The organism is Ignicoccus sp., assembly GCF_056435145.1.
In genome coordinates this window covers 1-55,939 of record NZ_JBWNMZ010000011.1, presented here as the reverse complement: position 1 = coordinate 55,939, position 55,939 = coordinate 1, and the positions used below count along the sequence as shown (strand labels likewise).

Genomic DNA, 55,939 nt, shown 5'->3' with positions numbered 1-55,939 from the left:
TTTTCAGAACCTTAAGATAACAACGAAAGGAGCAAGAAGTGGGTCGACGCTAGGGCCGCGTACAAGAAGGCCTCCTCGCCTTGGGAGGCCTCGGCGCTGGTGTAGTATATCTCCGCCGCGTAGGGCGCTAGTCCCCTGTTCAAGGCCAGGGCGGCGTTACACTTCAAAGCGGCCATCATTTTACTAATCATGGTGTCCGGCGAGATATTGTAAGTTGTGTGGAGGCTATACGTGACCAGCGCTGAAAGGTAGGTGCTGGCCGCAAGTTTGTATATCGCCGGCATGTCGTTGGCTTCCTTGTATACCCCCGCTGCAGTCCCTAACTCGCTGGACGGGAGGGCACCCAATTGTGAGCTTATAGCTGTGTAATAAGCGAGGAGTTCGCCGGCCGAGGAGTAGAGCGCCAGAGCGTCCCTCAAGAGTTCCTTAGGATTTGCCTTAGGTCCTGGCGGCTCCAAGGAGATCAAACTCATCCAAGTCTTAGCAGCCTCAGAGTAGTACTTAGCTAATACTAAGTAATATATGATGTCTGTTAGGTCAGTACTGTTTAACGCCTCGTGGTAGAAGTAGTAGGCCTTCAAAACCCTAGTAGCAGCGGTGAGGAGCGGGTCCAGCTCGTTCACGTCGTAGGTCATGTTGTTCATTATAGTAGAGTTGGCCTCGTTTATTCTACTCTCGACCTCGTCGCTGAGCCTCACCAAAGCTTTGAATCCGCTCAACGCTACCTCGTCGTACCATTTGGCCTCTTCTGCCAAGATAGCTGCCGTGAAAGCGTAGTTCACCCCTTCGTAGGGGTCCTTCGCCTTGCGGGCCTTATCGGCCATCCCATCTGCCTTAGAAAGTAGGACGGTCGACTCTTGACTGATGCCTCGGACCTCCGAGCGGGCCTCTTTGTAGAGCTTCAAGTAGTAGTTCCTCCACTCATTCATTAACTTTAACACTTCGTTGGGTAAGTCGACCTCCGCTTTGCACTCTCTTAACTTCACACCTTTCAGCCAGACTTTTAGGGCCTCATAGGCCGTAGCAACTGGGACGACCTTAATGCCCAATCTATTTCCCTCTTCGATTAAGTTAACCTTCTCTGTCCTAAAGCGCTGAACTATCCCGAAGGGCAGGGGTTCGATATTCACGACCCTTCTGGTGACGACTTCCTCTCCCTTAGGGATCACAAACACCTTATAACCGTTCTGAACGGCCGCGATCATCTTAGCGTAGACTCCTCCGACCGGCCCGACGACCCCGTCAGGGCCCACGGTGCCGGTGCCGGCTACGTCCTTCCTGATTGGGGTTCCTGTGAGGGCCGAGTAGGTCGCCACGGTCATCGCCAGCCCCGCGCTGGGGCCGCCCACTATCACGCTCGGAGTCTTAAACTTGAAGAAGAAGTCGTACTTGGTCCAGTCCTTGTGCGCCAGCGCGGAGGCCACCAGCACCGCGACCCGGGCCACGCCTTGGGTGTCGACCTCCGTCAAGGGTTCTGAGGAGACGTAGATCTCCCCGCTTCCCGGATAGGCGACCGTCACTTGGAGGGTTCCCACTACTCCGCGCTCCTCCCCTCCGGGCCCCACGCTGACGCCTACCACCGGCACTTCAGCCACGCGGACTTGGGAGTAGCACCGGCTAGCCCCGAGCGCGAGGGACGCCAACAGCAGTAAGGCGACTAGTTGCTTCAAGGCATTCGCCGCTGCGACCTCCCGGAGCGCCCTTAAATCTGGAAGACGGCGCCCAACATGTCCTTGAGTTCCTCCAACCCTTCAGCTATCAGCCTCACCATCGCCTCCTTTCCGTAGTAACCCTTGTCGAATATAACATCGGGTACCTTACCCAAGTCAGAGTAAGCCTTCCTTACGGCCCACCTCATGCTCTCCTCCCCGGGAGGTTCGGTATCCCTCTTGAGCTCGTAGACCTCGTAGCCGGCCTCGGAGAGCGCCGAGACGTTCTCGGGGCTGTACCTTATGTTCATAACTGCCCTCACGCGCGGGTTGTACTTCTGTGCCTCTAACAGCAAGCGCGCCGTGTGGTCGGCTTGACCCCACCAAGGGACGCAGCAAGACCTAAGCCCCTTGGGAGTCAACCTGAGCCTCCCGGGGACTCCGAGCACCGAGCCCTTGCCCCTCACCAGCTCCTTCGGAACCGAGTAGGCCACGTTTATCCCGACTTCCGGGGCGATCTTCTTGGCCTTCTCTAATGGCAAGCTCTCGAGCCATTCTATGAAATACTTGTACTCCTCGTACATGCAGTGCCTAACCGCGTCGTACCTCATCTGGAACAACGGGTCCAAGACGTCCTCGCCTCGAGAGAAGAAGTGTGCCAGTCTCGCGTAGCCCACCGCCTTCCTCGCGGCTACCACTGGGTCGTCGCCCAAGGCTAGGTACGAGGCTAGGGCCATGGCCATGAAGCTTCCGGACCCGTGGAAGGACGGCGCCCTTTTCGTACCCCTTATTATTTCCACGTACCCGTCGTAGTATATCACGTCAGCTAATACATCCAAGTGCCCGCCCGTGACCACGACCAGCCTCGGGCCCATCTTAGCTAACGCTTCGGCCGCCCTCATCGCGTCCTCCACCGTGCGGACCCTCAAACCGGTTAGGGCCTCCGCCTCCGGGGCGTTGGGTGTCACCGCAAACGAGACAGACAAGATCTTCTTGTAGGTTTCCAAGCTACCCTCGTAGAGCGTTCCACCGGCCGAGGCCTTGAGGACGGGGTCAACCACCACAACTCCGTCCAAATACTTCAGTAGGGCCTCGGCGAGCTCCTCGTTACAGAGCATCCCTAACTTCCAATTCCGTACTCCTTTCACGGCCTTAAGCTGACCTTCCAGAACCTCTATATCGCTGCACTTAGAGCCGTAGAACTCGGTGGGCGTTTGGTACGTGATAGCCGTCGCCACCGGGTGTACGTGGACGCCGACGGCGCTGCCGACCTTGACGTCCATCTCTACCCCAGCGCCCCCGGAGGGGTCGAGGCCGCCGACGGCCGCCACCCTCTTCACAGCCAAACACCTAGGGTGATGATAAAGTGCTATTGAAAAAGTTCAACATTAGGTGCTCGAAAGTCGAATGGGGCCCCTACATAGCAGTCCTAAGAGAGACGTTTGGGGTCGGAGCTCTAGACTTAGACGGGAGGTACGTAGTCAAAGGAGGAATGACGAGGTTTAGCGACTTGAGCTGGAGCGGCAAGGTGCTGGGCGCGGTTTCTAAAAAGAGGTTGTTAATGCTTGACTTCTCCGAGGGGCTCGAGAGGGTTAGGGAGAGTTCCGTCAAACTCGAAGGGGCGGTGAGCGTGGTAGGGGTGGAAGGCGGCTTCGCCGTCGGTACGGAGGACGGGAGGGTTCTAATACTGAGAGAGGGAAAAGTAGTTAAAGAAATAAGAGTAGCTGAGGAGCTGCCCGTAACCCGCCTCGAGAGGACCGAAAGCGGCGCCTTGCTGGCGGTCGCAGGTAAGTACAACCTAATCATCGTAAACGAGAACGGAGAAGTACTGGCGCACCACAGCTACCAATGGGACTTGAGTAAGGTCCGGTGGACCCCGGACTTGGAATGGCTCATCGTGTTCAACAACGACGAAATCCAAATACTTAAGTTCGAAGAGGGGCACGAAAATTACGTCAAAGTAGCCGAGGTTCGGGGCAAGGGGAGGGACGCCGAGTGGTGCAACACCGACTTGTGTCTAGCGCTCAACAACAAAGTCATGATATATAAGGACTTCAACGTAGGCGAGCTGCCGCGCGTCACCTTCGCCTTCGAGTGTAAGTCGTGCTCGTGGGCTCCAAAGTGCAAGGGCGTTGCCATGTGTGGGAACCTGTTGGCCGTTATTAAGTTCTAATCCTCGAACTCAACCGCCACAGCCACGTCGTGGGGCTCCAAGTAGTCGCCGGGCCTGAGAGGAGTCACCTCGTTCAGTCCGGAAACCTTAGCTACCACATAAATCTTCTTCTTCCTTTTTCTACTTAGGACGTCAGAAAGCTCGTGCGCCGTGAGGCGCTCCATCCTCCCCAACACGTACATCTTGTTGGCTATTTTGGCGAAGAGTAAACCCCCCTTCTTAAGTAAGCTCAGCTCGACTAGCCTCGGGTGCTCTTCAGAGAGGGCCGAGAGGAACATGGCCGCGGTGGGGTCGGTTAGCGACTCCTTGAAGAGATACCCGAAGGAGTCGAGCGTGATAACCACGTCAGCTTCGAACTCTTGCGAGGCGAGCTTCTCCGCCCTCTTCGTGTGGGCAACGAATATCAACCTAGGGGGGTACAAACTCTTCCCCATCAAGCTTCGTATTACTGCGAGGCTGGAGAGCCCCTCCTTGTCGTTCTTACCACATATAACTATATCGCTCGCAGTTTCTATACCTCCTCTCAAATAAGTATCGACCTCCGTCAGCGAGCCCCTTACTATTACAACTCCAGCTTCTCTGGCCTTGGCTACGTATTTTTCTGGAGTGTCATAGGAGGTAACCCACACTATCCTTCCTCTCTTTCCAACCTCCCTTATCAAGTGAGTAGCTATGTATACACACGTGTTCGACGAGCCAACTATCATTATCCTCGTTCCCCTTACGCTCAACTCGCCCTCCCTTTCCCTTATCGCCTTCTCTACGATGAAGTGGGTCGCGATGCTCAGAGCAGCCGTTAGTCCGGCGAAGCCGCTCAAAGCGAGGGCTAAGGCTAGGACTCTCCCCTCGAAGGTGGTGGGGACCACGTCACCGTATCCTACCGTGGTAACGGTTATTATGGCCCAATATATCGCCTCGAAGAGGGACTTACCCTCGACGTGCTGGAAGAGGACGGAGCTGAAGAATACTATAGTTATTAACACAAGCGCTATGACGACGGAAGTCCTACTAAAAAGGGTGGAGTACCACCACAGCGCGTGAACGTAGAAAGCCCTGGTCCAGTTGGACAGTTTGTTGCTCAGCCAGTTGAACGCCGCTCTCATTTCTTTCTAAAGGCCGGCAGTTAGGGAGGCATTTAAGTCGAACTTAAGAATACCTTGACAAACCTTTCCAGCTCTGAATAGATTTCCCTTGCCCTCTTCGGGTCCTTGCCCTCCACCATAATCCTCACCACAGGCTCGGTGCCCGAGGGACGTACTAGGAACCAGAAGTCCTCGCAGACCACCTTTAGGCCGTCTATTTCTGTGAACCGGCAGTTATGGTACTTGGACTTGAGGGATTCGTAAAGTTCTTGCAAGTTGGTCTTCTTACCCCTCTGCACCTTACCCTTTATCGAATATGCCTTTGGAAGCTCTGAGAAAAGTTCGGAGGCCTTCTTACCTTTATGGGCGAGCATCTCCAAGAACAATGCGGCAGTCATGGCGCCGTCCCTCACCGGCTGGTGGACTGGGTTCATGAACCCGCCGTTCTCCTCGAAGCCGCTCACCCCTCCCCTCTTGATAAGCTCGTGGGCTATGACAACGCTCCCCACCGGGGTCCAAACAACTTCTATTCCCTTCGGCCCCAAGTAGCCCTCCACCACTATGTGAGAGGAGGAGACGCCCGTGAACGTTCTCTTGGGCAAGTGAGGGTATTTCTCCGCCAAGTGTTCCGTGAGCAACGCCCCGGAGCGGTCGCCCCAGTGGACCTCCCCGGCCTCGTCGCCGACGATCGCCCTGTCGGCGTCGGCGTCGTGCGCGACGAGGAAGTCCGCCCCGAGCGCGACGGCCGCGCGAGAGGCCTCCTCCAAGCTTTGGGGGGTGGGCTCCGGACGTCTGCCGGGGAAGGACGGGTCCAAGTTACAGTTTAGACACAGCACCTTGGCCCCCAACCTCCTCAACACCAAGGGCGTGGCGAGGGAGCCGACGCTGTTGGCCCCATCAACTACTACCTTGAAGTCTTTTTTCAACGCCTTACCTAGGTCTATTTCCGCTAAAATTCCGTCGGCGTATACGTCCAAGACGCGGTCCTCCCGCTTCACGCCTTTAAGTTCGCTGTAGGGTACCCTCCGCACCTTATTCTCGAAAATTATCTCTTCTATTTCCCTTTCCGCCTCCCTCGGGACCTCGACTCCGTTGGAGCCCACCACCTTCACACCGTTGTACTGAGGAGGGTTGTGGGACGCAGTCACCATTATACCCATGTCGTAGCCTAAGCGGGGCACGGCGTACTGGAGCGCCGGGGTTGGCACGAGGCCCGCGTAGTAGGGCTCACAGCCACAAGAGCTCAAACCGGCCAGCACGGCTGAGACCAACATGTCGCCGCCGTAGCGGACGTCCCTCCCCACGAGGACCTTGCCACCTCCCAGCCAAGTACACGCGGCTTGAGCGACCTTCATTGCCAGCTCTGGGGTCATCTCTTCGTTGGTTACCCCTCTTACTCCATCGGTGCCGAAGAGCTTTCCCAAAACCTCCTACCGCCCCTCCCTTCGGGCCGGAAACTCTAAAGCCTCAGCCCAGGGGCACCGCTCACCGCTCGCAGGTAATACCAGTCTTCATCGGGCCTTGTTTATCTTTTTTCCCCACAGTCTAACGTATTGCAGAACGATGAAGTAACTCTTGGCCGCCACGTCCCTGTCGATTACTCCAGTCTCCAAGACCTCGCCCTCGTTTGTAACTACTATTATCTTTGCCTTGTTTTTGTCGAGGTTAACCACTTTAACGTCCTTGACTAATCCTGACATTGCCATGCCCTCGACGTCAAGCAATCGCAGCTTCATTTTCCTTCCATGCGTCGCCTTTGGAAAGGCCTTTTAATAATCTCTGTAAATATGTGCATATACCGGAGTGGCGGTATTGATAGAACGAAGGAGGTTAGTGAGGCTAGGACGTTCGACGTTAGTTGTGTCACTTCCCGCCGACTGGATAAAGAAGAAGGGGCTGAGGGCTGGAGACGTCCTCACCTTGGTTATAGAAGATAATTACATAAAGATAGTTCCCGACACTGCAACTGTGTCCGAGAAAGTGGCCGTTACGATAGAAGTCAAGAAGAGGGTCGAAGGCCTTTACAGAGCTATAATAGCTGCTTACATAGCCGGCGCCGACATAATAAGAATAACTTTCGAGGATAGTTCCTTGTTGTACCAGATAATGAAACATGTCAAGACTGCTATGAATCAGTTAATAGGCTTAGAAATAGTCGAACAGAGGCCTAAAGAGATGGTGCTTCAGACATTCATAAGCGGGAGCGAGCAGAACCCGGCAGAGCTGACCAAGAGGCTAGTAGGTTTAATCTCACTAATGATGGAACAGTTACTGGAAGGGGGCCAGCTCGAGTACTTACAAGAGCTCGAGAACGAGGTGGACAAGCTCTACCGCCTCGCCCTTCGTGCGCTGAACTCGTCCTCCGAACCCGACATTTTTGTTACCAACTTGCTGACCTCACTAGAAATGACCTCCGACAGCCTAGTCCCCTTGGCGCAGTCACTTAAGGAATGGAAGAAAAAAGAAGTGATAGATGTACTCAACATAGCCAAGGAAGTAGTAGACTTCTTGCAAAATATAGAAAATGTAGGCGAGAAGTTAGGCGATGTAGACGAGAAGATCGGGGTATTGGAAATGGTTGAAGACGAAATAGAGAAGAGGAATTTAGACGAGAAGCTGAAGTACAGGTTAATTATGTTCATTCATAACTTGAAAAATGTGTTACTAATGCTCCACAACATGGAGGCTAGGGACGCGGTGAGAAGTAAGGAGCGCAAATTGGTTATTTAGAGCTCTTCCTCCCACGAGCTCCAGACAGGCTCCTCTTCATAGAGCTCATGAGGGGGGGCATAGGTCGGCACGTAACCCATTTTCCTAATCAAGCTCTCCACGAACGACCTCTCGGCCACTCCGAGCAGGGGCGCGTAAGGTAAGTATTCCACGTATTTTGCCAAGAAGGCTCTGGCCCCATCTATGTTCCCCTTTTCAACCATCCCCTTCACGCTGGCCAACACGTTTGACATAACTTCAGCGACCTCCCTCAAAGCCCTCCTCCCCTCGTCGGTTAGGACTAAGTACCTTTCTTTCCCGAACAGCTTCTTTTTCTTAACCTCCTTCACAAAGCCCTTCTCTATCAATTCTTTAACTACGTCCTCGAGCATGTCCTCATCCATGTTCAATAGTTCTGCTATCTTCCTCAAGCTGTAGCCTTTGTTGCTTAAGAGCATGACCGTTAGTTCGAGTGGTGTGAGCCTGAAGGACAACGCTTACATCACCACCAGTTCGTGCCTTTTCAAGAATGCTGCTATCGAGAAGGTAGCTACAAACGCCGCCAGGAACGACAAGACCGCTTTGCTGCCGGGGTTTGCGGGGTCCGTCACGAAGGGTACTAGCTCGAGGGCCTCCAGGGTGGGCCTCAAGCTCACTTGGACAGAAACGTCCTTTAGGTAGCGCTCATACACTATCACGTTCTTGTAGGCGCATACTAGGTAGTTGAGGTTTCCTTCGGCTACCTCGTACTTGTTGCAAGGTATTATACCGCTGGAGAAGCCCAAGGCTCCGGGTCCCACGTACTTTCCGCCTTCGAAATTCAAGAACTTCTCCGGGGGAGTTAACATAACCTTCACGACTTCCTCGCAGTGAGGACACGGGTAGAAGAACGTCCAAGCAAGGTTTCCGCCCGGTACCTCGAAAGTGCCGTGGGCTAACACCATTCCGCTGAGCGTTAAGACGAGTACGTCGTAGGTTATCACTGCCCTTGCCCGCTCGTTAGGGCGCTCGAGCGCTTATTTTGTTGATAGCGGTCGATGGCTGTCTTTATTTTTTTGTAAGCTTCCTCTTTAGGTAGCCAGTCCTTTATCTTGACCCACTTACCAGGTTCCAGCTCCTTGTAGTGTTCGAAGAAGTGTTTTATCTTATCCTTTATTATCTGGGGTATGTCGCTCACATCCTTAATATCCTTGAACCTGGGGTCTACCTTCTCCACGGGGACGGCAATTATCTTGCTGTCGGGGCCCTCCTCGTCCTCCATCACGAGGACTCCGATGGGCTTAGCCTTTAGGTAGGTGCCCGGATAGAAGGGGTCGTAGCTCAAGACCAGCACGTCTATGGGGTCGCCGTCTTCCTCCAAGGTGCCAGGTATAAAACCGTAGTTGAAGGGATAATACATTGCGGTGTAGAGCACCCTGTCAACTTTTATTAATCCCGTGTCCTTATCCATCTCGTACTTAACGTAACCCCCCATGGGTATCTCTATTACTACGTTAATGACTTCCGGAGCGTCCTTACCGGGGCCTAGCTTCTCTAAACTCAAGGTGCCTCCCGGACGCCTCTCCGACTCAGAGAGTTTTCAAGGCCTCGCTCAAACAGTCCAACAGCTCCGCCCTCTTGCAAGAGACTTGAACGCCCTTCACTAAGTTCTTCACAGAAACTTTGCCCTCCTCGACTTCCTTCTTCCCTATTATTACAGCAGCCCTAGCGCCTATGGACGAAGCGAAGGACAGAGCTTTCTTAACGTTTCTTTGTTCGGTTAATAGAAACGAATTTATGTCCAAGGAGGTGAGCTCCCTCTGAACTTCCAAGGCCACCTTTCTTGCCCCCTCGTCCAAGGGCAACACGACCACAGTAGGCTTGAAGACGAAGTTTCTGCCTCTCTTTATTAAGGCCAAAGCAGTCCTATCCAGGCCTATCGCGAAGCCCGTCGCTGGCACCCTCTCCCAGCCGTAAACCTCTGTGAGGGCGTCGTACCTCCCTCCCCCGGCTACGGATACCGGGAAACCGGGCACTTTTACTTCGTATATTAGGCCAGTGTAGTACGCCAGTCCGCGGGCGAAACCCAACTTCAACCTTATTACATCTTTCACGTCGTCCGGCAAGTACTTCAAGACTTCCTCCAAGTCCTCAAAGAGGTACTTGTATCCCCAAGACCTCATCAATTCTTTCCCCTCCTCCACGACCTCCTCGCCCCCCTCCTTGGCGGAAAGCGTCGCGACTGCCTCTTTGGCCCTCTCCGCGTTCTTTGCTTTGCTTTCCACAAGATCCAGCGCTCTCTCTACCAAGCCTTTGTCCACGTAATGGAGTATCAAGTCTTGTTCCTTCTCTTCTATGCCTTCCTCGGCCAAGACGGTCCTCAGAGCCTTGACGCTGCCGAGCAGTATCACGTGAGGAAGCCCCAAGTTCTCGTAGTATTCATGAAGCATGGTTAGGAGCTCCGAGTCTTGATAAGACGAGGAGGCTCCGAAGACCTCGAAGTCTGCTTGGTAGAACTCTCTATACCTCGCGAACTGAGGTTCGTCGTATCTAAATACGTTAACCACTGTAAATAGTTTCACGGGCTTGGGTCGGGGGCGTAAGAGCCTCAAATAAGCCCTCACGGCCGAAGCCGTGGCCTCGGGCCGGAGCGTAACCTTCCTTCCGCCCTTGTCCACGAAGACGTACATACTTCTCTCTATCTCTATTCCGCTCTTCATAGAGAAGAGCGTGAAGCGCTCTACGGCGGGCAAGTAGCACCTCTCGAACGACCAGTTCCTCGCCAGCCTCTCCGCCTCCTCAGTGACCGCCTCGAGCGCCTCCGCATCTTCCCCGAATAGGTCCCTGAATCCTCTGAGCGGCTCGGGGTCCAGCTTCAAGGCCTCGCCTACCCGCCGCGCAGTACTGAGAAAGCTAAAATTAGAATAACAACAATCATCATTATCAACATTAGCTGCTGATAGAACATGATTGTGGACATCATTGAGTTCATAGTCTTTATAGAATGTATCATTTCCTTTGTAGTTTCGTTCATAAGTAGCTTCATGTCCCTCAACATCTCCTTATTTGTCTCTACCACCTCTATCATGATTCCGTGCATCTCTTTTGTCAATAAATACATATCTTTCATCATAGTAGCCATTTTCATCATTATGTCGGCCATAGGCTTTATTATTCCAGCGATTAAGCTGCTGCCGCTCTCCGAGGGCATGGAGACTTGAGGCGTGGGAAGCGTAGGGGGCAGAGAAAAGCCCAACTGAGGCACCTACGCCCGAACGCTCCCTATCTCTTAAGTAGCTACCCCGAAGTCCTCGTAGGAGGAGGTCTTGAAAGAGAAGAAGAGAGAACTAATACGGAAACTAATTGCCGAGGGCTACATAAGGAGGAAAGAGGTTGCTGATGCCATGATGAAGGTACCGAGGGAGATTTTCGTTCCGGAGGAGCTACGCCACATGGCTTACGAGGATACCCCTTTACCAATAGGGGCGGGTCAGACTATAAGCGCTCCCCACATGGTGGCTTACATGATCGAAGCTGCCGAGCTACAGAGGGGGGACAAGGTCCTAGAGGTCGGCACGGGTTCCGGCTACCACGCGGCCGTGATGGCAGAAATAGTAGGACCTGAAGGACACGTTTACACCATAGAAAGGGTTCCCGAGCTCGCGAGGCGCGCGAGGGAGAGACTAAAGGCCTTGGGTTACGAAAACGTCACCGTGTTGGTCGGAGACGGATCAAAGGGGTACCCACCCGCCGCCCCCTACGATAAGATAATAGTGACTGCCGCTGCCAAGAGGGTTCCAGAACCCCTTTTGGAGCAGCTAAAGGTAGGAGGCATAATGGTCATTCCCGTCGAGGAGGAGCCGGGCTATCAAGTCTTGTATAAGGTTATCAAGACTCCTAGCGGGTATGTAATAAAGAAGTTGATACCAGTAGCGTTCGTACCTTTAATCGAAGAGGAGTGAAGCACGAAGAGGACGTGGAATTGTACGCGCCGTTAAAGCTTAGAGAAAAGGTAGAGAGAGCCATCGCGTACCTCTCCGCAAAGAACCCGGGGCTCGGGGGACACGTCGCTAAGTACTCGGTGAAGACTGGTGCGAGAGAGGGCGGGTACGCCTACTTTGATTACAGGGACGGCTCCGTAGTGATCTCCAAAGAGTGGCTAATCGCTCTCGACCACAAGGGTCTAGGAGAACTCATCGCCCACGAGGCACTTCACGGAGTTCTCGGCCACTGGATATACTTAAAGGAGAAGAAGGTCTCCCACCCCCTACTATGGAACTTGGCATGCGACATAGAAGTCAACAGCATATTAGAAGAGTTAGGGTTGTTCTCTAACTTGTATTCGTCAATGATAAAATTGATCGGGTCCGAGCCCGTAACGTGGAAGAAGTTCCGCTTCGTTGGCTTGGGACCGAAGGAGCCGGCAGAATTAATATATGAAAAGCTACTAAATTCTATAAACAACGATAAGATGGAGCTAGTCATAGAGGACCAAAAGGGTATGAGGGAGTCTCATACCCGCGGAGGGAGCTCCTACCACGACTTCGTCGTCATCGTGAGCGACGTGGTTGGCTCTGTGAGTAACGAGGAGAGGAGGATATACCCGAGAGAGAAGATCTGGTACGGGAGCAAAGAGGTCGAAGAGGAGTTCAAGAAATCCTACGACTATTTCAAGAATACTAGGGACATGAGCAAAATGAAGGAGAATATAGCAGAACAGACCGTGGAACTGGCCATGTCATTGAAGAGGGCAGGCAACTTGCCCGGAAGGCTTGAGAGGCTCGTGGCCCCCTCCAAGCCCCAAGTCAAATGGACCTTACTGTTGAGGAACGCGCTAAAGAGGGGATCGACCAAAAGCTTGAGGAGTTGGCAAGTTCCCAACAGGAGGGGGCTAGAAGGGGTACCGGGATACTTGAAGAGTGGCAACAACTTGTGGCTGTTGATAGACACCTCTGCGTCCATAACTGACGAGGAGCTCTCAACGTTCTTAGGAGAGGTACTTGCTATATCAAAGTTGGGCAAGGTAAACTTAATCACTTTGGACTCCGTGCCCGAGCTGGTAGTAGCTGCTGCGAATAGGAGTAGGCTCCTCAATTACATAAAGAAGAAAATTAGGGGAGGGGGAGGCACGGTCTCGCGCCCAGCGCTGGAGCTAGTTTACAAGAAGATGAAGAGGGGGGACGTGGTCGTAATACTTACAGACGGCTACTGGTTTGACGAAACGGAGGTGTCCGACATAATGTACAGGATAAGGAAGCATTCCTCAACGTCAGTGCTGGTGACCGTGGGAGTGGTGCCGGAAGACGCCAAGGAGGCAGGGTGGACGGTAGTTCGTGTCAAGAGGGCTTGACGACTTTGAACTCCGGTATGAAGTCTAGGGCCTTAGCCTTGTAGGCTTTCTTGTAAAGCTCCCTTAAAGCCTCTTCCCCCTCCTCACCCATGTCTAATGTATATTCGTTAACGTACATCTTTACGAACTTCTCCGTAGTGAGCTCGTCCAGACCCCGAGCGAACTTTAGGGCGTACGAGAGCGCCTCCCTGGGGTTCTCCAGCGACCACTTGACCGCTTCGTGCCATATCTCGGCCCACTCGCGAGAGATCTCGGACTTAGCCACGTCCAGTCCTAAGGGGAGGGGTAGACCGGTCTCCTCGTACCACATCTCCCCAAAGTCCATCAATTTCTTCAAACCTAGCTTGGAGTAAGTCAACTGTCCTTCGTGTATTAGTACCCCAGCGTCTACCTCGCCATTCAAGACCGCTTCCGGTATTTCGTCAAACTTTATAACAACGAACTCTATGTCCTTAGGTAAGTAGATCTTTGCGAGGAGCGCGGCAGTGGTCAGTTCGCCGGGCACTGCCACCTTAGCTCCGGAGAGCTCTCTCGACTCCTTGGCTACCACCACAGGCCCGTAACCCTTCCCCATACTGGCTCCTGAGGAGAGGACGTCGAACTCTGACGACAAGTAGGCGTAAGCGTGGGCGGAGACCGCAGTTACATCGAGCAATCCTTTCAACGCCATTTTGTTAAGCGTCTCTATGTCTTCAACGACCTCTTCCACTTCATGACCCTTTAGGTCTATCTTCTTGAACTTTATAGGGTAGAACATGAAGGCGTCGTCTGGGTCCGGACTGTGACCCACCCTTACCTTCAACTCTGACCCCCTCCTTCGCCCCAGAGCCTCCTAAGTTTCTCTTTCGGAGTCTCAAAACGTAGCTCTTCGTCTTGTGTGTAACTCTTGTTAAGCTTGGCCGCCAAGTGGGCCTTCTGAAGTTCCCACCCTAGGTAGAGGGCATGTGAAGGTTCCTTCACAAAACCCTCTCCTATTATCGTTTTCCCTATTAAGTACGCGTCTCCCTTGAGCCAGACGCCGTGAGGTTCCACGGAGGCCCTTACCTCGTCTCCATCTACCCATATCCTAACTACGCTGCCTTCCAATTTGAACTTTACATCCTTGACTTCTATCTGCCTCTTGTTTTCGACGTTCACCTTCTCTCTCTTTATCCTTTTCTCCTTAAGCACCAACAGGTCCAAACCTAAGTCTTTGGGTAAGGTTGATTTATGCAGCGCATAGGAGGCCATCGCGACCGCGACCTTCGCTTCGGACCAAGAGCCCCTACACTTGTCGCTGTGCTCCGTTACCATAAGTAGAGAAGCTCCGCCCTCTAAGGCCAAGGCGACCAAGGCGGCCAGTTGTCCGGGGCTGTCTGCGTCCACCAGCTCGACGAAATTACTGAGACCGAGCATTATTGGCTCTTCAACTTTTTTCGAGATCTCCCTCAAGGCTACGAGACTTTCCAGGGTATAGGGGAAGGGGGAGAGCACGGGATCTACTATTACCTTCTCGAAACCGCGCTCCTTGGCGATCCTCAAGTTAGACAATAGAGATTCGACCTTCTCCTCGGCTCCGTTTGGCCAGTACCCCCGCTCCGCGTCTCCGGGGATGACCACAAAAGCTCTCTCGTCCGAGGGCTCGACTTTGTTGAGTTTTGACCTCTCCAAAGACAACACGAGGTCCGCGTCAACTGCCTTTATCTCTTTCGTGAACATGCTGTCGAACCCGACGGTGTTGAAGTACTTCCTAGCAAGTTTGATCAACCTCCGGGCTTTCTCAGGATCTGGAGATGTCGATGTGGACCCAACAATGACCATGTCGGCCACTTCGGAGGCCCTTAAGAGCTGCGCCTCCACGTCCTCGTTATCGAGCACCTCGGCCGCCAAGAGGGCGGGCGGGGGCCTCACGGGAACTTTCAAATCTCCCACCACAACGTACCTTTTAGGAACGAACGACTTGAGGAACTCCCTCAGCTCCCTAAGCTTCACTTCGTTCATCGCTTCATCTAGAGGCTCGGAGGGCGAGAGGTATTGCTCTACGTCCTTCAAGTTCTTGATCATAACCTCAAAGTCGCTCAGAGTCTTAGTTCCTTTGTAGATCTTAGTGCCTAACTCCTTACTAACTTCGCTTAAGTCACCGGGAATGGCGCCGGAGACCAAGACGTAGTCGAAGGAACTGAGGGGTACTCCCCTCTTCCTTTCCTCTAACTTCAACAGCTCCTTCAAGCTCTTGGGCCTGAGGAGCGCCACCACGTCCACTGGGAGCCCCCAAACCTCGACGGAGTAACCCTCCGGGGGCTTGAGCAGCGCCTTGACCGCGGTTTCTAGTTTTTTGCTAGTTACGACCAAAACTCTCTTCATTTCGACCACCACACCGCCTTAGCACTCATACCTAGCCCCGTCCGGGACGTCGCCCTTAACGACGCAGCCGGGGTAAATCCAAGAGCGGGCGCCGACTCTAGTCCCGGGCATGAGGCTCGCGTTCACCCCTATCCGGGCCCCTCCGCCTATCACTGCGCCCAGCTTCCTCCTGCCAGTGCTGACTCTCCGGCCCTTTAGGGTCACCTTTATCTCTTTCTCGTCAAACCTTAAGTTGGCCGTAACACTGCCCGCACCGAAGTTGACGTCCTCGGCCACCACGCTGTCGCCTACGTAGTTCAAGTGGGGTAACCTCGAGCCTTCCATTATCATTGATTCCTTAACTTGGACGAAGGGGCCGACCTTTACGCCGTCCAACAGGGCGACGTAGGGCCTCACGTGGGCGAATGGGCCCAGAGTTACGCCCTCACCGAAGTAAACTGGACCCTCCACGTAAACTTCGCCCTTGACTTCGGGCAGGCGGCCGTAGACCTTTCCGGGCCCCCAAGGATTTTCGAAGCCCTCCCTAACTTCGAATTCCATCCTCATTACGTCGAATATGTCCCAAGGTCTGCCCACGTCCTTCCAGCCGCCCTCGGCCTCTACTGCCCTGAGCCCCCCGATCACGTCCGTTAGTTCGTATTCTCCCCTCTTGGAAGGCTTTAATCCCTTCAGTTGGTCGAACACCCCCCTAGTGAAGACGTAGACGCCGCCGTTTATGATGCCAGGGCCGCTCATCTCTTTCTCTACTACTTTCCTTACCTCTCCGTTCTCAACAATCAAAGCTCCGTACTGGCTCACGTCCTCCACCCGGACGGCCAGCAACGAGGGAGCTTCTGACATGAGCCTCCTCAACTCCGAAGAGGGTTTCTGTAAGTACACGTCGGCATAAGCCACAATCACGTAGTCCGCGTCCGGGGGCTCGACAGAGGCCAGGGCAGCCCCCGTTCCCGGAGCCTTCATTTGTACTACAACCTTTATGTCGTATATCGACTTCAAGTACTCATAATATTTGACATGGTTTTCGTTCACTACTACTATGACCTCTTCCGCTACTTCTCTCAGAACCTTAATCCACCGCTCCAGCAAGCTTTCGCCTAAGACTACCGGAAGCAAGGGCTTGGGGCGCGTGGCCGTTAGGGGCCACATGCGTTCCCCCTTCCCGGCCGCCAACAAGACTGCAACGGACTTCAAAGCGGAACTCCGGAGCTTTGGGGAGAGGAGGGCAGAAAACGGCTCTCGGCCAACTCGGCTCCGTTCATCTGGAGTTCACGCACTGGCGGTCTCCTCATCTGCGCCTCCTCTTCTTGCCTTCTACCTCCCTAGCCCAGACCTCAACTCTTAATAATTTCTTCATTACTTCACTCAAGAACCTGACGTAGGAACCCCTCTGTCCCACAAACGCGCCGAACTCCTCCTCGTTTACCTTAACCAACAGCGAGGGCCCCGCGAAGTCCACGTCCACCACGTGCTTGTATATCCAAGGTACGGGGTGGATTGCTACTATGATGTCCTTTAGGTTCAGCGTGAGTTCGACTGTTCTTAGCCTGAGCCCGCTGTCCTCCTCTATCCTCGCGATCCTCTCGCCTCCTCTGCCGATGAACCTCGGCGCGTGACCCTCCTTCAGCACTACCAAGGCGTCTGGGACGTGTTGGTTCTCCTCTAAGCCGAACTTCCTCTTCTCTTCAGTGAACTCGACCACGGTTATTACGTCCGCGTCCGGCGCGTATATCTTAGCGGCCTCGATAACCTTTTGCTCTAACTCGTTCAACTTCCTCTTCCTCATCCTTAATTCCATCATGAACTTTATTCCTCTACGGGCGCCGGGGCGCACGATGTCCTTTATTCCTAAATCTATTACTCTGGCCGTGTCTTCGTTTAACAATATCTCTCTGAGCAAGCTGGCGCCGTCTTTGCCTATCTCCGCGTGAGTCTGGAAGACTGGGTCGCCCACAACTATGAACTTACTGTTCTTCCCTATTCTCATGAGTGCTTCGACTGCTGCCTCAGGCTCGGCGTTCTGGGCGTCGTCGAGCAAGATGACGGCGTCGTCGAACGTCCTGCCCCTTAAATAGTGGGTGTCCACGAGCATCAGTCTGTCGTCCTCATAAAACCTCCTGACATCTTCTTTGCTCACGTACTCGCTCAATATATCTACTAAGTAGGCCGAGGCTATCCTGTAGTAATCCTCGACGCCTATGTCCGCTGCCGTTATTTCTTTTCCAGTCACGACATCTATTACGGGCCTAGCAATTATGAACTTCTTGTATTTTCCATTTAGGAGAGAGTCTATCGCGTAAGCAATAGTTATCAAGCTCTTCCCGGTTCCGGAGGGGCCGAAGGCGCCAACTACGTCCACTCCGTCGTCCATTAGGGCTTCCACCAGGGCCTCTTGAGCCTTAGTCTTTGGCTCTATCATTCCGAGCAGCCTCTTCATCTCGCATCCCCGAGTCCCCTCCGAGGAGGGCTTTAGAGTAGTTCCGCAAATCTTATTCCGCTGTTGCATTAGTCGTTCTGGGAAAGATATTGATAAAGGTCGTGGTGCTCGGCACAGGGCTAGTGGCGAGTCACTACGTCGCCGGCCTCCAGAGGCTGAAGAGGGCCGAAATCGAACCCTACGGCGTTCCCTTGGCCAAATTTAAAGTAATAAAGGACTACGTCGAGGAGGAGGTCGTCTCAGCCTACGACGTGGACGCGAACAAGGTGGGAAGGCCCTTCTCAGAGGTGGTGAGGAACCAGCTAGAGGGCGTAATCCCGGCCCCCCCGGACCTTCCCGACTTCAAGGTGCGGGAAGGAGTGCTCGCCTCCTCCGGATCCGGACTGGACAAGATGTTCCCAGTTAGGGGGAGGGACCAAAAGCTCCCCCTAAAGGAGGCAGTTGAGGAGATAGCAGGGGAGCTGAAGAGGGACGGCGCAGACGTAGTGTTAAACTTGATATCGACCGAGCCGGCCGAGCCCCTCGGGGACGAGGGAAGGCTGGCGAGAGCGCTGGAAAGGGGCGAGGTGAGCGCCGGCCAAGCGTACGCTTATGCCGCGTATTTGGCGGCCAAGGACTCTGGCAAGCCATTAGCGTTCATAAACCTAATACCCACCCCCTTGGCTAACGATCCAGCTTTCGTCAAGCTTTACGAGGACGCGAACTCTTTGATACTCGGAGACGACGGGGCCACGGGGGCCACTCCGCTGACGGCAGACTTGTTAGAACACTTGGCTGAGAGGAACAGAAAGGTTCGGTACGTCGTTCAATTCAACATAGGCGGTAACACGGACTTCCTAGCTTTGACTATACCCGAGAGAAATTTGATGAAGGAAAAGACCAAGTCTAGTGTGGTAGAGGACATACTAGGGTACGACGCCCCCCACTACATAAAGCCGACGGGCTACGTGGAGGCCATAGGGGATCGGAAGTTCGTCGCTATGGACATAGAGTGGATAACCTTTAACGGTTTGGTGGACGAGCTGATAGTTAACATGAGAATAAACGATTCGCCTGCGCTCGCGGGGCTCGCTGTAGACTTGGCCAGGCTCTCGATTGCCTTGTTAGAGAAAGGCATTAGGGGTACGTTCTACGAAGTTAACGCATTCTTTATGAAGAACCCCGGCCCGAAGGACACCAAGAACAAATCTAGAATAAAGGCATACTATGACATGATCTCTGCTTTAAGAGAACTGGGAGTGGTAATTGAGTAATTTAAGACTTTGTAGTCTACTCCGAAGCGGCGCCTCCCTTGAAGAAAGATTTTGAGCGTTTGACGCGAGAAATCTTGGACGCCAAGGAGAAGCTTGCGGGACTGAGGAGGGGAACGCTGGTAGACGGCGTTTTCGAGCGCGTGGGGTACTTGACCGCCAAGAATTTTAAGGTAATAAACTACCCGCGTGAGCCCTTGGCAGCCTTCAACCCGTCCGCTGTAGTTAAGGACGGCCTCGTCTTCATGTTTACTCGATTCGTGTTCGATTACTATGGCTACGTGTCCTCGATAGGGTTGAGCACCTTCGAGCTCGATAAGTTAAGCGATACATGTTGTTTAAACTTGGACGCCAAGCTGGTGATTTATCCGACAAACGTCCACGAGGTTAAGAGGGGGGCCGAAGACCCTCGGGCTCACAGCTACGGCGACGGGTTCCTTGTCTTCTATACGGCCGTGGGGCTGAAGGACGGCGACTTGTGGCCCAAGCAAGGCGTAGCAATACTGAACGGAAAGGGCGAGGTAGTGAAGAAGTCCGTATTGAGGCTCGGCAACATCTTCCCGCCTTCGTGGAAGAACACAGCCATGATCAGGTCGAAAGGTAAGGAACTAGTGATCTTGACGCGTCCGTGGATAGAAGGTCATGAAGTGGTGTGGAGGGCTACGGTGGGCGTAGACAATTGGGTGGTGGAGCCCTCCACTATGGAAGTGACCCTAGTTCCGGAGCACTTCGAGTTGAAAGTAGGCGTGTCGACGACGCCCGTGAAGGTAGGAGCTGACGAATATTTGATAGGGTGGCACGCGATAATGAAGGGTGACTTGTCTTACCGGAACGGGCTGGCGGTGGTCAACGGCGAAGGAGAGTTGCTGGGCATCTCGGAGTACCTGCTCTACCCCAAGTATATAGAGGAGCTATACGGAGATAGGCCAATGGTAATTTATGGCTGTGGCTTGGTCAGACATAAAGAATATGTGTACTGGATCGGCGGCGTCGCGGACTACGGTATAGGGATTTATAGAGCTCCCTTGGATAAGGTAATGGAACAAATTAAGTGGCTGAGATGATGCTGTTCTCCGACGCCATTTACGGTATAATCGAGCTACCTGACTTTATGGTTAGATGTGTGGTGGACACGCCGATCTTCCAGAGGCTCAGGAGGATCAAACAGATAGGCTTAGGACACTTAGTTTATCCCTCTCACGACGGGACTAGGTTTCAACACAGCCTTGGCGCGGCGTACTTGGTAGGTAAGGCACTGGACAGCTTGAGGTCCTCTACTGAGAGGTACGTAGTTCCCAGGTTGGGCCCCCAAGAGCGTTCCGAGACGAAACAGTTACTCGAACTGCTGGGCTCGCTTAAGCCTTGGTTTCAGTACTTCATGCTGCTCCACGACGTAGGACACGGGCCGCTGTCCCACAACTACGAGGACGCAGTCTTCGAGGCTAAGCTGATATGGGGCCTGGAGGCGCCGGAGGCACAACAGAAGAAGCTTCACGAGAGCGTGTCGAAGAAAATAGCGTTGAAGATGTTGGAAGAGGAGTGCGGGGGAAAGACCCTAGCCGAGAGGCTCTGCGAGGAGTCCGGCAACCCGGGGCCTTGCGAGGAGGACGCGGTGAAAGCAGTCAAGTCTCTGCTGGAGCCGTCTCCCGGGCTCTGGGACGAGGAGTTGTTCCAAGGGATAAGATCCATTTATGCTTTCTTGAGTAATGGAGAAATAGACGTGGACAGGGGTGACTACTTAATGAGGGACGCAATAATGGCAGGCACTAGGGTCGGTTTATTCGATTACGAGAGGCTGTATTCCGTGTTGGCTATAGTTCCATCCGACAGAGGGACGCCCTTCGAGGTAGCAATTCTAGACAAGGGGGTGCCATCTATGGAAAGCATGCTCATCTCAAGGTTCTACATGTATGAAAATGTCTACTATCACAAGACTACCTTGCTCTACAGCTCGATAGCGTCGAGGCTCATGGCTTGGTGGCTCAAGGAAGACAAGTTTCCGAAACTGTGGGAAGAAGGAGAAGAGTTAGAACGTGTCGACGACTGTGCCTTCTACAGGGCGCTGCTCGAGGAGAAGGACCTCACCAACTTGAAGGAGGTAGTACTCAAGAGAAAGCACGAAATATTGGTGAGGAAAGAAGTCTTAAACATGACCGTCAACGGGCGAGTGGAGGGGCTGAGGTTCCCCGTTTATAAGACTGTAGTTAACGGCACGTCTCTGGCTGACGTAGTACGTGAAGAGCCGGAGCTGTTAGCCTATGGCGCGTCGATAAGGCCGTTTAAGGCCAAGAGGCTCGGTGTCTTCGTCCGCTCGGAGGGCAAGCTAGTGGACTTGTTGAACTATTCTCCAGTAGCCTTGAATTTGAGCAATGTAGAACACGTCAAGTTCTACTTGGCAGCGCCTAAGGGGCTAGAAGGGGAAGTGGAATGGTTGGGCGAGAAGCTGAAGAAACGGATTAAGCTCCCTCGGGACGATACCTAGGGTAAAGACTTAGTGAGGTCGTGGGAGAGGAGCGATATAGCCCCCATAATCGAGAAGGCCCTAGAGGGAGAAAAACTCAGCTTGAAAGAAGTCGAAGAGCTCTTGAGCACGTGGGATTTATGGGCTCTGGGAGAGGCGGCCAACGAGTTAAAGAAAAAGATGTACGGGAACGTGTGTACTTACATAAAAAATATGATACTCAATTACACTAACGAGTGCATAGTCGAGTGTAAGTTCTGTGCCTTTTACAGGAAAGTCGGAGAAGGCTACTTGCTCTCCCCCGAGGCCGCCGCCTCCTCCGTGGAAAAGGTAGCGAAGGAGAAGGGCATAAGGCAAGTCCTAATCCAAGGCGGCGTCAACCCAAAGGTAGATTTGGAGTACTTCGAAAGGATGTTCAAGGAGATACGCGAGCGTGTCCCCAAGGTGGCTATACACGCCTTGAGCCCGGTGGAGGTGGACTTCCTCAGCAAGAAGCATAAGTTAAGTGTAAAAGAAGTCCTTTCAAGATTGAAGGAATCTGGCATGGAAAGCATGCCTGGGGGCGGAGCCGAGATGTTGGTGGAAAGGGTTAGAAAGATACTAAGTCCTAAGAAGATATCAGTGGAGAGGTGGTTAGAAATAGTGGAGACTGCCCACAAGCTGGGCATACCCACCTCCGTAACCATGATGTTTGGTCACGTGGAAACCGTAAGCGAAAGGGCGCTCCACTTGGTCCGACTGAGGGAGCTCCAAGAGAGGGCGCCGGGGAGCTTAGCCTTCATAGCTTGGAACTTCGAGCCGGGGAACACCGAACTGGCGAGAGAGCGTAAAATAAGGTATCCCTACGGGGGCGCCGAGCTGCTGAGGATAATAGCCGCTGCCCGCCTCACATTCGGCGAGCTCATACCTCACGTCCAAGCCGGCTGGTTGACGGTAGGCAAGGACGTAGCGCAGTTGGCCCTCAAGTGGGGGGCCGACGACTGGGGAGGGACCTTGTATAAGGAGGGCGTTATACCGGCCACCGGCCTCCGGGTGAAGTTCCCGGACGAGGAGGACCTCAAGAGGTGGATAGAGGAGGTCGGCTGTGAGGCCAAGGAGAGGGACAACCTCTATCGGGTGATAGGATGATACTCGTAGGTTTGGTCTCGGGAGGAATGGACTCAGCAACAGCGTTTGCTGATGCAATAATCAAGTTCAAGCCGGACGTGAAGGTCGCGCTGACAGTGATTTACGGTCAGAGGCACGCGAGAGAAATTAAAGCGGCGAGCGAGGTAGCTAAGTTCTACGGAGCCCAGCACTTGGTCGTTGACGTGAGCGACTTGTTCGAGAAAGTAAAAGGAGCAAGCGCCTTGCTCGGGGGAAAGGGCGTCCCTGAGGCGGAAGACGTCGTCCCCGGTCTCGTGCCGTCCACTTACGTGCCCCAGAGGAATGCCGTGTTGCTGACCTCCGCGGGCGCGGTTTTAGAAGGGTTGATGATAGAGAGGAACGACGCCTTTGGAGTAATATCCGTAGGCTTCCATAGCACCGACTACGCCCCCGGGGAGCCGATCTACCCAGACACCCGCCCGGAGTTTGTGGAAGCGATGGAGAGGGCGCTTAACGAGGGGTCTTCTGTGGTATTCAATTCCAAGAAGCTAGGCAGAGAGGCTAAGATAACTATATATGCGCCGTTTATACGTCTTAAGAAGAAGGACGTCGTCGAGAGGGCCTTGGAGTTGGGGGTCCCGTTGGAGCTTACTTGGACTTGTTACCGTGGCGGAGAGAAGCCGTGCGGCACGTGTCCGGCGTGCGTGAGCAGGCTGAGGGCATTCATGGAGGCCGGCGTGCCGGACCCGTTGACCGACAGTTACGAGAAGCTCCCCGAGTGGTACGTGCAGTGGCTTAGAAATCTACGGAAGGGGCGATGAAGAGGAACCCGAGTGCTGAACCGGTGATTGGTCCTAGTCCAAGTGGAGCCCTCTGTCTAATCGTCGAGCTGGCCTTGTTCGCGTGTTCCCTCCCGTGGCTCCCCTCAACGTTGGCCTACGCGCTGTTGGGTCACCCACTCCTCTCAGCTCTGGCCTCGTTCTGGTTAGCTGTACACAAGCCCATCTTCGCGTTTTTAGTCCTGGTGAACGCTTGGAGAGCTCGAAGGGGGCGCTGTTGGCCACTGTGGTTAAGAACTTACTGCTGCGCGCCAGGGAGCGTGCCCGTTTACTTATTAGTAAGGGAGCGCTGACCCTCGCCCTCGCGCAGAGCGCGAGAGCCCAGAGGGTCCAACCATTAGGGGACCTTCTAGAGAGGCTCAAGGTCGTCCCGAAGCTGATACTAGAGTGGAGACAACAGCTGTTCGCTTGGGTTAAAGAGAACGACCTCTACTTGTTCATGGCCGTCCTCGCCGCCCCCCTCCTAGTGGTCATGTACTACGACGGGAAGCTCGTGTTCAGAGAGCTCCGGGACCTAACCGTTTACATATTGAGGAGGAAGGACCTCCTACCCATAGAGAAGAGGTGGTACGTTTGGAGAATGTCCATGAGGGCCGTAGGTATAGTAGTTCTGACGGTAATAATAGTAATAATGACGGGAGTTCTGGCTTGGATGGCTCAGTTTCGGCACCTCTCAGATATGTTCGCAGCCTTGGAAAAGATGAGAAAGGAGGAGAACATACTAACGATGCTGCAGAAGTTCATAGTGTCCCTGAGGAGGCGCTGAGGAGGCTGAGAAGGGCCTTCGGAGGTCTGGACGAATACGAGAACGAGTTTATCGCTTATTACGTATATAAAAGGTACAGAGACCCCTTTGCCGTGTTGGTAGCTACGATATTGTCTCAAAATACCACGGAAAAGAACGCGTTCGTCGCCTGGAAGAACTTAGAAGGAGCCTTGGAGAGGGTCGCCCCCGAAACCGTTCTCTCTCTCGGTAAAGAAAAATTGAAGGAGCTCATAAGGCCCGCAGGCCTCCAAGATCAGAAAGCAAGCGCAATTCTGGAAGCAGCCTCCAGATGGGAGGATATAAAGAAGGCCATAGAGACCGGAAACAAGAAGGTTCTAACAGGAATCAAGGGTATAGGGGAGAAGACCGCCGACGTAGTGTTGATGAGCTTCGGACACGAAGAGTTTCCGGTGGACACTCACGTTAAGAGGGTCGCCAAGAGGCTGGGGCTGGTCGAGGGTAACAGTTACAAGGCTATTTCCTCTCGACTCAAGGAGCTCTTCAAAGGTAATGTAAGGGAGGCCCACATGTATTTGATATTGCTAGGGAGGAGGTACTGCAAAGCCAAAAAGCCTCTGTGTTCGGAGTGTCCGCTCTACGACCTCTGCCCTAAGCGGGGGGCTTGGGAACGATGACTGCCTTCACCGGGCCTTCTGGACCCGGCATGTAGAGTACCTTCGATTTGTATATTTCGGTCCTCCTGATGGGGTAGATCTTCCTGGCTCTGCTGGAGATCTCTTCAGCTATGTCGCCGAAGAGCATGGCGTTTATTACCTCGTCCAAGGTCATTTGTGGTATCATCTCCTCAACTACCTCCTTCTGTATCTTTCTAATTGCCTTCTTCTGGCTAGTCTGACATCTGTATGCAGTAAAGGTATCTACGGTAACCCTCAAGCCGTACCCATCCTTGGTCCAGACGTCGAATATCCCCTCAACCTTTGAGCTCTTCCTTCTAGTCAAGCTCCTTATGTAGTCCCTCGCGAGCTCGTGGCCTTTGAATATCGTAAACGCCTTTAGGGCGTTCTCGTCAACCTTGTTAATCTGTAAATACACGTGAACGTGGACGTACGTGAAGTCGCCGGTTATGTCGTATAGGGTCGTGTCTACGGTCCTCCCGACGAGCTTCCACGCCTCGTCGGCCGGGGTTTGTCCTACGCTGACGTTGTTGAAGACGTCCGGCGTAATTATGTCGTACCATTTCTTTATCTTCCACTTGTCCTTGAGCGCCCCCCTTCTCCTAGCAGACAACCTCTGCTACCCCTCGTCGGCTTGAACAACCCCTTTAATTGCTTCAACTAAAGACGCGTGCTCCAAAACCTCATCAGCCGCGTTCCTAAGCCTCAACACGTTGGACGTGTAATTGAAAGTATACGTGACGGAATTTTCGACCACCTCAGAGGAGTACTGAAGTCCCGGGACCTCCACGTCGTCGGGCTTGAGCGTGCTGAGCAGTTTCTTCGCCTCTTCCTCGGAGTTTGTAATTATCTTTAAAGTCACCCTAACCGAACAGCAACCTCTTGACTCTCTCAAGCTTCTCGTCCTCTGCTACCAAGGAGCCTCCCTTTATCTCCCAACCTTCTCCCACGGCCCTCCTCACGAGCCTTTCCAGATCCAGTCCGCTTCTCTTTATAGAATCTATGGGCAAGAACACGTTCTTACCGGTCTTGAACACTACCACGTGACCCACGTCTTTGCCCACGCCGTAGTCCCTTACCATTCGGTAGAGCAGAGTAGGGGAGGGAGGGGTCCGGTCCAAAGGCAGAACGGTCAGCTTCTTCCCGCTTTGGACTATTATCTTTGAACCTATGAGCGAGTTGGGTAGCTCCCGCGCGGCGAACCTCACGCTGCTCGCGTAAAGCTCGTCTGCCCGGTAGAAGTAGTAGGAGAGCGCCGGTAACGCGATCACGTGGAACACGCTTAGGTCGATAATTGTTAAGAATACATAGGTAGCTTGTTTAAACCCGTGGACCAAAGAACGGGGCAACTTTCTCTCCTTAAGGACGTCCTCCTCTAGCTCCACCCCTCGGTCTATTATTTCCGTAGGGTCTCTGTTAGGCCTCTTGCTCACCTCTTGTAAATAGGACACTAACAGCTTTATTATCTCAACAAGTTCTTCGCTCTCCTTCCTCTGCATTAAGTCCTTTATACTGGTAGTTTCGTCAATATCTATTTTGTTTTCTCTCAAATAGCTACAAACTTTCTCCGGCGAGGCAGCCAACGACACGAAGAAAGGCACGGCCGTATAGGCGACAGAATGACACAGCGGCAAGCTCTTCCATTTGTAAAGCGAGAACGTTATGTCTTCTTTAATTACGTTCGCTACTTTCAATGACTCCACTATTAAATAGGTCAAGCCCTCCAACGGGCTCTCTTCGGCTGCGTAAGAAGCTATTATTGAGAATATTTTGTAGTCGTCCTTAACTACGAACCTCTCTTCGAGCAGTTTTATTACTATCGTGCTTGGGTTCGCGTTCTTAACCCAAAAATCCACCTTGTTCTCTGTAACTAGGGGCTGACCTGGCACTATTTCAAGCGTAGGACCGCTCCTCTTGGGAGAACGTATGCCCAAAGTTATGAGTGGAGAATCGTAGTCAGGCTCCCTGAAGGGGAACACATCAATTATGGCCTTTATAGAGTTGTTCTCAAAGACTTGTTGTAGCTGGGAAGCGGCCACGAGCTCCTCGAACGTGGGAGAGGCGTATATTCTGACGAATCCGTACTCCTTTAGAGAGTCAATGAACTTCAAGGCGCCCTCTAGTACCTTCTGAGAAGTTGAGTCCTCTTGGTTCTTCAAAAACTTCTCGAGGCTAAGCTCCGGACTCGAAGAGCGCTGAGTACTGTTGGACAAGAAGTCTCGCCCTCTCGGGGTCGTACTTCCAGTCCGGGGGCAGCTTGCCGACCCTCTTGTAATACTTGACTAGCCTCCTTATCTTTGACTCTATTTCTATTAGCCCCCTCGCGGAGTGCTTATCCTTGGGGTGTTCGGCCAAATGCGCTCTAACCCTCACGGCCCTCTTCATCAAGTGGAACAAGTCCTCGGGTATCGGGGGAGCAACTCCTTGCTCCTCCATTATTTTTACCAGCTTCTTCCCTACTATCGGTTTAACCAAGGGTACGCCGAACTGATCTCTCAGTATTATCCCTATCATTGAGGGCCCGTAGCCCTTCTTGCTGAGCTCAACTACTAGTGCTTTGATCTCTTCCGGACCGAAGGGCACCCAACGCGGCGGGGTGTTCCTCACGGGCCTCTTGGAGTGGGACTTGCCCTTCTCCTTCCTTTTATTCACGCTCGCCTCCCCCCGCCTCCACTATCCGGGATTTTAAACGCTACCTCCGACGTAATTCTTGACTACGTGAGAAAGCCTCTCAACGCCGGTCCTTATCTCCTCTTCGTTCGGGTAACTGAAGTTCAACCTCATTGTGTTACGCCCGTTGCCGTCCACGTAGAAGGCGCTGCCTGGGACGTAAGCTACCCCGGCAGAGAGCGCTGCGGGCAACATTTCTTTAGTATCTATGTTCTCGTCTAGGTAAACGAAGACGAAGAGTCCCCCTACTGGCCTGGTCCACCGCGCCAAGCCCTCCATGTGCTCTTTGAGCGCCTCGAGCATGGCGTCCCTCTTCTTCTTGTAAGCTTCCCTTACCTTTGGGATATGCATATCCACTACACCCCTCTTGAGGGCCTCAGCCGCTATGAGTTGGTTGAACGTCGGGGTGTGTAAGTCGGCGTTCTGTTTAGCTATCTCCAGCGCGTCTATCACTTCCGGGTGGGCGGCGACCCACCCCAGCCGGAGTCCCGGGGCGAGTATCTTACTGAAAGTACTAGTGTATATTACCCTGTACTTATCCATACTCCGCAGCCTTTTGAAGCCTACATCCTCGAACATGAAGTGGCTGTAGGGGTCGTCCTCAATTATTAAGAAGTCGTACTCCTCCGCGAGCTCGAGCAAGTGGCTACGCCTCTCGTTGCTCATGCTGACGCCAGAGGGGTTCTGGGCCGTCGGGACGGTGTAGACTACTTTAACCTTCTTACCTTCTGCCTTTAAGGCCTTAAGCCTTTCTTCGAGTATATCCGTCCTCATGCCCTCGTTATCTATAGGCACGCCCTCGAACGTCGCGCCGACGGACTTGAACTCGTTAATTGCCGCTAAGTACGTCGGCTTCTCCACTACTACTATGTCGCCCGGGTTGACCAGTACTTGTGCCAAGAGGTTTAACGCTTGCTGACTGCCGGAAGTAACTATTATGTTATAGGGCATCTCACCGGGCGTTCCAGTCCTCTCCATAAACGCGGTTATTTCCTTTCTAAACTCCCTCAAACCCCTAGTTATACTATACTGTAAGGCCCGGGAGCCGTACTCCTTAATGATGTAGGCCGAAATCTCGGCGAGTTCCTCAGTGGGGAAGTACTTCGGGTCCGGGAGACCTCCGGCCAAGCTTATTACGTTTTTTCCTTCGGTCAGCTCCAGTATCTCCCTTATCTCTGAAGACTCCATTAATGCTACTCTGTCAGCAATAAACGACCTTATGTCGAGCAATAGCTCCCACCCGTGTCCCGCCAAAGGGAGAGTGGAGTCCTTTTATTCTTGTGTCTGTGCCTCGGACTTTATCTCCTTTATTATTCTTAGTATCAAACTTATGTTTTCTTCCAGCTCGTCTATCGTCTCTGAGTTGCGACGAAGGGTCCTAAGCACGGCCCGCCCGGCGTCAGTAAGAGTATAGACGCCGTACTCGTCAACCTCCAACAACCCCTCCTCGACCATTTTTTTCAATAAGGGATAGATGGTGCTCTTGGGCGGTACCCATTTATTGTTAGTTAGTCTCTTGAGTTCTTTCAGCAAATCATAACCGTTCTTGGGCCCGCTCGATAAAGAGTGGAGGACGTAAAGGCCGAGGACGTTCAACTTATATGACTTGTGTCCAAGCTCAACCTTAACTTCTGTTAATTTCCTCAAAAGTTCCATCCCCGTTAAACCCCAACGCGGGCGTTTTTGATAGGTCTGTTGAAATGTAGTAAGCATAATCTATATAAGATCTGGATTTCTCATGAGACGACCTCCCTTCTCTAGGTTGATACTATAATCTATTTGGAAGATAAGTAGTCATTTCGGTTAGCTAAGGGGTATCGGAGCTTGCGTGTCGCCTTATTTCAGATGAAGGTAACGGACGGAAGCGTACGCAACAACCTAAAGAGAATTGACGCAGCATTGAAGTACGTTACAGAAAATTATTCCGTGGACGTTCTGCTCACTCCCGAGCTCTCTTTGACCGGGTTCTCGAAACCTCCAAAGGAAGAGGTAGCGAGAGCGATAGATTACCTAAAGGACCTGAGCGGCGGATTGGCCATAGGCGTAGGCTCGGTTTACTTTGAGGGGGACGAGGCGTACAACTCTTACTTGGTAATCTATAACGGGGACATAATTTATTTGAGGAAGAAATTTATGTTGTTCGAACCCATGGGGGAACGCCAGCTGTTCGCGCAAGGGGACCCGCCGACGGTCTCCTATTTCAAAGGGTTTAGCTTCTCTGTATTGATATGCTACGAGCTGAGGTTCCCCGAGCTGTTCGCGCAGGCCCTCGGCGCCCACGCTTTCGTGGTGCCGGCGGCGTGGCCCTCCTCCAGGACGGAACACTGGAAGACTCTCTTGTTCGCCAGGGCCGTCGAGACGTCCAGCTACGTCCTAGGGGTTAACCGTTGGGGCGAGGGGCCCTACGGCCCCTTCGGGGGGCGGAGCTCCTCCTCGTCGCCCGAGGGGCAAACCTCCCTGGGCGAGGGGGAGGGCGTCTTGATAACGGAGCTCAAGAAGGAGAAAGTAGAAGAATGGAGGAAATTCCCGTCGTACAAGGATAGGGTTAGGTTGCTAGGAACTCGGCTAGCTTTCGAGCGTCGCTCAGGTACAAGTTGAGGAGCGCCCTTGTGCCTATTAATTCCAGTTTAGCCTCCTCATCTTCTTCGGCTATGGGCTCCAACAGCCTGAGCTTCCTTTCTAAGTTTTCTATCTCCAGTTCTAGCTTTTCCAACTCTGTCTCGATTAGTCTCTTAGGCTCCACGCTCCCTCCCGGAGGATTATAGGGTCCCTTTAGCGCAATTTAACGGACCCGAGAAGTAATATTCCTTCTCCTCAAGACCTCCGCGACCGCCCTCCAGACGTTTACGCCGGACCTAACCATCTCGCTCAGCTCATTCCACTCGGAAGGCGTCACCTTCTCGAAGATCATCTCTACTCTGCCATCCGGTAAGAACTTGCCAGACACCCTAACGTACTTTTCCCCCTTTTTCTCTGCAAACGCGCCGCAGTAGGAGATGAGACAGAGCACGGGCTTCCTGCGGCCGAGGGCGCAAGACCTCCTAGCTCTATTAAAGAAGGCGCACTGCCCGAAGCGACGGACGTCCAACCTGTAAACGGTCTCTTCGGTGCCGTCGAGCAACCTCACGTTAACCTTCGGTTTGTCCCTTATCTCTATACCTAGATCGCGGGCCTCGGTCTCGAGTATTACCGCGCCGGAGTTCCTTTCACAACACTGGCCGCACCCCTTTATGCATATCATCTTGTAAGAGTTCCTCAACTCCTCGGAAGTAACCTCGATGAAGGCGCTCCGGTCGGCCGGACCAGTCCTCTTGAACACGGCCGTATACACCTTTTTGGACGGTATGTAGTAAGTACCCAAGTAGAACTTCCGAGCCAAGTGGGCTTGTTTCAACAGCCAGTAATCAAACGACTTGGTGCCGTCTGGATGCCTCAAGGCATAGTAAACTTGCAACGTCACCTTCACCTCGCTAAGGGAGCTCGTCGAAGCGCAGTATTTCAACTAGCACCTTGGCCGCAAAGTAACCCCACAAAGGGCCCGGGAGCTCTCCGACCTCTCCCCTCTTCATAGACACGCGCTTGCCTAGGATTTCCAAATCGAAGTCGTACTTAGACTTAACCAAGGTTACGTAATCAATGAAAGGGCTTAATGTAAAGTCCCATATGAATTTATCTATCTTCTTTACCAACAATGCTGACTTGCGGTTGACGCTTTCCAAGACTCTCAACAACCTACTAGTATCTACAGTAACTTGTTTGTCGACGTCTATCTTTGCCGAAGCGAGGGCCCGTTCGAAAACCACCTCCGGATCGTCCACTTCCCCCCAGAGCCTCACCCGCTCCGGGAGCAACTTCGAGAGTGCCTCGCCTAACCTCCCCCTCCACCCGGGCTCCTCGGGCCTCGGGACGAAGCAGTTCCCCTCCAAGCAGAACTTTTCTTTAATTAAGAGGTCACCCACTATGAAGTCAACTACCTCCCTCCTCAAGGTCTGATCTGCCGCATCGTACTGCGTGTCTCGCGCGACGACGTGGAAGCCCCGGTTTCCTGAGAAGTGGAGCTCTACCTTTTCCTTTTCTATCCCAAAATACCTCACGAGGACGTCTACGAGCTTGAGCGCCCGTTCGAAACCGTAGTACAGGCACTCCTTGGGCAAGAGGGGGAGCGGCTCGCCGGCGCAGTCCGCGGAGGAGGGAACTACCGTTTCCCCACAAGCCTTGTAAGCAGGCCCGCAGCCGGGCGCGTGGTCGACGTCTATGTCGAACTGTAGGTCGGCCCTAAGCCACCCCTTAGCCTCCATTTTGGGGGCGGCTGGCTCCCTGTAGCTGGCCGTCGATATGTACACGTCCAACCCACGCTTCTTGATAACTAAGGACCTCAGTTCTTCCACGTCCGAAGCACTCATGTGCCTTACCATCCCGCCCTCGGCTGTCTGGACCGCCACCTCCCTCTGGCTCAAGTCCTCCGGTACTTCAAACCTCGCTTTCTTGTAATATTCTAATATCATCAAGTACAGCTTATTCGACACGCGGCGCGAGTAAGTAGACAAGCTTGCCACCCTCTCCTATCTCAAACGTAGCTCGAAGGGGCATGTCGTTCCCTATTTCCAACACCACCTTGTCTGCCACTTGAGATACCGAACTCACGTAGGTAAGGTATTCAAGGCCGTAGGACGACCTCACGCTCTCCGGCACCCGGTAGTCCAAGAGCACCCCAGAGTCCTCAGAAATTATAATTTCTGCGTAGCCCAAGTCGCTGCTGGCTTCGACCCTCAAAGTGCCGGGCTCTAGGTTGAAAGTGACCGTGTCCGCTATGGGTTCCAAGTCCTTTATGAGCTCTCTGTAGGAGTCCGATGTGATCTCGACGCTTGCAGGCAACTCGAGGTCCACCTCTGGCAACTCCTCCTCGTAGACCTCCAACTGAGGTAAGGTGAACTTTCGCGACCCGTGGCCCTCGAACACTATCGAGTAGCTGTTCTCACCAACTTCTATGCTTAACTTGTCTTCCTTCGTGGCCCTCCTCATAACCTTAGCTAAGTCTTCCATATTGATGCCAAAGCTGACGTCTCTCTCAACTTCAAACACCTCGAAGCCCGAAGACGGTATTGCGAAATCTATTAGAACAACCTTCGACTCGTCCATAGTTTTTATCCTGAACCCGTCCTCATTCACGTGTGCCACGGTCTCCTTAACTACCTTAGAAATTCCTGATATCACGTACTTCCATACTCTAGCGTCGAAGAAGGTGAGCTTCAACCACTTTCGCCCTTTAGGGACTCTGGGCGAGAGGTAAGAAAGGGTTTACACCATATAAGATAGGTCGGCCGGTACTCTCACCGGAGCCCCCGCCAACTCCACCGCCCCCCTCTCCATCTCCTCGACTACCTTGAGGACGTCGGCCGCCTTCAACTTCAATTGCTCCCTTTTCCTCTTGTGGTGGTCGTAGGGCCTCGCCAAGACCGACCCTTCCTCGGCCTCCTTCTTGCCAACGTAAAGTACCAGAGGGGGCTTCACGGTCGACTCTACCTTCCTCACGTCTCTTGATAAGTGAGTCTTAGTACTCGTCAACGTTGTGACACGAATTTCCTTCTCCCTCAAAATATTTGTCACTTTCTCGCTTAACTCCTTTATCTTTCTATCGATCTCTTCATTCCCGGTTAATATTTCCACTACCAACGCTTGCAGCGGCGCCAATGGGAACGGCAACCTACCCTTAAACATCTCCAAATATATCCCCAAGAACCTCTCGAGCGAACCCAACAAAGCTCTGTGTATCATGTACAAATTCGTGTCTACGCCGTGAGTCTCCTTGACTAGTTCGGCTAGTTTGAACCTCTTGGGGAGGTTGAAGTCGAACTGAGCAGTGCCTATCTGCCACTCCTTTCCCCCCTCTTCGTAGACCACTACGTCCAACTTGGGGCCGTAAAAGGCTGCCTCTCCCTCTTCCGCGAAAAATTCTATCCCGTACTTCCTCTTTACCTCTTCAGCTACCTTGAATAGCCTCTCCTCGGCGAAGGCCCACATCTCCGGCTCTCCCATGAACTCCTCGCCTATTTTGCTCTTATCTGAGAGACTGAGCCTTAACTTCACGGTCCGGGAAGTGACCGGTATGTGGAAGAGTTTCTCGTAGATATCTTTCATCATTTCAAATACTTCTATTAACGCTGACTCTACGTGTTCCTCTGGGGAGAACAAATGGGCGTCGTCCTGAGTGAAGGCCCTCACCCTCAACAGTCCCCTCAATGCCCCGGCTATCTCATAGCGGTGGACCGTTCCCGTCTCGAATATCTTAAATGGTAACTTTACCTTCGACGAATATTTCTGCAGTAAGTTCGTAAATATGAGCACGTGGAAGGGACAGTTCATCGGCTTTATCGCGTATTCGTCGCCCTCAATATTCAGTAAGAACATGTTTTCCCTGTAGAATTTCAAGTGGCCCGTGAGCTCGTAGAGCGTAGTTCTAGCTATCGTCGGCGTCTCCACTACGTAATACCCTTTCCTCGCGTGGTACTTGTGTAGGACGTGCTTCAAGGCTGTCCTCAAAACCCCTCCGCCAACGCTGAACAGGGGGTTTCCGGCCCCCACGTAGTAGCCGTACTCCGCACCCAATTTGGGAACTGGCGTCGTGGGCTTGACGGCTATGTCTAATTCGACGGCGTAATCCATGTGATCTTTTTGGTCCACGCTTGTGCCCCCGTACGCGACTTGTGAGGCACTATTCAAGCTGCGTCGCTGTTTAAGCAATAAACCTCTGAGCGTCGTTCCGCAGCTGGTGGTCGAGAAGTTGAGGTTCTGCCCTAAGTGCGGCTCGTTGATGGTGGCCAGAAGGGTAGGCGGTAAAACGGTACTGAAGTGCATGAGGTGTGGCTACGAAATGGAAGTTACTGGGGCTCAGAGCACGTTGAGAACGGCGAAGAAAATAAGACACAGCGTGAAGGAGAAAACTATTGTAATAGAGAATAACATAAAGGTTGAGACACTCCCTAAGACAAGAGACGTCATATGTCCCAAGTGCGGTCACGACGAGGCTTACTACTGGTTCGTGCAGACGAGGGCCGGGGACGAACCCCCGACGAGGTTCTACAAGTGTACGAGGTGCGGGCACGTATGGAGAGAATACGAGTGATAGAAAAGGTCCTAATGAAGGCCGTGAGAGAGGTAGAGGAGGCGTACTTGAGGTCCCCTCCCTACTGGAGCGGCCGGGCCAACGCGTTCAGAGCGTTACAACTCTTACGCTCAGCCCTAAACCTCCTGGAGGAGTTGAAACTTGCTGAGGGCTTTCATAGCGGTAGACATAGAGGGGGAGCTGAGCGAGAGGCTAGCCAAGCTCGCGGAGTCCTTGAAGAACACCGGAGCTGACGTAAAGCTGGTAGAAAAAGAGAACTTTCACATCACCATAAGGTTCTTGGGCAACGTCCCCGAAGAAAGTGTAGATATGATAGAAAATATCATGAGGAACGCCGTAAAGGACGTGAAACAACACAAACTCAAGCTAAAGGGAGTAGGGGCCTTTCCGAGCCCAGAGAGGCCAAGGGTGGTTTGGGTGGGGGTTGAGGGCGACGAGCACTTGAGGAAGATATTCGAAAACGTGGAGAGAGAGCTAAGGAAGTTAGGTTTTAAACCAGAAACTAAGGGCTTCACCGCTCACGTAACCTTGGCGAGGGTCAAGAGCGGGAGGGGGAGGGATGCCCTAGTCAAGTGGATTAACGATATGAAGGATATAGAGTTAGGAGAGCTAGAGGTGAAGAAGATAAGGTTGAAAAAGAGTACGTTGACGCCCAAAGGACCGATATACGAGACCCTAAGAGAGGTAGAGCTGGCTTGAGCTCCCCTCGCGCTGACATAGAGGAGAGGGTCTTAAGCAAGATAAGGCCGACCGAAAACGAAATAAGGCTAAGGGACGAGGTGTTTATCGTAACGAAGAAGATTCTCGAAGACACCTTGAGGAAGAAGGACTTAGAAGGCGAAGTGACTCTGCAAGGTAGCGCGAGGAAGGGAACGTGGCTCCGAGGCTCGTTGGAGCTTGACGTGTTCGTGTTATTCCCGCCTAGGGACAAGAAGTGGATAAGCGAGGTTGCGTTTCCTATCCTCTTAGAGGCCGCTGAGGAGTTGGGAAAGCCGGAAGTGAGGTTCGCAGAACACCCTTACGTGAGGGTCGTCGTCGAGGGAGTTCCCGTGGAATTGGTGCCGGCGTTCAAGGTGAAGAGGGCCAGCGACGCGATAACCGCAGTCGACCGGACCCCCTTCCACACGGAGTGGTTCCTAAAACAAGTGAAGAGGTTGGGGGAAAGGATAAGAGACGACGTGAGGTTGCTCAAGGCATTCATGAAGGGGATAGGGGTCTACGGGGCGGAGATAGCCGTCCAAGGTTTCTCCGGCTTCCTGTGTGAGGTACTCGCCGTGTACTACAGAAGCTTTGAGGGGACAGTGAAGGCGGCGCGAGAGTGGAGGCCCCCTACCGTCTTAGAAACCTCGCTGAGTGAGGAAGAGGCCTTAAAGATGTTCAAGGGGCCGCTTATAGTGCCGGACCCCACGGACCCCAACAGGAACGCGGCCGCAGCCGTAGGCTTGAACTCCTACTCTACCTTCATAATAGCGTCTAAGCTTTACACATCCGAGCCCTCCGAGAGCTTCTTCTTCCCTCCAAAGCCCGCCCCCGCAAGGCCGCTCTTGCCGACTTACGTCGTGGAGATCCCGACCTCCGGAGCCCCTCCGGAGACCGTCTGGGGAGAGCTGAAGAGGGTCGCTAAGTCTCTGGCGAAGAACTTGAGAATAATGGGATTTGATGTGACGAGGTTCGCTGTATGGAGCGACGGGGAGGTGGCCAAGGTCGCGTTCGAGTTCTTACAAGACGCCTTGCCTGAGTGGGAAGTGGCGAGGGGACCGCCGGCTTGGAGCCCTCACGCCTTGAGGTTCGTGAAAGATAAGGAGTCTTGGTGGGTGGACGGAGGAAGACTCTTCGCCAGGAGAAAGAGGAAGTACACCAAAGTGAAGGACGCAATCGCGGATTTGTTGAATAAGTTGAGAGCGAAGAGTTTGATCCTCAACAACAGTAAAATAGAAAGCGTTGAGGTTGCGGAAGAGGAATGGTTGGCAGAGTTCGTCTCGGGGAGACCGGCTTGGTCTTGAAGGTCCGCCCAGAGGAGGCTCCCATCTGTTTCCCGAAACGGACGTGCGAGCTGGGGGAAATCTTGGAGGGGAGGGGCGTCGAGTGGATCTACAACTTCGGGTCCCGCGACCTCTGGGGGTTCAAAGTCCTAGGGGTGGGGTTCAGGGGAGTAGTGTTCTTAGCCGAATGGAATGGGAAGGTTGTAGCCCTAAAGGTTAGGAGGGGCGACGCGAACGTGGACATGGTAAAAGAGGCCGAGCTACAGAGGTACGCGTGGCCCGTGGCGCCGAAGGTGTTCGACTACGACAGGGACTTCATAATAATGGAATACGTATCGTTCCCCAGCATTGAAAATGTCATTGGAAATTTGGACATTATGGGGCTCAAGGAACTTATAGTCAAGGTGTTGGAGGCCGGCAGAGAGCTCGACAAGAAGGGAGTGGACCACGGAGAGCTGACCAGGCCTTGGAAGCACGTGCTCGTCGGTGACGAAATTAAGATAATTGACTACGGCAGTGCTTCCAAGGTAAGGAGGCCCTCGAACGTGACCTCATTGGCGTCCGGACTGCTATTAAAGCCCTCCCCGCCAGCCTCCATCATATCCGAAAAACTCAAGGTTAACAAAGCCTTACTGCTGGAGGCCGCGAGGAAGTACAAGAGGACTATGGACGACGAGGCCTTCCAAAGCTTGCTGGACCTCATCCTGTAGAGAAATATTTCAAGAGGATTATGGATACTGTTAATATACCCATTATGAAGCTCAATGAAGCTACGGCGTAAGCCGTCGCGTACAACGGGGTAGATGGTTCTATGGAGTTCATAACTCCCAGCGCCAACAACATCCCCGCGCTCAAGCTCAAAACTCCGGGAAGTTCTCCCACTGGGTTCCATTTCTCCGTAATGTTCACCACGCTTATCGCGGGCGGCGCGACCGCCGTTGCGTTCCTCGCCGCCCGGCCGCGTTCCTTGGGCTTCGCGTACAAGTAAACCGTGCCGCCGGCCGAGACGCTAAACGTCTGGTTGCCCAACCTCAGCTCTAAAGTGGGCTTGTCGTATACCAGTATTATTGAACCGCGTACCCTCAAACTCTTCCCGTCCACAGTCACGTTAACGACGGCGGGACTCTTGAGGTAGCCCTTCTCCTCCAATGTCACGATCTTGTATACGTAACACGTCCCCTCGCCCGGCTCCACCGCTATGCTGGAGACGAGGCGTCTGTTGCCAACCGAAGTGAGCAGCTGTGGTAGCTTTACCTCACACGTCTTGTTGTTCTCCACGACTAACATCCTTAACGTGGCGTTTAAGGCGTCAGGAGGTAGGAGCACTGTAGCCTTCTTGTCCACCGGATAGGTCAAAGTGAGGTTAGCCAAACTGAACTTCACCAATCCCTTGACCGGCTTCCAGTTATCGTAAAGCTCCACAGTTACCGGAACCGCTAGCTCGACCGAAGCTTGCGGAGATAGCCTAAGAACGACCGTACCCCCGTTTGCGAGCGCCTCGAACTCCTTGTCGCCAAGCTTCAGCGTGACAGTTTTCGTGGGTACGACGAATACCGCACTACCGTTTACTATTACCTTCCTCCCGTTGACTAGCAACGTTGTAGTTACCTCTCTCTCGCCGCGTAACACCACCACCTTCAAGCTGTGGTATTTAACACTTATAGTTCTGTTTATAATAGCGTATATCGGAGCCACCTTGTTGTCTGTCATCAAGGGGGGCAAGGTGGTGTTCGCCAGAGCCCCCTCGGGGGTGGTAACGCTGAAGATGAGCTTCTGGGATGCCCACTGGCGGGGGATCATAACTTGGGCGGCGCCTTTCACGTAATACTGCACGCTCGCAGTCCCGTTACTCAGCGTGATGAGCCCCTCCCCGACGCCGTCCAGAACGACCTTCACGGACGTGTCTAAGTTGCCTAACGGCACTTTGACGACTCGTTCCCCGCTCGTCGTTGAGGGTTTCAAGCTGACTTCCCTTATGCCCTCAGGTATTATAACTTCCAATGCATTCCCGGTCGAATCTACGGCTTTGAGAAGGACGTAAGCATACTTCGGCTTGACGAACGTAAACGTGTTGTTATTCACTAAAGCCCAAGTGAGGCCGCCGTCACAACTTACGCTTATCGGGGGTATCATTGTTGTGTTTATCTTAATGCTCTCGCCGGATAGAGCATAGGGACTGGGACACAAGTAGACCCACTCACCGGAAGAGACCTTCAACGAGGCCTCGTACCTACCTACCTTCAGCTTGACCTCGCCGCCGCACGGCAAGACTACCGTAGTCGGGGTCCTCGTAACTTGCAGTCCGAAGACGGACTGGCCCGCTTGTACCTCCACCTCCACCGGCGAGGGGGCTACGAACTTAACAAGACAACCCCTAGAGGGCTGTGCGGGGGGGAAATTCAAGACGACCTCCGCGGCCTCCGGAGATATCGTTAAGGACGTCGCAGTCCCCTTCGAGGCGGACACGAACTGCATCGCAACTTGGCGCGGGGGCAACAAAGCGTAACAGAAAGCGCCACAGTAGACCGCTCGCCCGCCGACGACTACCTCGAAGGGCTCTGAGGAGTTTATAGTCACCAGCCTCAGTGCGCCGGACTCCGGGAATACGACCAGATTCTTGTCTACGACTTCAGTTAGGTTCAGTATTGCCACGGAGTCGTCGACCCTCAGTACGGTCAAACCTCTGCACGGGACCGGCACGCTCACGTAGGCGAAGGGGGGCGCCTTAACCTCGATCTCGTAAGACGGGGAGACAAGGGAGACCGAGTGGCTTCCCTTCGCGAGAACCGCTACGTTTAGGTTACACGCAGCCCTCACGGAGGTCCCTCCTTTTCCCCCGCCGAACTTCAAACTGACGTTGCCGACAGGGAGAGATAGCCTGGCCGTCGGAGGGTTGAAGTAATAGAAATAACTCCTCCGGGCTTTATCCAACCCTATGAAGTACCTTACGACAGGCAGCTTGAAGTAAACGGTTCTGCCGACTAACAGCGGCCTAGTCAAAGGTTCGGACGTTAACGAGATGACGCCCGCCCCTTCGGGCCAAGAGACGAGAACGTAGGGCGAGGGCTTCCCTCCAGGGCTAGACCTCCCCTCTAGGCGCAAGTAGGCCCGTTCGCCCGAGAGGACCAGCGTGAGCCGTTCTTCCGGTCCCGGCTCTAGGGCCTTAGCGCGGTAAAGAGCCACGCCCTTGAGCGTCCTTCCCGGTACCTTGGCCGTTACCTCCAAAGCCTCGCTCACGTAGGCCACGCCCGAGAGATCGCTGTCGGCCCCCACTTCTTTCGGGCTTAACTCCAGTAACGTCATAGATATGAAGTCCTTTATCGAGTTTAACAAACACTTAGAAACTGTCGGCAACGGAACCTTGAAGGTCAAGTCACATCCGCTCAAGTGAGTGGCTAAGGCCTCCTCCACGGTCCTCGAGGCTTCCTCACTCCCCGCGTCGACGTTCAAGCTCACGTTTCTCATTGTCATAGAAATAGGGTCGTAGTCCGCGGTCAAGGAGACTTTGAGGTAAGGCAGCTGAAGCGTCCTCGCAGCCTCGGGGTTCTCGTATACGAGCGTTACGTTTATGGGCCACGCGACCACGACCGCTATCAGCGCGAGCGACGTCAACGCGAGCTTGCTCATTCCCCTATAGCCCCCGCTCGCTGCGAGACTCAAGCTAGTAAAGGTTGAACTCCCCGTAACCGTCGGTAGAAGGGATTTGAGCGGAATGAGCGCGTACGTAAGAACTCGGGAAGACGGGACTGTAGAGATAGACTTAAGTCACGTGCCCTTGAGACCGACCAGCAAAAAGGAAATAATGGAGCTAGAGACGGCCTTAATTATAGGCACTATCTACAGGCCTGACGTAATTCAATTGATACTCGACCCCGTGGAAAGGGCCACGTGGGTGGACAGCTTGGCCGTAGCTGCCGCCGCCTTGGCTAGGTACAAGGCCGGCTACACTATATCCCAGATAGCAGAAGAGCTGGGGAGGAGCGAAAGCACCATAAGGAACCACCTCAAGGGCAAGACCAAAGCGGGGAAACTGGTCCTCGAGACCTACGAAATGTTAGCGAGAGGAGAGCTCAAGCTGGTGATACCGATCAAGGGCGTAATCATTCCGGAAGAGAGGATAAGGGAGCTGGAGGCCAAAATAAATGAGCTAGAGAGGGAGAACGCGAAGCTGAGGGAGAAGATAAGCCAACTGAGCTCCGCGGAGGAGGTGGAGAAGCTAAGGGCCCGCTTAGAGGAGCTTCAAAAGGAGTTGGAGGAGAAGGAGAAATTGTTGTCGAGGCTGAAGGAACTCTTGTGCCCTACCACCCGTGCTTAAGAGCCCTCCTCAAGCTGGTCCAAACTTTGCTCCCTCCCGGTCCCCTCCCCGGCGGGGCCAGGACCTCCTCGGCCGCCCTTTCGGGGTGGGGCATCAAGCCTACCACGTTTCTCATGCCGGGCGAGCGGAGGCCGGCGACGTCCCACAAGCTCCCGTTTGGGTTGTCGACGTACTTAAATACTACGTTGTTGGGCTCGCTCTCCGCGAAGTACCTCCCCTCCGCGTGGGCCACCGGCATGTCGACCTCCTCGCCGAGCTCGTAATCCAAGGTCCAAGGAGTCTTATCGTCTACAACCTTCAATTTCACCCACTTACACACGAACTTGTTGTTCGTGTTATGTAACAGCGCCCCACTGCCCATTAATCCTCTTTCCATGAGCATTTGGAAGCCGTTACAAATCCCCAAAACTGGCTTGCCCTCCTCGGCGGCCTCGACCACTTGATCCATAGCTGACGTTACGGAAGCTATCGTCCCCGCCCTCAGCCGGTCGGCGTAGCTGAAGCCTCCGGCTAAGACTACTGCGTCCCACTCGCTTTGCCTGAACTCCTTGTACCATACTACCTCCCCCTCCATCCCGTACAAGTTTACTACGTGCTTGACGTCCTCGTCGCCGTTGGTGCCCGGAAACTTAAGCACGGCCACCCTGATAGGGCCTCACCTCCATCTCGTGGACCACCGGGTTAAAGATGCGCATCTCTCTACAGAGTTTCTCCACCTTTTCTAGCGCCTCCTCCTCGTTGTCGGCCGACACTGTAAACAAGAGCCACTTACCAGACCTAACTTCCTTTATCGAGCTGGCGAATGAACTTCTGTTGACAAGCTCGTTCTTTATGGTCTCGCCTTCGGGATCTCTGGCTACCCTCTTGTTCCGGATTATGACCTCGACCAAGTACTCATTCAACGTTCAGCGCCCCCTTCAAGGCTCTTAACAGCTCCACGTACCTCTTCAAGACTTCTTCGCCGCTCGCCCCGCGGCGGAACAAGTCTTTATCGTAAGCCTCGCCTCCCTTGTGCGCCCTGAAGGAGTCGGGGCTCAGTTCGTCTATTAGTATCACCTCACCATCGTTACTAATTCCGTACTCCACTTTGAAGTCTATCAACTTGAACCCCGCCCTCTCAAACAGCCCCGAAAGGGCATCGTTAACATTCAAAGTAATCTCTCTAATCTTTTTCATCATTTCTTTTGTGACGATCCCGGCCGCCACGGGGTCGTCCTCCGCCAGCAAGGGGTCGTGGAGTTCGTCGTTCTTGTAGTGCACCTCGAAGACCGGCACGACCAGCTTCTGGCCCTCCTCAAGCACCGGGAGCCTCTTCAACAGACTCCCGTAAGCGTAATTCCTCACAATAAATTCCAGCGGTAAAGGTTTGGTCTTAAGGGCAATTATCTCGTCACCCTTCCTACTCAAGAAGTGAGTCTTGATCCCGCGCTGCTGTAAGTACTTCATTAACAGTTCGGTGAACTCAGCGTTCACCGCCCCCTTTCCAGCAACCTTCTCCACCTTTTTGCCGTCAAACGCTGTAAACACGTCTTTGAATTTGAGTAACACTTCGTTCCCCAAGTCGTACACTTTCTTAGTTTTTCCTTCGTAGATGAGCTTCAAGGCGTAGCCCTGAGAGGAGGTTAGGTGGACGCTAATTAAGGTCTACTGACGACTACAAACGCGATGAGAATGGCCGCGCGGTGCACGGAGTTCGAAGCGACTGTCGCTAAGGACGGCGACGCCGCCTACCTAATATTGACATGTATCAGCAACTCCAAAAGAAAGGTGTACAAGTGTTTCCAAGTGCGCGTTAAGAGGGACAAATTGAGCGTCGGCGACGTTACTACTTTAACCTTCATAGACGAAATAAAAATGGACACGGTGTTGAAAAGCTTACAAGCGTTCGGCAACTGGCTCGCGAAGAGGCTGAACGAGGGGAGGAGCAGGGTAGGGTACGTGGAGGAGATGATAGCGAAGTTCATAGCTTATTCGCTCTGTAAAGAAAGGGGGAAGATCGTGGAGTGCCTGAAGCGCTGTAAGCTCGTCACGCGCAAGGGACCAATAGGGTGGAAGGCCGTTTACCAAATGTTCGTCAATACCAAAGATATGCCTAAGGAGGTAGAAGAGCCTAAGCTTTGGACCGACGAGTTGCCAAAGGAATGTATTCACTCAAGCTCCTCTGCCTCAAGCTCCTGAACATCGAAGCCTTCTCGTCTTGTAGCAACTCTAAGGCCTCTTTCAAGTTCATGCTCCCAGAATCCAATGCCTTCAGCGCAGCCAAGTAAGCGCCCTCCCGCACTTGCCACGCCCCCAAGGGGATGTAGTAATCGGGGGTCACCCTCCTTATGACTAATGCAGTAGCGCTCACCCCCCTCTCCCTTAATGCCTTGAGAACGCCGACCTTCAACGCGTGGAAGCCTCCGTCGTCCGGGTCCTCAGCTTTGGACCCCACTGTGGGCCCCTCGTAGTTATATATAGTTACTTCCTTGGGCGTCCACAAGCTCCTCGGCTCCCAGACCTCTATCATCTCGACTGCGGGAGGCCCGGGGAGCAACAGGACTTTGTAGACGTTGCCGTAGTGGGTGTGGAAACCCACCTTAGGACCTTCGATCCACGGGAAGCCCTTCATGTCTTCCTTTATCGCCTTGGCCACTGCCACGTCGACGGCCGTGATCGCCCAGCGGGTCGGCACGAGCCTCTTCTTTATTCCAAACATACCGACGCTGAATGCCTTCTGGATCAAGTATATACTCCTCCCCGCCCTGAATAACTCCTTCACTACCGCCTCTGCCTTCAGCTTCTCGCCGCCCCTTCTCTCTAACAAGGGATCGACTTTAGGGTTATCAATAACTTTTATTTCATCAGCTTTGATTGATACCCCCACCGGAGCCAAAATGCCGTCCAAAGACGGCGGAACGGGCCTCCCAGAGCTCTTAGCCTCGGCGTCCACGGGCCTCTCGGAGACAGCTCCCCAGAGCAAGTCCCCCTTGAGCAACTCTTCCGGCCTCCTCGCGTCAAACCTCTTGAACGGAAAGATCATCTCCATTCGGAGCCTGGCCACCGCCTCGAGGTCGAACCCCTCCCGCGCCCACAGCTCCGGCGAGTCTCTAACCCTTGGATCCCCATATGGGGAAATGCCTAAGGACACGGGGACCTTGGGGTAGCCCGCTTCCCCCACGAGCGGGGAGGGGGGAGTAGGGCCTTCGGGCCTCCTGCTATCCCAACCGGCGGAATAGAAGCTGCGCGCCCTCTCTAGGATCGGACACCTCTTCGCCCCGCAGAGCTTCCGGTAGCCCTTACACCTAGCGCATACCTCTGGGGGCACCCTCTTCAAGTCGCCCTTTGCCTAGAGGGAAGGCGAGAAGCAAGTTAAAAAAGGAGAATTAAGCGCTGGGGAGTTCTACCTCCTCCCTCGCGTAGCCCATCTCTTCCAGCTTTCTGGCGGTGATCGCTATCTCGTGTAACAACTCCGCGGGCGTTTCGAAGGTATCCTTCTCTATGTGATCAAATATCACTTCGATGGGTATGCCTCTCCAACTGACGCCCTTAAGCTTTTCCTTCAGCTGCTCCTTGGTCACTGGGAAGTCGACGCCCTTAAGCCTCCTCAAGACTTCCGCCGCCCAGCTTATGCCTCTGTGCGTCACCAAGCCCCTCTCTTCTTCCACCTTCTTGGCGGCTTCGGCCAAGTAGTGGAGGACCTCGGCGGGCGTATCGAAGGTGTCTTTCTCAACCTTTTCCAGTAGCTCCTCTATCGGCAGACCCCTCCAATACATCCCCTTAAGCTTTTCCTTCAGCTGCTCCTTGGTCACTGGGAAGTCGACGCCCTTAAGCCTCCTCAAGACTTCCGCCGCCCAGCTTATGCCTCTGGCCGGCATGTCCCTCTCCTCGGTTCTACCTTAGAACCGAGCGGCCTTATTAGTCAGAGAGAGACCGTAATACCTTACTGCATCTCGTTAGGTCAGCGGGCTACTCCGGGTTTCAAGTTCTCCAGGCTATAGAGCTTTCTATAGTCATAAGGGTCAAATTCTTCTATGACTCTTGCGGCGACCTCCTCCACAAGCTCTTTTCTCGTCGCGTGCAACACGAAGTACACCGGGTAGGGCCACCTCTCGTCCACTATCCTGGCCACTACGTGAGAAGCTTCTGGGACCTCCTCCGCTATCCTCCTACAAGCTCCCACGTCGTCGTCTACGTTCATGACTATCATTGAGTTATATTTGAACCCTATCTTGTCTCCGTCCACGCTGGCCCCAGGGTTCCTCAAAACTCCTTCCCTCAACAACAACTTAACTTTGTCGACCACCTCGTCTTCCGTCATCCCGTACTTCTTAGCGACTTCCGCATAAGGCCTCTCGACGGGTTTTAGCCTCGAGACGTCTTTCGGGAATTCCTTGGGCAGTCCCAAGTCCTCCGGCTTTGGGACCTCATCCTTCTGGGGGGTGTAAGGACTCCAAGCGATCCCCTTTATCGGGTCGTACCGTACGCTTACCTTGCAGACCTTCTTGCTCGGCAACACCACGTACTCCTCTAAGCCTAAGGGTTCAAGTATGTTCTTGACATCCTCTCTGAGGGCTTCCAGGTTCTTGGCCTTTATGGTGAACCAGACTTGGTAGTCGGGGTCCTCCCTGAGGTAGTTGTGAGTTACCTCCGGGTTTTTCATCAACACCTCCTTTAAAGCGTCCACGTCCCTCCTATCCTTCACTCTCACCCCAACTAGGGCCGCTACCTTACCCATAGACTTGTAGTTGACAGTAAATCCTATTCTCTTTATTATCTTGTTATCCATCAGACTCTTAGTCCTCTCTAGGACATGCGCTTGGGAGGTGCCCAGCGCGCGAGCCACCTCCTCGAAAGGCGTGGGCGTGAGCGGGAAGTTGTACTGTAATTCGTATAGCAATCTCTTATCCAAATCGCTCAGCAACGTCGAGTACCCGCGGCACCTCGTGGGTTCGGGTTAATGACGAAGGAGGTTGGAGAAAATATAACTTTCTCCGGGCGTGGGTGCGTAGGGTGAACGAAAGTGCCCGTGACAGACCCCGAGTTGGTAGCTATAGTGCAGAAGAGGGTTCTCAAGAAGTACGTGTGTAGAAGGTGCGGCGCGCTGAACCCTTGGGGGGCCACCAAGTGTAGGAGGTGTAAGAGCACTAACCTCAGACCGAAGCACTACGAGCTCGGGGGCAAGAGGTAATGCGGTTTGACGTTCACTTTAGATGACCTAATATATGTAATGAAGAAGCTACAAGAGGCTGGCTTGGACGCAGTAATAATAGGCGGAACCTCCGTGGAGTTGGAAGCGAAGAACAAGAAGTTCAGCGGGGACTTAGACCTCTTTCCTACAAACCATTACGCATTGGTAGAAGAGGACTTCTTCCGGACCATCGCTGACGAGGAGGGCTGGGAGTACGGTCACACGGGCTTGGGCACGCCCAAGATGGTCGCCAAGGGACCCAAGAACGAGGTCGAAATAGAGTTTTACGACAACATTATGGACTTTTACGTACCCGACGAGATACTAAGCGGGGCTAAGGCTATAGAGATCAAGGGCGTAAAGATAAAGAAAGTATCGCCGGAAGACTACGTAGTGCTGAAGTCGAGGAGCGAGGACCCAGAAGCTATAAGCATAATAAGGGGAGTTAAGGCGCTGGCCGACAGCGGCAAGATAAGCCTAAACGTGAGGAAAATAAAGGAAAGGCTCGAACTGTTCCCAGAAACGGACGTACCGCTAATGAGGAAGAGGTTGAAGGAGGCCGGGATAGATGTCTGAGAGGACGTTCACTCCCCTAACTAAGGACTACGCCGAAAAACTAGCGAAAATGCTTGACGAGTACGACGAAATGAAGGACAAGCTCCACGACCTTTCAAGGCAAATAATAAAGAACAGCAAGCTTTGCATCTATGCAATAAGGAGGGGTGAAGTGAAGAGGGCTGAACAGTTAGTAAGAGAAATGAAGGAGTTGAGGAACGAATTGAAAGAGTTGTTAAAAACTAACTTGAGGCTCGCAACTATAAATATAGCGTTGACCGCCGAACAAGAATACGTGGAGGCCCTCAGCATATACTTATTCGAGAAGGAGAGGAGGTTTCCGACCTTAGAGGAGGCCGAGACCTCAGTTCAAGAGTATGTGGCGGGCATTATGGATGCCGCCGGAGAACTCTTGAGAATGGCAGTTGACAACATGCTCAAGGGCGACATCGAGTACTCAAAAGAGGTCAAGGAAGCCATAGAAAACATATACGTATTCATGTTGTATGTAAATCCCAGGGACTACGATCTAAGGAGGAAAATAGACTACGTCAGTAACATCTTGAACAAGCTTCAAGAGTTCTTATTTTATAAAGAAGTAGTGGGGTCCGTGAAGACCAAAACTGGTGCTGAGAAGTGATGAGCCGTGTGAGGCCTGAGGTCCCGAGCTTTCGAGAGCTCGCGGCGTGTTTGGGGGCAAAGCCCAAGGTAAGGCTCTTCCGTAAGGGCAGCTCCCTCTGCGCCGGGTACCAAGGCTGCTCATTTTACGTGGAGAGGAGGAACGCTGTGACCCCAGGCGGGGTCAAGCTGTTAGCCCGGTGGGCCGAGAGAGGGGTCGTCGTGGCCCCCGACGAGAGGAGGGCTATGCTGTTCCTATACGGGAAGGATCTGTTTGATTTCGAATTAATCAAGCCCTCGTGCGAGAGGGGGTACGTTCTGGTGTACTGGGACGAAGTCTTGTTAGGGTTGGGTCTGTTGAAGAAAGGCTTGGTCATCAATGTTTTGGACTTCGGAGAGTTCTTGAGGAGGGGGTACTGAGCTACCAACACCACACCAGCGCCTTCTTGTGAACTACCTCGTCCGGGTCCGGAGCCTCCTCCGCCGCCACGGTCTTCCCTCCGAAAGCCTTCGTCAGCGCCTCCGCGACCCCGTCGTCTTCGTCAAAGTAGTATAGGACGAAACACCCGGTGCCCACCGTGGGGCCTAAGGGCCCCTTGTTCCAACACCTCTGCACCATCTCTAGCTCACCACAAAGTAAACCACTATGTCGCCGGGCTTCAAGTGCGTGCTGGGCGGCATCCAACGCCCCCTGCTCAGCACGGCTATGGGTATCCCCTTCTCCCCCGCCAACGTAAACGCGTCGCACTCGTCTGCGTTGAGACACTCCTTGGACGCCACCTTGAGTTCGCCTTTCATGGCGTTTAACAAGAGCAGGCCAGCGTAGGGGTAGGTCGCTATGGACGCCGCCACCCTGGCCACCGCGTTCACCGGGAGCACTACGTCAGCGCCCAAGCGCTCTAATATTACCCTCACGTTGGGGTCGTCCGCGAGGGCGACTATTCTGGGCGCTTGACAGTCGTTCTCTAGGACCAGCGAGTAGACGTCCAGTACGCTCTGTATCACGTCCTCGTCGCTCCCGCAGCTTATGACGGCTTGGTAAAAGCACACGTCCTCGTCCTCCTTTAACTTAGAGGCTCTCTTGACCTCGTAGCCTCCCCTCTCCATGGTCTCTGCTATCACCGAACACTCCTCACCTTCCCCCACCACCAAGATCCTCAAGGTCCCTCACCAGCTCCCTCAACGCCTTAACTACCTCCTCAATTATTCGGAGCCCTTCTTCCTTGCGGGCCTCGGAAACTGACTCAGGGGAACAGCCGTACTCCCCGGAGTGCCAAGGTATTAAGATCCCCTTCTCCACTGGAGGACTCTTGTACCTCTTCGACTTCCTGACCACCACGCTGTACCCCAAGGCCAAAGCCAAAGAAGCCTCGGCCCTGCAGAGCTTCTGAAAGTCGTCGTAGCCCAAGGACTCTATTACGCCCCACACGTCTAGCACTGCCGTTTTGGCCCCCCTCTTGTAGGCCTCCATCGCGACGGCCTCGATCACCGGCGTGGCCCCCTTGTGGGCTACCACGAAGACCACGGGAACGGAGAACAACTTGTACAGCTGGGAAGTAACCTCCAACAAGAACGCTGAGAGCGTAGGAAGGGACACAGTCACTGAAAAGGGGTGCTCGGGGCTGAACGAGTAATTTATGGAGGGCGCCACTACAGCCTTCTCGCACCCACACGCCACCGCCTCGGCTATCTTGGTGTCCAGCCCCAAGGGCAGCGGGCCGTGGTCTTCCAAGCTACCAACCGGCACCAAGACGGCCTTGGCTAACCTCTTGACCTCCGAGGCGGAGGCGTCAGCCAGCTTGACGCACAAAGGGCTCCACCCGCGCCAATTATATCAATAAGGACAGCGCCTCCCTGGCGCTAGCCACCCCCGCGTAACGCCTCTCCGTCACTACTGGCAACACCTCGCTCTTGATTTCGACCATCTCCTTGATTATGTCTGATACTTTGGTCTCCGGCGTCGGGTAGGTAGGCAAGGGCTCTGCCAAGTCGCCGGCCGCCCTCTCCAAGGGGGCGCTCTCCCCCATCTCTAGCTGACTCAATGTGCTCTCCAAAGTCAAGAACCTCAAGAACTTCAGCGGGGTTATTATGCCGAAGGGCCTCTTCTGACCCACCACCGCGTGACCCCTCAACGGGTAGATCAAGGACGCCTTCAAGGCTTTCATGAAATCCCAAAGGGGGTTTATCAATGGGGACCTCTTGTCTATTATCTCAGAGACCTTGTGAGCCTCCAACTCCTCCTCGTGCTCTACTAATACGTAGAGAGAGTCTAGGAGGGAGCCCCCTTTCCCCGCTACCGCGCTCACGTCCCTCCCCAACATGACTTTGACAGCTTCCTCGGACCCGTTAATTACGGGGACCTCGTAGGCCAGTTCTGAGGCGTCGGTCCTAAACACCTCTATAATGTCTATCGGCGTGTCGGCTAAAGATATAGCCCTCAGTATCTGGACTGCGTCTATCATAACCAGCGGGGCTCCCTCGAGCAACGCGTAGGGGGTGTTGTTAAGAACCATGCTCTTGGCCGCGTCCAAAACGGAGGTGCCGCGGGCCAGGGGACCTACGGTGTTCTGCGACAACAAAGAGATCTGCCCTTCCGAGCTTGGGACGTAGGGAATAAAGAGCTCTAGGCGAGCTCCCTTCTTATAGACTCTAATATTAAGTTAGCAAGGGTACTTACCGCCGCCCTAGCCCTACTCTCCTTGTTCCCGATCTCCGCGAAGGCCCAGTACACGTCTTGAGGGTCTGTTCCGAACTGGTCGGCTATCATAGCTATTATGTCGATTATATCTACGCTCAGCAAGTCTAACAATGTGTCCTTTAAGTGTCCTTCCGGCATGTTGAGGACCTCTAGCAAGGCTTCCGCCCTCTGGAGGGCCTCCTCCAAGGGGGCCTCGCCAACCGTCGCTACCAGCTGGTCGAACGTCACCTCCGCCGGGAGCTCCAAGGGCTTTGCCCCGGCTCTGGCAATCATCCTCAGCAGGTCAGATTCAGCCTCTTTCAAGTATTCCTCTTCGGGAATGCCAAAGTTGAAGAGGAACGTACTGATAGAGGCCTTACGCACGGGCCCTAACGTCTCCACCTCGCGTCCCCGGTACTTCGTTAGTATCGCTCACCCGAGTAATTAAAGCGGTTGGGACGGTGTCACGGATCCGCCGTACTCCCGTCGGTCATCGCTCCCTTCGATAATCCCTCGTCATCTCCACAAGGCGTAGTAAAGGACCAAGGCCGAGCCCAGCGCCCAAGCGGTGTAGTAAGCTCCGTATTTAAGGAACTCCCGGAACCTCACCGCGTACCCCTCTTCCTCCAGCAAGTGGACCGCCGTTATGTTAGTCGAGCTCCCGAAGTAAGTTATGTTACCCCCGAGGGTAGCCCCTATCAAGAGGGCCAGCAACAGTTTAAAGTAGTATATGTTACAGTGCGCAGACAACCTAGAGATCACCGGAAACATCGCCATTAAGTACGGGACGTTGTCCACCACAGCCGAGACCGCGACCGACACCATAACTATTAAGGCTGTCAACTTGTAGTAGTCGCACGAGGCCGCCCTAGTAAAAATCTCGGCGACGAACCTCATGGTACCGCTGTCTTGCAAGGCACCGACCATCACGAACATTCCGGCCAAGAACGCCAACAGCCTCCACTCGACCGACTTCACAACGAACTTAAAGTCCCTTGTATATGCTATTATTATAGATGCCCCCACTAAGGCCGGCAGACTCAACCCTATGCCGAGCTGTTTCCTGAATGCCAGCAACAGTATTTTAATCATCAGTGCCACTAAGCTTACATAGGCTAGCTTCTTATCCCTTATAGAGCTTTTCGTGTCGTCAGATTTCGGTACATCGAACTTTCCCTCCACGAACGTGTATGCAAAGGCCGTAGTGGATGTAAATAGGGCAATTAAGACCATCCAGAATATAGAGGGCTTGTCGCCGTGGAATAAGAAGTCGCCGAAGTCCAAGTTGAAGTATCCCGCCGCCAAGGCGCTCTGTGGGTCGCCCACCAACAGCGCCGCCCCGCCCAAGTTCGAGGCGAAGGCCACAGCGAGTAACATGGGAACAGCGTTAACGTTCAAGGAGCGGGCTACGCCGAACACCATTGGGGCCAACATTATCAAAGTAGTCACGTTCTCAATGAAGAGTGATACTACTCCGGAAACCACGGCCAACGACCAAGTGAGCCTCCTCAAGTCGCCCCCGCTCCACCTCAACGACCTCCGCGCCAGCTCGTCCGTCAAGCCCGACTCTGTCAAGTAGGCCGAGATGACGCACGCCCCGGCTATCAAGCCCAGCACGTCCAAGTTCAAGTGTTCGGGGAGGCGGGAGGGTTCCACGAGCCCTGTCGCGAGGGCCAAGGCGGCCCCCGCCAAGGCTACCCAAGGGCGTTTGGACTCCGGCAAGAAGACCATGAGGGCTATAGCTCCCGCGAAGAGCGCTCCGGCCGCTAGCTCCCTCAAGGCACTTCACCTTATCACGAACCTCGGGGGCTCTATCCACTGGCTCTTACAACGCGGACACTTGGACGGCTTCTTCAGATGTGCGTCCTTGAAGACGAAGCCACACTTCTTACAGTAAGCCGGCTGCACGTAGAGCCTCATTCCCCTCCTCTTGACCGTCTTGGCCACGTGTTTTAGCTCCTCGTACACAAGCTTCTCGTCCTTTATGCCGAGCTCCAGTGCAATGTCCTTGGCACTCAGAGGCTCGCGCGTCTCCGAGAGGATCCTTATCATCCTTTCCCTGAGAGTCTCCCACTCCAAGCACTCTGCCCCCGGCGCCCTCTTCGGTAACATTCAAATGATACTTTCCCCGCCACCTCGTCCCCCTCAACGCCCTAGATCCCAATGGGTCCTCCCTTGGAATACGTAGAGGTGGACCAGAAGGAACTCAAAGAGCTGTTAGACGGTTACTTAAGAGAGCTTTACGAGTACAACGAAAAGCTTCCAAAAAACATAATGCTGAAGGCTTTCCACTACGTGAAGAGCAAAGGGAAGGTATACGTGTACATAGGCAAATACTTTTATAAGTATGAGAAGGACGGAGCGAAGCTCCGATGGAAGTACTTGGGTACACAACCACCGGAGGGGTGCCCCCCTCCGCCCCCTAACCCTCTGGACGGCTTGGTGTTCCAAATAAAAAGGGGAAAAGTGTACATAAGGAAAGACTTGTACGAGAAGTACTTCGCTAAGAGGTCCGCAAAGAGCGTATTTTCTCCATGAACGGGGCGTAGGTCCTCTTGTACTCTTCGCCGGACTCCAACAACTTCACGTTCCTTATGTACTTCCGGAACACTTCCGGGCCCAACTTCCTCTTGGCCTCATCTAAGCTCATGCTGTTTTCCTTTATTATATAATCCCTATACAAGTCGTTGAGCACGTTGTAAGCACAGAAGGGTATTATCCTCCCGTCCGGAGCCGAGTAGTGGATGTTACACCTCATGACCCTCTGGACGTCGTAGTTGTAGAGATCCATGAAGTGCATAGTCCCGATGTAGAGGAGCTTATAGTGCAGCTCACCCAAGGCCTCGTAGTTCCTCTTCAGTATTACTTGGTACAAGAGCTTCCAAAAGTCGAAGCCCTCAGGAGCCTTCTCTTGATCTATGAACTTCCTCAAGTTGTATAATATCTTCATGGCCACTTTCATCTTAGTTAGCGCGCTGCCCCTCTCCAACTCGTCAGCCTTCTCCTCCAAGTACTCCGCGAGCCCCTCCACGTCCACGAACCTCGGCAAGGGGACGTAGCTCACCTCTGTGCCCTTGCGCTCTACGTAGACATAGGTGGCCGCTCCGCACATGGGGTGGTTCGTCATCTCGAAATGGGGAGTGTTGTAAGAGAATTTCTCCATGAACTTGGAGAAGGCCACAGTTATGGGTACTGGGTACCAGTCGTCGGCTGTTATCTGACCCCCGGTCTGTTCCTCCAGAGCTTTTATCAGGTCGGGTATGGTCACCCTGGCTTTTTCCCTCTCTCTCCTAGGCATCAATCCCGTCAGCGATACTGGCTGGAAGTTCACTCCCCTCACTATATCCATGTTGAGGGCAGCGAACTTAACTATGTCTCCTACCTCGTGTAAGTTCCAGTTCTTTATCACTGTCGGAACTAACACGACGGAGGTCATCCCGCCCTCCCTGAAGGCCGCGAAGGTGTAGGGGACCTCCCAGTGGTTCTTGGGGTTAGTCTTGGGCGTGACGCCGTCGAATGACAAGTAGACGGTGTTCACCCCTATCTGGCCGTCCACGTACCTCAGCGTCCGCACGTACTCGGCCGCCGCCCTCGGATCCTTTAAGTAGAGCTCCGCGAAGCGTATGCCGTGAGTGTTGAGCTGTATGTGCCTAACTCCCAGCTTACGGAGGAGCTTGACTATTTCCGGTAGGTCACTCCTCATGGTCGGCTCTCCGCCGGTCAGCTGAACGGCCACGGGAACGCCTTGGCGCATGACTTGTTTGATCATGAACTCTATCTGCTCCAGTGTGGGTTCGTACACGTACCCAGCTTTCTCAGCGTAGAAGAAGCAGTACCAGCAGGTCAAGTCACACCGGTTGGTGACGACTAAGTTAAGCAGAGCTGTGTGGCTCTTGTGCATCGGACAAAGGCCGCAGCTGAACGGACAAGGGGCCGTGAGCTTCGTGTAGGCCGTAGTCCCCTTTCCGTCTTCTTCCCACTTTTCGAACTTCTTGTACAGCTTTGCGTCGCCGAAGTATATTTCCTCTATTTCGCCGTGCTCCGGACAGACCCTCCTTATGTAGACCTTTCCCTCGCGCTCGAACACTACTGCCGGGAGGAGCCTGTAACATTCCGGACAGAGGCTGTTAGTGACTTTTAGTAGCTTCTCCCCCTCTTTGAGCTTGGGGAGGGGACCGCCTACTTTTATAGTGCGGTTCGCTATTTTTATTGTGTCGCCGTCGTAACGGGAAGGCTCAAGTAATCGAAAGCTCTGCGCTTTCCGTGCGCTCAGAGCTGACATCTCTTGCCTCCAACAAAGAGTGTGCGAACGTTAATTAATAATGAAAGTGCGTTGGTTGGCTTTGGGGTTCACTCGCTCCCGTCTTGATATTCGAATCCCTCTATCACGAATTCCGTTCCTTGCACTATTTCCACCTCCGAACTACCGCACCGCGGACACTTGAGCAGTTCCTTAACTAGGTGAGGGTACAAGTGGATTACCGGTATGTTGGATTCCAGTTCGGGGTAAGCCTCCCTAAAGCCCCACTCGTAGCCACACTTCTTGCACATGAACTTAGACGGGACGACCTCTATCTCTAGCTCAGCCCCCTCCAAGGGGCTTCCCAAGGAGTACGCCTCGAAGGCGTTGCGCAGGGCCGTTGGGTCTACCAGACTCAACTCCCCTACCTTAACTATGACCTTAGTTACCTTGACGTTCTCAAGTCCTTCATTTTTAAGAGCTTCCATGACGGTGTCTATTATCATGAGGGCGTAACTTGCCTCGTGCAATCCGCGACTCCGTTGCTCTGGAGGGCATCGAAACGCTGAAATACTTTAGCAGCACATACAACGAGAGCTTAGCCGTCTCTGGAAGCGTTCGGAGCGTCTTGGGGGTGTGGAGGGAGGGAGACGAGCTAGCGTTCAACGTATACCCTGGACGCTTTGAGGGCAGGATGCTGAAGGAGGGCAAAGTGCTCTTGTTCGCTTCATGCTCCTCCGCCGAGTACGCGGACTTCGCTGTGTTTAAGAGGGGGCCCTTAAAACGGACCCCAGTGGGTCCCGGCCCCTCGCGCTGGTACCTAGCGGTCGAGTGCGAACTGGTGAGTTACCGTTACTCCTTCCCCGCGAGGGTCACGTGCAGGCCGACCAAGGGTTTCTGGAGGCCGGCGAGGCCTCCGCGTAGGGCTTTTTTCTACATCCTAGAAGCGTTAGTCCTGATAACCAGGCTCCACTTGAAGGACGAGAGGGAGAGGATAAAGGAACTCCTTCGCGAAGCCCTCCGTTTGGGAGACGAGGAAGACAAGGAGGTCGCCCGACGCCTGTTGGAACGCGTGGGAGGGCGAGGGACGGAGAACGTTCGCCATACCTATTTTGGAGGTGGTGGACCCGCCGGGATTTGAACCCGGGACCTCCGCCTTGCGAGGGCGGCGCTCTTCCAGCTGAGCTACGGGCCCGGGGGAGGGTTCCTGTAAGCCTTAATAAGTTTTGAGGGGTTCGTTTTGACAGTTGGGTCCCTCGGATACGCGTGAAAGAGGTCGGACGGTTGGGACGGCTGGAGAATACAAGGTTTGGGTAAACTCGACACAGCTAGGAACGTGGGGGAACCGTGTAGGGCGAGAGAGGAGAGAAGGGGCCCACGATCCGGGTCGACCGGCCTCGAGGTTTGCCGGCCTCCGGGCCCTCGGGACCCCCGGGGACGAGCCGGAGCCTACTCTTGCGGCCCGCCCCGGGTGAGAAGCCCCGCCCGAGGCAAACGGCCTCGGGCGATTGGGAGCGGCGGGCTCACCCCTCGGGAAGACCCCTCGAGGCTTACACCCCCGCCCCATCAACCCCGTCTTCTACGGGAGCACTCAATGGCCGCCTCTTTTCGGGGTGGGGTTCCCGCTTAGATGCTTTCAGCGGTTACCCCTTCCGGCGTAGCTGCCCGGCTCTGCCCGGCCGGACAACCGGTACACCAGAGGCCGGGGCGCCCCGTTCCTCTCGTACTGAGGGCACCTTCCCCTCAGGCGGCCGACACCCCCCGTGGGTAGAGTCCGACCTGTCTCACGACGGTCTAAACCCAGCTCACGTTCCCCTTTAATGGGCGGGCAGC

The 55,939-nt window shown here is 53.8% G+C and carries 66 protein-coding genes, 1 tRNA gene and 1 rRNA gene (1 of these 68 cut by a window edge); 25 read left to right on the top strand and 43 right to left on the bottom strand.

Features of this window, described 5'->3' with window-relative positions; translation table 11 throughout:
* On the top strand, positions 1-15 hold the end of the coding sequence (locus AC1HCZ_RS04105; RefSeq protein ID WP_479462274.1) for a DUF72 domain-containing protein. 678 nt of this gene lie to the left of the window's left edge; the window shows 15 of its 693 coding nt (coding positions 679-693); its start codon lies off the left edge, out of view; it ends in the stop codon at positions 13-15.
* On the opposite strand, the gene AC1HCZ_RS04100 is transcribed toward AC1HCZ_RS04105, so the two are convergent.
* Together AC1HCZ_RS04100 and AC1HCZ_RS04095 are read right to left on the bottom strand one after the other, a co-directional pair.
* Positions 12-1,670: a S16 family serine protease gene (locus AC1HCZ_RS04100; RefSeq protein WP_479462273.1), complete on the bottom strand. Its 1,659-nt coding sequence runs from the start codon at positions 1,668-1,670 to the stop codon at positions 12-14. The genes AC1HCZ_RS04105 and AC1HCZ_RS04100 overlap by 4 nt on opposite strands.
* 32 nt (positions 1,671-1,702) lie before the next feature.
* Positions 1,703-2,989 carry a PfkB family carbohydrate kinase gene (locus tag AC1HCZ_RS04095; protein ID WP_479462286.1) on the bottom strand — a complete coding sequence of 429 codons (1,287 nt, stop codon included), beginning with the start codon at positions 2,987-2,989 and terminating at the stop codon, positions 1,703-1,705.
* Between the two features lie 26 nt (positions 2,990-3,015).
* Between AC1HCZ_RS04095 and AC1HCZ_RS04090 the strand changes: the two genes are divergently transcribed.
* The gene (locus AC1HCZ_RS04090; protein WP_479462272.1) at positions 3,016-3,822 is read left to right on the top strand and encodes a hypothetical protein; all 807 of its coding nucleotides are present in this window, start codon (positions 3,016-3,018) and stop codon (positions 3,820-3,822) included.
* Here AC1HCZ_RS04090 and AC1HCZ_RS04085 read toward each other — a convergent pair.
* From AC1HCZ_RS04085 to AC1HCZ_RS04075, 3 genes are all read right to left on the bottom strand, one after another.
* A complete protein-coding gene (locus AC1HCZ_RS04085) occupies positions 3,819-4,925 on the bottom strand; it encodes a potassium channel family protein (protein ID WP_479462271.1) in 1,107 nt (368 codons plus the stop codon). The genes AC1HCZ_RS04090 and AC1HCZ_RS04085 overlap by 4 nt on opposite strands.
* A gap of 32 nt (positions 4,926-4,957) precedes the next feature.
* Entirely contained in the window at positions 4,958-6,328 is a 1,371-nt protein-coding gene (gene glmM, locus AC1HCZ_RS04080) for a phosphoglucosamine mutase (RefSeq protein WP_479462270.1), read from the bottom strand.
* Positions 6,329-6,415: 87 nt separating this feature from the next.
* Positions 6,416-6,640: a hypothetical protein gene (locus tag AC1HCZ_RS04075; RefSeq protein ID WP_479462269.1), complete on the bottom strand. Its 225-nt coding sequence runs from the start codon at positions 6,638-6,640 to the stop codon at positions 6,416-6,418.
* A gap of 67 nt (positions 6,641-6,707) precedes the next feature.
* On the opposite strand from AC1HCZ_RS04075, the gene AC1HCZ_RS04070 reads away from it, so the two are divergent.
* Entirely contained in the window at positions 6,708-7,634 is a 927-nt protein-coding gene (locus AC1HCZ_RS04070) for an AbrB/MazE/SpoVT family DNA-binding domain-containing protein (RefSeq protein ID WP_479462268.1), read from the top strand.
* Here the strand turns inward: AC1HCZ_RS04070 and AC1HCZ_RS04065 are convergent.
* Genes AC1HCZ_RS04065 through AC1HCZ_RS04045 form a run of 5 tightly spaced genes read right to left on the bottom strand, consistent with a single transcriptional unit; the run spans position 7,631 to position 10,848 of the window.
* Positions 7,631-8,107 carry a hypothetical protein gene (locus tag AC1HCZ_RS04065; RefSeq protein WP_479462267.1) on the bottom strand — a complete coding sequence of 159 codons (477 nt, stop codon included), beginning with the start codon at positions 8,105-8,107 and terminating at the stop codon, positions 7,631-7,633. The two genes, AC1HCZ_RS04070 and AC1HCZ_RS04065, sit on opposite strands and share 4 nt — an antisense overlap.
* Positions 8,108-8,110: 3 nt before the next feature.
* A complete protein-coding gene (locus AC1HCZ_RS04060; protein WP_479462266.1) occupies positions 8,111-8,596 on the bottom strand; it encodes a hypothetical protein in 486 nt (161 codons plus the stop codon).
* Positions 8,593-9,156: an inorganic diphosphatase gene (gene ppa / locus AC1HCZ_RS04055; protein ID WP_479462265.1), complete on the bottom strand. Its 564-nt coding sequence runs from the start codon at positions 9,154-9,156 to the stop codon at positions 8,593-8,595. The genes AC1HCZ_RS04060 and ppa overlap by 4 nt, the downstream gene beginning before the upstream one ends.
* 25 nt (positions 9,157-9,181) lie before the next feature.
* The gene (gene hisS / locus AC1HCZ_RS04050) at positions 9,182-10,471 is read right to left on the bottom strand and encodes a histidine--tRNA ligase (RefSeq protein ID WP_479462264.1); all 1,290 of its coding nucleotides are present in this window, start codon (positions 10,469-10,471) and stop codon (positions 9,182-9,184) included.
* A gap of 8 nt (positions 10,472-10,479) precedes the next feature.
* A complete protein-coding gene (locus AC1HCZ_RS04045; protein WP_479462263.1) occupies positions 10,480-10,848 on the bottom strand; it encodes a hypothetical protein in 369 nt (122 codons plus the stop codon).
* A gap of 70 nt (positions 10,849-10,918) precedes the next feature.
* Between AC1HCZ_RS04045 and AC1HCZ_RS04040 the strand changes: the two genes are divergently transcribed.
* Both AC1HCZ_RS04040 and AC1HCZ_RS04035 read left to right on the top strand, forming a co-directional pair.
* Positions 10,919-11,554 carry a protein-L-isoaspartate O-methyltransferase gene (locus AC1HCZ_RS04040; RefSeq protein WP_479462262.1) on the top strand — a complete coding sequence of 212 codons (636 nt, stop codon included), beginning with the start codon at positions 10,919-10,921 and terminating at the stop codon, positions 11,552-11,554.
* A complete protein-coding gene (locus AC1HCZ_RS04035) occupies positions 11,551-12,942 on the top strand; it encodes a DUF2201 family putative metallopeptidase (protein WP_479462261.1) in 1,392 nt (463 codons plus the stop codon). The genes AC1HCZ_RS04040 and AC1HCZ_RS04035 overlap by 4 nt, the downstream gene beginning before the upstream one ends.
* Here AC1HCZ_RS04035 and AC1HCZ_RS04030 read toward each other — a convergent pair.
* The 4 genes from AC1HCZ_RS04030 to AC1HCZ_RS04015 form a co-directional block, all read right to left on the bottom strand.
* The gene (locus AC1HCZ_RS04030; protein ID WP_479462260.1) at positions 12,929-13,744 is read right to left on the bottom strand and encodes a menaquinone biosynthesis family protein; all 816 of its coding nucleotides are present in this window, start codon (positions 13,742-13,744) and stop codon (positions 12,929-12,931) included. The two genes, AC1HCZ_RS04035 and AC1HCZ_RS04030, sit on opposite strands and share 14 nt — an antisense overlap.
* On the bottom strand, positions 13,741-15,285 hold the full coding sequence (locus AC1HCZ_RS04025; protein WP_479462259.1) for a dihydropteroate synthase-like protein: 1,545 nt from the start codon (positions 15,283-15,285) through the stop codon (positions 13,741-13,743). The genes AC1HCZ_RS04030 and AC1HCZ_RS04025 overlap by 4 nt, the downstream gene beginning before the upstream one ends.
* 18 nt (positions 15,286-15,303) lie before the next feature.
* A complete protein-coding gene (gene glmU / locus AC1HCZ_RS04020) occupies positions 15,304-16,476 on the bottom strand; it encodes a bifunctional sugar-1-phosphate nucleotidylyltransferase/acetyltransferase (protein ID WP_479462258.1) in 1,173 nt (390 codons plus the stop codon).
* 94 nt (positions 16,477-16,570) lie between these two features.
* Positions 16,571-17,719 (bottom strand): PhoH family protein, encoded by a 1,149-nt coding sequence (locus tag AC1HCZ_RS04015; protein WP_479462257.1) that lies wholly within the window; start codon positions 17,717-17,719, stop codon positions 16,571-16,573.
* A gap of 89 nt (positions 17,720-17,808) precedes the next feature.
* On the opposite strand from AC1HCZ_RS04015, the gene AC1HCZ_RS04010 reads away from it, so the two are divergent.
* The 7 genes from AC1HCZ_RS04010 to AC1HCZ_RS03980 all read left to right on the top strand — a co-directional run bounded on the left by AC1HCZ_RS04010 (position 17,809) and on the right by AC1HCZ_RS03980 (position 24,756).
* On the top strand, positions 17,809-18,972 hold the full coding sequence (locus AC1HCZ_RS04010) for an inositol-3-phosphate synthase (protein ID WP_479462256.1): 1,164 nt from the start codon (positions 17,809-17,811) through the stop codon (positions 18,970-18,972).
* Positions 18,973-19,010: 38 nt separating this feature from the next.
* Entirely contained in the window at positions 19,011-20,033 is a 1,023-nt protein-coding gene (locus AC1HCZ_RS04005) for a glycoside hydrolase family 130 protein (RefSeq protein WP_479462255.1), read from the top strand.
* The gene (locus tag AC1HCZ_RS04000) at positions 20,030-21,451 is read left to right on the top strand and encodes an HD domain-containing protein (RefSeq protein WP_479462285.1); all 1,422 of its coding nucleotides are present in this window, start codon (positions 20,030-20,032) and stop codon (positions 21,449-21,451) included. Before AC1HCZ_RS04005 ends, AC1HCZ_RS04000 begins: the two co-directional genes overlap by 4 nt.
* A 12-nt stretch (positions 21,452-21,463) precedes the next feature.
* Positions 21,464-22,558, top strand: a complete 1,095-nt coding sequence (locus AC1HCZ_RS03995) for a CofH family radical SAM protein (protein WP_479462254.1) — start codon at positions 21,464-21,466, stop codon at positions 22,556-22,558.
* Entirely contained in the window at positions 22,555-23,337 is a 783-nt protein-coding gene (locus AC1HCZ_RS03990; protein ID WP_479462253.1) for a 7-cyano-7-deazaguanine synthase, read from the top strand. The genes AC1HCZ_RS03995 and AC1HCZ_RS03990 overlap by 4 nt, the downstream gene beginning before the upstream one ends.
* A gap of 211 nt (positions 23,338-23,548) precedes the next feature.
* Complete coding sequence (locus tag AC1HCZ_RS03985; protein WP_479462252.1) at positions 23,549-24,121, top strand: hypothetical protein; 573 nt, start codon at positions 23,549-23,551, stop codon at positions 24,119-24,121.
* Entirely contained in the window at positions 24,004-24,756 is a 753-nt protein-coding gene (locus tag AC1HCZ_RS03980; RefSeq protein ID WP_479462251.1) for an endonuclease III domain-containing protein, read from the top strand. The genes AC1HCZ_RS03985 and AC1HCZ_RS03980 overlap by 118 nt, the downstream gene beginning before the upstream one ends.
* On the opposite strand, the gene AC1HCZ_RS03975 is transcribed toward AC1HCZ_RS03980, so the two are convergent.
* From AC1HCZ_RS03975 to AC1HCZ_RS03950, 6 genes are all read right to left on the bottom strand, one after another.
* Positions 24,731-25,369, bottom strand: coding sequence for a 30S ribosomal protein S3ae (locus AC1HCZ_RS03975; RefSeq protein ID WP_479462250.1), 639 nt, complete (start codon positions 25,367-25,369; stop codon positions 24,731-24,733). The two genes, AC1HCZ_RS03980 and AC1HCZ_RS03975, sit on opposite strands and share 26 nt — an antisense overlap.
* A gap of 6 nt (positions 25,370-25,375) precedes the next feature.
* Positions 25,376-25,651 (bottom strand): KEOPS complex subunit Pcc1, encoded by a 276-nt coding sequence (locus tag AC1HCZ_RS03970; RefSeq protein ID WP_479462249.1) that lies wholly within the window; start codon positions 25,649-25,651, stop codon positions 25,376-25,378.
* A complete protein-coding gene (locus AC1HCZ_RS03965; RefSeq protein ID WP_479462248.1) occupies positions 25,620-26,867 on the bottom strand; it encodes a hypothetical protein in 1,248 nt (415 codons plus the stop codon). Before AC1HCZ_RS03965 ends, AC1HCZ_RS03970 begins: the two co-directional genes overlap by 32 nt.
* Positions 26,868-26,928: 61 nt before the next feature.
* Entirely contained in the window at positions 26,929-27,408 is a 480-nt protein-coding gene (locus tag AC1HCZ_RS03960; RefSeq protein WP_479462247.1) for a 30S ribosomal protein S15, read from the bottom strand.
* 33 nt (positions 27,409-27,441) lie between these two features.
* Entirely contained in the window at positions 27,442-28,614 is a 1,173-nt protein-coding gene (locus AC1HCZ_RS03955) for an aminotransferase-like domain-containing protein (RefSeq protein ID WP_479462284.1), read from the bottom strand.
* A gap of 84 nt (positions 28,615-28,698) precedes the next feature.
* Complete coding sequence (locus AC1HCZ_RS03950) at positions 28,699-29,082, bottom strand: PadR family transcriptional regulator (RefSeq protein WP_479462246.1); 384 nt, start codon at positions 29,080-29,082, stop codon at positions 28,699-28,701.
* 168 nt (positions 29,083-29,250) lie between these two features.
* Here AC1HCZ_RS03950 and AC1HCZ_RS03945 point away from each other — a divergent pair, with 168 nt between their 5' ends.
* Positions 29,251-30,024 (top strand): nitrilase-related carbon-nitrogen hydrolase, encoded by a 774-nt coding sequence (locus AC1HCZ_RS03945; protein ID WP_479462245.1) that lies wholly within the window; start codon positions 29,251-29,253, stop codon positions 30,022-30,024.
* Here AC1HCZ_RS03945 and AC1HCZ_RS03940 read toward each other — a convergent pair.
* The 5 genes from AC1HCZ_RS03940 to AC1HCZ_RS03920 are packed head-to-tail and all read right to left on the bottom strand — an operon-like array spanning position 29,972 to position 34,107.
* On the bottom strand, positions 29,972-30,169 hold the full coding sequence (locus AC1HCZ_RS03940) for a hypothetical protein (RefSeq protein WP_479462244.1): 198 nt from the start codon (positions 30,167-30,169) through the stop codon (positions 29,972-29,974). The two genes, AC1HCZ_RS03945 and AC1HCZ_RS03940, sit on opposite strands and share 53 nt — an antisense overlap.
* A gap of 39 nt (positions 30,170-30,208) precedes the next feature.
* Positions 30,209-30,928 (bottom strand): hypothetical protein, encoded by a 720-nt coding sequence (locus AC1HCZ_RS03935; RefSeq protein WP_479462243.1) that lies wholly within the window; start codon positions 30,926-30,928, stop codon positions 30,209-30,211.
* On the bottom strand, positions 30,897-31,952 hold the full coding sequence (locus tag AC1HCZ_RS03930; protein WP_479462242.1) for a hypothetical protein: 1,056 nt from the start codon (positions 31,950-31,952) through the stop codon (positions 30,897-30,899). The genes AC1HCZ_RS03935 and AC1HCZ_RS03930 overlap by 32 nt, the downstream gene beginning before the upstream one ends.
* Positions 31,942-32,679: a proliferating cell nuclear antigen (pcna) gene (pcn, locus tag AC1HCZ_RS03925; RefSeq protein ID WP_479462241.1), complete on the bottom strand. Its 738-nt coding sequence runs from the start codon at positions 32,677-32,679 to the stop codon at positions 31,942-31,944. The genes AC1HCZ_RS03930 and pcn overlap by 11 nt, the downstream gene beginning before the upstream one ends.
* Before the next feature lie 45 nt (positions 32,680-32,724).
* The gene (locus tag AC1HCZ_RS03920; protein WP_479462240.1) at positions 32,725-34,107 is read right to left on the bottom strand and encodes an aminoacyl--tRNA ligase-related protein; all 1,383 of its coding nucleotides are present in this window, start codon (positions 34,105-34,107) and stop codon (positions 32,725-32,727) included.
* A 100-nt stretch (positions 34,108-34,207) separates the two neighbouring features.
* Here AC1HCZ_RS03920 and AC1HCZ_RS03915 point away from each other — a divergent pair, with 100 nt between their 5' ends.
* From AC1HCZ_RS03915 to AC1HCZ_RS03900, 4 genes are all read left to right on the top strand, one after another.
* Positions 34,208-34,549, top strand: coding sequence for a transcription factor S (locus AC1HCZ_RS03915; protein ID WP_479462283.1), 342 nt, complete (start codon positions 34,208-34,210; stop codon positions 34,547-34,549).
* A 141-nt stretch (positions 34,550-34,690) separates the two neighbouring features.
* Positions 34,691-35,248: an RNA 2',3'-cyclic phosphodiesterase gene (thpR, locus tag AC1HCZ_RS03910; RefSeq protein WP_479462239.1), complete on the top strand. Its 558-nt coding sequence runs from the start codon at positions 34,691-34,693 to the stop codon at positions 35,246-35,248.
* Complete coding sequence (cca, locus tag AC1HCZ_RS03905; protein ID WP_479462238.1) at positions 35,245-36,552, top strand: CCA tRNA nucleotidyltransferase; 1,308 nt, start codon at positions 35,245-35,247, stop codon at positions 36,550-36,552. The genes thpR and cca overlap by 4 nt, the downstream gene beginning before the upstream one ends.
* Positions 36,543-37,241: a serine/threonine protein kinase gene (locus AC1HCZ_RS03900; protein WP_479462237.1), complete on the top strand. Its 699-nt coding sequence runs from the start codon at positions 36,543-36,545 to the stop codon at positions 37,239-37,241. The genes cca and AC1HCZ_RS03900 overlap by 10 nt, the downstream gene beginning before the upstream one ends.
* Here AC1HCZ_RS03900 and AC1HCZ_RS03895 read toward each other — a convergent pair.
* On the bottom strand, positions 37,231-40,191 hold the full coding sequence (locus tag AC1HCZ_RS03895) for a hypothetical protein (protein ID WP_479462236.1): 2,961 nt from the start codon (positions 40,189-40,191) through the stop codon (positions 37,231-37,233). The genes AC1HCZ_RS03900 and AC1HCZ_RS03895 overlap by 11 nt on opposite strands.
* Before the next feature lie 52 nt (positions 40,192-40,243).
* Here AC1HCZ_RS03895 and AC1HCZ_RS03890 point away from each other — a divergent pair, with 52 nt between their 5' ends.
* Positions 40,244-40,846, top strand: a complete 603-nt coding sequence (locus tag AC1HCZ_RS03890; protein ID WP_479462282.1) for a helix-turn-helix domain-containing protein — start codon at positions 40,244-40,246, stop codon at positions 40,844-40,846.
* Here AC1HCZ_RS03890 and purQ read toward each other — a convergent pair.
* Genes purQ through AC1HCZ_RS03875 form a run of 3 tightly spaced genes read right to left on the bottom strand, consistent with a single transcriptional unit; the run spans position 40,830 to position 42,448 of the window.
* The gene (purQ, locus tag AC1HCZ_RS03885; protein WP_479462235.1) at positions 40,830-41,489 is read right to left on the bottom strand and encodes a phosphoribosylformylglycinamidine synthase subunit PurQ; all 660 of its coding nucleotides are present in this window, start codon (positions 41,487-41,489) and stop codon (positions 40,830-40,832) included. The genes AC1HCZ_RS03890 and purQ overlap by 17 nt on opposite strands.
* Positions 41,476-41,748, bottom strand: coding sequence for a phosphoribosylformylglycinamidine synthase subunit PurS (purS, locus tag AC1HCZ_RS03880; protein ID WP_479462234.1), 273 nt, complete (start codon positions 41,746-41,748; stop codon positions 41,476-41,478). The genes purQ and purS overlap by 14 nt, the downstream gene beginning before the upstream one ends.
* Positions 41,741-42,448 carry a phosphoribosylaminoimidazolesuccinocarboxamide synthase gene (locus tag AC1HCZ_RS03875; RefSeq protein WP_479462233.1) on the bottom strand — a complete coding sequence of 236 codons (708 nt, stop codon included), beginning with the start codon at positions 42,446-42,448 and terminating at the stop codon, positions 41,741-41,743. The genes purS and AC1HCZ_RS03875 overlap by 8 nt, the downstream gene beginning before the upstream one ends.
* A gap of 63 nt (positions 42,449-42,511) precedes the next feature.
* On the opposite strand from AC1HCZ_RS03875, the gene AC1HCZ_RS03870 reads away from it, so the two are divergent.
* Positions 42,512-43,024 carry a hypothetical protein gene (locus tag AC1HCZ_RS03870; protein WP_479462232.1) on the top strand — a complete coding sequence of 171 codons (513 nt, stop codon included), beginning with the start codon at positions 42,512-42,514 and terminating at the stop codon, positions 43,022-43,024.
* On the opposite strand, the gene AC1HCZ_RS03865 is transcribed toward AC1HCZ_RS03870, so the two are convergent.
* The 3 genes from AC1HCZ_RS03865 to AC1HCZ_RS03855 all read right to left on the bottom strand — a co-directional run bounded on the left by AC1HCZ_RS03865 (position 42,957) and on the right by AC1HCZ_RS03855 (position 45,749).
* Positions 42,957-44,153, bottom strand: a complete 1,197-nt coding sequence (locus AC1HCZ_RS03865) for an Nre family DNA repair protein (protein WP_479462281.1) — start codon at positions 44,151-44,153, stop codon at positions 42,957-42,959. The two genes, AC1HCZ_RS03870 and AC1HCZ_RS03865, sit on opposite strands and share 68 nt — an antisense overlap.
* A 58-nt stretch (positions 44,154-44,211) precedes the next feature.
* A complete protein-coding gene (locus AC1HCZ_RS03860; RefSeq protein ID WP_479462231.1) occupies positions 44,212-44,703 on the bottom strand; it encodes a DUF2795 domain-containing protein in 492 nt (163 codons plus the stop codon).
* 83 nt (positions 44,704-44,786) lie between these two features.
* Positions 44,787-45,749 carry an AsnC family transcriptional regulator gene (locus tag AC1HCZ_RS03855; protein ID WP_479462230.1) on the bottom strand — a complete coding sequence of 321 codons (963 nt, stop codon included), beginning with the start codon at positions 45,747-45,749 and terminating at the stop codon, positions 44,787-44,789.
* Positions 45,750-45,848: 99 nt separating this feature from the next.
* Between AC1HCZ_RS03855 and AC1HCZ_RS03850 the strand changes: the two genes are divergently transcribed.
* From AC1HCZ_RS03850 to AC1HCZ_RS03835, 4 genes are read left to right on the top strand one after another with little or no spacing between them, the layout of a single operon-like run.
* The gene (locus AC1HCZ_RS03850) at positions 45,849-46,016 is read left to right on the top strand and encodes a 50S ribosomal protein L40e (protein WP_479462229.1); all 168 of its coding nucleotides are present in this window, start codon (positions 45,849-45,851) and stop codon (positions 46,014-46,016) included.
* Between the two features lie 6 nt (positions 46,017-46,022).
* On the top strand, positions 46,023-46,592 hold the full coding sequence (locus tag AC1HCZ_RS03845) for a nucleotidyltransferase (protein ID WP_479462228.1): 570 nt from the start codon (positions 46,023-46,025) through the stop codon (positions 46,590-46,592).
* Positions 46,585-47,211, top strand: a complete 627-nt coding sequence (locus AC1HCZ_RS03840; protein WP_479462227.1) for a translin family protein — start codon at positions 46,585-46,587, stop codon at positions 47,209-47,211. Before AC1HCZ_RS03845 ends, AC1HCZ_RS03840 begins: the two co-directional genes overlap by 8 nt.
* Positions 47,211-47,609, top strand: a complete 399-nt coding sequence (locus tag AC1HCZ_RS03835) for a hypothetical protein (RefSeq protein WP_479462280.1) — start codon at positions 47,211-47,213, stop codon at positions 47,607-47,609. The genes AC1HCZ_RS03840 and AC1HCZ_RS03835 overlap by 1 nt, the downstream gene beginning before the upstream one ends.
* Before the next feature lies 1 nt (position 47,610).
* Here the strand turns inward: AC1HCZ_RS03835 and AC1HCZ_RS03830 are convergent, their stop codons facing one another.
* The 7 genes from AC1HCZ_RS03830 to AC1HCZ_RS03800 all read right to left on the bottom strand — a co-directional run bounded on the left by AC1HCZ_RS03830 (position 47,611) and on the right by AC1HCZ_RS03800 (position 51,945).
* Positions 47,611-47,808: a hypothetical protein gene (locus AC1HCZ_RS03830; protein ID WP_479462226.1), complete on the bottom strand. Its 198-nt coding sequence runs from the start codon at positions 47,806-47,808 to the stop codon at positions 47,611-47,613.
* Positions 47,809-47,810: 2 nt separating this feature from the next.
* Positions 47,811-48,350, bottom strand: coding sequence for a potassium channel family protein (locus AC1HCZ_RS03825; RefSeq protein ID WP_479462225.1), 540 nt, complete (start codon positions 48,348-48,350; stop codon positions 47,811-47,813).
* Positions 48,322-48,999 (bottom strand): creatininase family protein, encoded by a 678-nt coding sequence (locus AC1HCZ_RS03820; protein ID WP_479462224.1) that lies wholly within the window; start codon positions 48,997-48,999, stop codon positions 48,322-48,324. Before AC1HCZ_RS03820 ends, AC1HCZ_RS03825 begins: the two co-directional genes overlap by 29 nt.
* A gap of 19 nt (positions 49,000-49,018) precedes the next feature.
* Complete coding sequence (locus tag AC1HCZ_RS03815; RefSeq protein WP_479462223.1) at positions 49,019-49,768, bottom strand: hypothetical protein; 750 nt, start codon at positions 49,766-49,768, stop codon at positions 49,019-49,021.
* A 44-nt stretch (positions 49,769-49,812) separates the two neighbouring features.
* The gene (locus AC1HCZ_RS03810) at positions 49,813-50,268 is read right to left on the bottom strand and encodes a hypothetical protein (protein WP_479462222.1); all 456 of its coding nucleotides are present in this window, start codon (positions 50,266-50,268) and stop codon (positions 49,813-49,815) included.
* A 114-nt stretch (positions 50,269-50,382) separates the two neighbouring features.
* Positions 50,383-51,645 (bottom strand): ArsB/NhaD family transporter, encoded by a 1,263-nt coding sequence (locus tag AC1HCZ_RS03805; RefSeq protein WP_479462221.1) that lies wholly within the window; start codon positions 51,643-51,645, stop codon positions 50,383-50,385.
* Positions 51,646-51,651: 6 nt separating this feature from the next.
* Positions 51,652-51,945, bottom strand: a complete 294-nt coding sequence (locus tag AC1HCZ_RS03800; RefSeq protein ID WP_479462220.1) for a transcriptional regulator — start codon at positions 51,943-51,945, stop codon at positions 51,652-51,654.
* Between the two features lie 96 nt (positions 51,946-52,041).
* Here AC1HCZ_RS03800 and AC1HCZ_RS03795 point away from each other — a divergent pair, with 96 nt between their 5' ends.
* Positions 52,042-52,404 carry a hypothetical protein gene (locus AC1HCZ_RS03795; protein WP_479462219.1) on the top strand — a complete coding sequence of 121 codons (363 nt, stop codon included), beginning with the start codon at positions 52,042-52,044 and terminating at the stop codon, positions 52,402-52,404.
* Here AC1HCZ_RS03795 and tes read toward each other — a convergent pair.
* Positions 52,370-54,148, bottom strand: a complete 1,779-nt coding sequence (tes, locus tag AC1HCZ_RS03790; protein ID WP_479462218.1) for a tetraether lipid synthase Tes — start codon at positions 54,146-54,148, stop codon at positions 52,370-52,372. The genes AC1HCZ_RS03795 and tes overlap by 35 nt on opposite strands.
* 68 nt (positions 54,149-54,216) lie before the next feature.
* A complete protein-coding gene (locus tag AC1HCZ_RS03785) occupies positions 54,217-54,636 on the bottom strand; it encodes a hydrogenase maturation nickel metallochaperone HypA/HybF (protein WP_479462217.1) in 420 nt (139 codons plus the stop codon).
* On the opposite strand from AC1HCZ_RS03785, the gene AC1HCZ_RS03780 reads away from it, so the two are divergent.
* The gene (locus tag AC1HCZ_RS03780; protein WP_479462216.1) at positions 54,624-55,247 is read left to right on the top strand and encodes a DUF447 family spectrin-like domain-containing protein; all 624 of its coding nucleotides are present in this window, start codon (positions 54,624-54,626) and stop codon (positions 55,245-55,247) included. The genes AC1HCZ_RS03785 and AC1HCZ_RS03780 overlap by 13 nt on opposite strands.
* On the opposite strand, the gene AC1HCZ_RS03775 is transcribed toward AC1HCZ_RS03780, so the two are convergent.
* Positions 55,226-55,301: transfer RNA gene (locus AC1HCZ_RS03775), tRNA-Ala, on the bottom strand. The two genes, AC1HCZ_RS03780 and AC1HCZ_RS03775, sit on opposite strands and share 22 nt — an antisense overlap.
* Before the next feature lie 293 nt (positions 55,302-55,594).
* Positions 55,595-55,939, bottom strand: a 23S ribosomal RNA gene (locus AC1HCZ_RS03770); the annotation flags it as partial.

Excerpts from the sequence above, each read along its gene's own strand:
- AC1HCZ_RS04085 (WP_479462271.1), bottom strand. The coding sequence starts at position 4,925 with ATGAGAGCGGCGTTCAACTGGCTGAGCAACAAACTGTCCAACTGGACC.
- AC1HCZ_RS04075 (WP_479462269.1), bottom strand. The coding sequence starts at position 6,640 with ATGAAGCTGCGATTGCTTGACGTCGAGGGCATGGCAATGTCAGGATTA.
- AC1HCZ_RS04025 (WP_479462259.1), bottom strand. The coding sequence starts at position 15,285 with ATGAAGAGAGTTTTGGTCGTAACTAGCAAAAAACTAGAAACCGCGGTC.
- AC1HCZ_RS04015 (WP_479462257.1), bottom strand. The coding sequence starts at position 17,719 with ATGAAGAGGCTGCTCGGAATGATAGAGCCAAAGACTAAGGCTCAAGAG.
- AC1HCZ_RS04000 (WP_479462285.1), top strand. The coding sequence starts at position 20,030 with ATGATGCTGTTCTCCGACGCCATTTACGGTATAATCGAGCTACCTGAC.
- AC1HCZ_RS03990 (WP_479462253.1), top strand. The coding sequence starts at position 22,555 with ATGATACTCGTAGGTTTGGTCTCGGGAGGAATGGACTCAGCAACAGCG.
- AC1HCZ_RS03955 (WP_479462284.1), bottom strand. The coding sequence starts at position 28,614 with ATGGAGTCTTCAGAGATAAGGGAGATACTGGAGCTGACCGAAGGAAAA.
- AC1HCZ_RS03950 (WP_479462246.1), bottom strand. The coding sequence starts at position 29,082 with ATGGAACTTTTGAGGAAATTAACAGAAGTTAAGGTTGAGCTTGGACAC.
- AC1HCZ_RS03890 (WP_479462282.1), top strand. The coding sequence starts at position 40,244 with ATGAGCGCGTACGTAAGAACTCGGGAAGACGGGACTGTAGAGATAGAC.
- AC1HCZ_RS03870 (WP_479462232.1), top strand. The coding sequence starts at position 42,512 with ATGAGAATGGCCGCGCGGTGCACGGAGTTCGAAGCGACTGTCGCTAAG.
- AC1HCZ_RS03860 (WP_479462231.1), bottom strand. The coding sequence starts at position 44,703 with ATGCCGGCCAGAGGCATAAGCTGGGCGGCGGAAGTCTTGAGGAGGCTT.
- AC1HCZ_RS03840 (WP_479462227.1), top strand. The coding sequence starts at position 46,585 with ATGTCTGAGAGGACGTTCACTCCCCTAACTAAGGACTACGCCGAAAAA.
- AC1HCZ_RS03835 (WP_479462280.1), top strand. The coding sequence starts at position 47,211 with ATGAGCCGTGTGAGGCCTGAGGTCCCGAGCTTTCGAGAGCTCGCGGCG.
- AC1HCZ_RS03830 (WP_479462226.1), bottom strand. The coding sequence starts at position 47,808 with ATGGTGCAGAGGTGTTGGAACAAGGGGCCCTTAGGCCCCACGGTGGGC.
- tes (WP_479462218.1), bottom strand. The coding sequence starts at position 54,148 with ATGTCAGCTCTGAGCGCACGGAAAGCGCAGAGCTTTCGATTACTTGAG.